Origin of the sequence: Neisseria subflava, from assembly GCF_003044935.1 — a bacterium.
In the GTDB taxonomy this organism is placed as follows: domain Bacteria; phylum Pseudomonadota; class Gammaproteobacteria; order Burkholderiales; family Neisseriaceae; genus Neisseria; species Neisseria subflava_E.
Genome location: NZ_POXP01000004.1, coordinates 1 through 56,858 on the forward strand (window position 1 = coordinate 1; position 56,858 = coordinate 56,858).

At 51.2% G+C, this 56,858-nt stretch carries 56 protein-coding genes and 2 pseudogenes (1 of these 58 running past the window's edge); 21 read left to right on the plus strand and 37 right to left on the minus strand.

The genetic code is table 11. From position 1 onward, the window contains the following. Nucleotides 1-307 precede the first annotated feature (307 nt). Nucleotides 308-1,120 (minus strand): cytochrome C assembly family protein, encoded by an 813-nt coding sequence (locus DBY95_RS09640; RefSeq protein ID WP_107724176.1) that lies wholly within the window; start codon nt 1,118-1,120, stop codon nt 308-310. A 182-nt stretch (nt 1,121-1,302) separates the two neighbouring features. On the opposite strand from DBY95_RS09640, the gene ffh reads away from it, so the two are divergent. Further along, entirely contained in the window at nt 1,303-2,673 is a 1,371-nt protein-coding gene (gene ffh, locus DBY95_RS09645; protein WP_107724177.1) for a signal recognition particle protein, read from the plus strand. 168 nt (nt 2,674-2,841) lie between these two features. On the opposite strand, the gene DBY95_RS09650 is transcribed toward ffh, so the two are convergent. The 13 genes and pseudogenes from DBY95_RS09650 to DBY95_RS09715 form a co-directional block, all read right to left on the minus strand. Next, on the minus strand, nt 2,842-3,537 hold the full coding sequence (locus tag DBY95_RS09650; RefSeq protein ID WP_003749428.1) for a thiol:disulfide interchange protein DsbA/DsbL: 696 nt from the start codon (nt 3,535-3,537) through the stop codon (nt 2,842-2,844). 170 nt (nt 3,538-3,707) lie between these two features. Continuing rightward, nucleotides 3,708-5,819: pseudogene (locus DBY95_RS09655) on the minus strand (TonB-dependent receptor). 166 nt (nt 5,820-5,985) lie between these two features. Further along, entirely contained in the window at nt 5,986-6,519 is a 534-nt protein-coding gene (locus tag DBY95_RS09660) for an alpha/beta hydrolase (protein ID WP_107724178.1), read from the minus strand. 10 nt (nt 6,520-6,529) lie between these two features. After that, nucleotides 6,530-6,874: a hypothetical protein gene (locus DBY95_RS09665; RefSeq protein ID WP_049330844.1), complete on the minus strand. Its 345-nt coding sequence runs from the start codon at nt 6,872-6,874 to the stop codon at nt 6,530-6,532. After that, entirely contained in the window at nt 6,861-7,640 is a 780-nt protein-coding gene (locus DBY95_RS09670; protein WP_003684015.1) for an exodeoxyribonuclease III, read from the minus strand. The genes DBY95_RS09665 and DBY95_RS09670 overlap by 14 nt, the downstream gene beginning before the upstream one ends. A gap of 44 nt (nt 7,641-7,684) precedes the next feature. Continuing rightward, nucleotides 7,685-8,998, minus strand: a complete 1,314-nt coding sequence (gene argA, locus DBY95_RS09675; RefSeq protein ID WP_107724179.1) for an amino-acid N-acetyltransferase — start codon at nt 8,996-8,998, stop codon at nt 7,685-7,687. Then, nucleotides 8,995-9,390, minus strand: coding sequence for an MJ0042-type zinc finger domain-containing protein (locus tag DBY95_RS09680; protein ID WP_039862294.1), 396 nt, complete (start codon nt 9,388-9,390; stop codon nt 8,995-8,997). Before DBY95_RS09680 ends, argA begins: the two co-directional genes overlap by 4 nt. Before the next feature lie 98 nt (nt 9,391-9,488). Beyond that, complete coding sequence (gene pyrE, locus DBY95_RS09685) at nt 9,489-10,130, minus strand: orotate phosphoribosyltransferase (RefSeq protein ID WP_003682682.1); 642 nt, start codon at nt 10,128-10,130, stop codon at nt 9,489-9,491. A 169-nt stretch (nt 10,131-10,299) separates the two neighbouring features. Beyond that, complete coding sequence (gene rlmH, locus DBY95_RS09690; protein ID WP_036493712.1) at nt 10,300-10,770, minus strand: 23S rRNA (pseudouridine(1915)-N(3))-methyltransferase RlmH; 471 nt, start codon at nt 10,768-10,770, stop codon at nt 10,300-10,302. Between the two features lie 161 nt (nt 10,771-10,931). Beyond that, nucleotides 10,932-11,651 carry a UMP kinase gene (gene pyrH, locus DBY95_RS09695; RefSeq protein WP_003708812.1) on the minus strand — a complete coding sequence of 240 codons (720 nt, stop codon included), beginning with the start codon at nt 11,649-11,651 and terminating at the stop codon, nt 10,932-10,934. 217 nt (nt 11,652-11,868) lie between these two features. Further along, nucleotides 11,869-12,723 (minus strand): translation elongation factor Ts, encoded by an 855-nt coding sequence (gene tsf, locus DBY95_RS09705; RefSeq protein WP_107724181.1) that lies wholly within the window; start codon nt 12,721-12,723, stop codon nt 11,869-11,871. A gap of 123 nt (nt 12,724-12,846) precedes the next feature. Then, a complete protein-coding gene (gene rpsB / locus DBY95_RS09710) occupies nt 12,847-13,575 on the minus strand; it encodes a 30S ribosomal protein S2 (protein ID WP_002230071.1) in 729 nt (242 codons plus the stop codon). A gap of 177 nt (nt 13,576-13,752) precedes the next feature. Beyond that, nucleotides 13,753-13,995, minus strand: a complete 243-nt coding sequence (locus DBY95_RS09715) for a hypothetical protein (protein WP_107724182.1) — start codon at nt 13,993-13,995, stop codon at nt 13,753-13,755. A 78-nt stretch (nt 13,996-14,073) separates the two neighbouring features. Here DBY95_RS09715 and DBY95_RS09720 point away from each other — a divergent pair, with 78 nt between their 5' ends. After that, nucleotides 14,074-14,664, plus strand: coding sequence for a 5-formyltetrahydrofolate cyclo-ligase (locus DBY95_RS09720; RefSeq protein WP_107724183.1), 591 nt, complete (start codon nt 14,074-14,076; stop codon nt 14,662-14,664). Between the two features lie 278 nt (nt 14,665-14,942). Here DBY95_RS09720 and DBY95_RS09725 read toward each other — a convergent pair whose 3' ends face one another. From DBY95_RS09725 to amgK, 4 genes are all read right to left on the minus strand, one after another. Continuing rightward, nucleotides 14,943-16,652 carry a calcium-binding protein gene (locus DBY95_RS09725; RefSeq protein WP_234394614.1) on the minus strand — a complete coding sequence of 570 codons (1,710 nt, stop codon included), beginning with the start codon at nt 16,650-16,652 and terminating at the stop codon, nt 14,943-14,945. A 9-nt stretch (nt 16,653-16,661) separates the two neighbouring features. Beyond that, nucleotides 16,662-17,309, minus strand: coding sequence for a hypothetical protein (locus tag DBY95_RS09730; protein WP_107724184.1), 648 nt, complete (start codon nt 17,307-17,309; stop codon nt 16,662-16,664). Between the two features lie 69 nt (nt 17,310-17,378). Continuing rightward, a complete protein-coding gene (mnmG, locus tag DBY95_RS09735; RefSeq protein ID WP_107724185.1) occupies nt 17,379-19,274 on the minus strand; it encodes a tRNA uridine-5-carboxymethylaminomethyl(34) synthesis enzyme MnmG in 1,896 nt (631 codons plus the stop codon). An 84-nt stretch (nt 19,275-19,358) separates the two neighbouring features. Beyond that, nucleotides 19,359-20,363 carry an N-acetylmuramate/N-acetylglucosamine kinase AmgK gene (gene amgK / locus DBY95_RS09740; RefSeq protein WP_107724186.1) on the minus strand — a complete coding sequence of 335 codons (1,005 nt, stop codon included), beginning with the start codon at nt 20,361-20,363 and terminating at the stop codon, nt 19,359-19,361. A gap of 69 nt (nt 20,364-20,432) precedes the next feature. Between amgK and DBY95_RS09745 the strand changes: the two genes are divergently transcribed. The 3 genes from DBY95_RS09745 to DBY95_RS09755 all read left to right on the plus strand — a co-directional run bounded on the left by DBY95_RS09745 (nt 20,433) and on the right by DBY95_RS09755 (nt 24,742). Then, the gene (locus DBY95_RS09745; protein ID WP_349289977.1) at nt 20,433-22,832 is read left to right on the plus strand and encodes an LPS-assembly protein LptD; all 2,400 of its coding nucleotides are present in this window, start codon (nt 20,433-20,435) and stop codon (nt 22,830-22,832) included. After that, the gene (locus DBY95_RS09750; RefSeq protein ID WP_107724188.1) at nt 22,829-23,818 is read left to right on the plus strand and encodes a peptidylprolyl isomerase; all 990 of its coding nucleotides are present in this window, start codon (nt 22,829-22,831) and stop codon (nt 23,816-23,818) included. The genes DBY95_RS09745 and DBY95_RS09750 overlap by 4 nt, the downstream gene beginning before the upstream one ends. A gap of 114 nt (nt 23,819-23,932) precedes the next feature. Beyond that, nucleotides 23,933-24,742: an alpha/beta hydrolase gene (locus DBY95_RS09755; RefSeq protein WP_107724189.1), complete on the plus strand. Its 810-nt coding sequence runs from the start codon at nt 23,933-23,935 to the stop codon at nt 24,740-24,742. A gap of 155 nt (nt 24,743-24,897) precedes the next feature. Here the strand turns inward: DBY95_RS09755 and rsmI are convergent, their stop codons facing one another. Next, nucleotides 24,898-25,776, minus strand: coding sequence for a 16S rRNA (cytidine(1402)-2'-O)-methyltransferase (gene rsmI / locus DBY95_RS09760; protein ID WP_107724190.1), 879 nt, complete (start codon nt 25,774-25,776; stop codon nt 24,898-24,900). A gap of 65 nt (nt 25,777-25,841) precedes the next feature. Between rsmI and DBY95_RS09765 the strand changes: the two genes are divergently transcribed. The 6 genes from DBY95_RS09765 (at nt 25,842) to DBY95_RS09790 (ending at nt 29,689) form a co-directional block, all read left to right on the plus strand. After that, nucleotides 25,842-26,189, plus strand: coding sequence for a YraN family protein (locus DBY95_RS09765; RefSeq protein ID WP_107724191.1), 348 nt, complete (start codon nt 25,842-25,844; stop codon nt 26,187-26,189). 4 nt (nt 26,190-26,193) lie between these two features. Further along, nucleotides 26,194-26,787 (plus strand): phosphoheptose isomerase, encoded by a 594-nt coding sequence (locus DBY95_RS09770; protein ID WP_107724192.1) that lies wholly within the window; start codon nt 26,194-26,196, stop codon nt 26,785-26,787. Nucleotides 26,788-26,860: 73 nt separating this feature from the next. Then, nucleotides 26,861-27,472 carry a BON domain-containing protein gene (locus tag DBY95_RS09775; RefSeq protein WP_049330858.1) on the plus strand — a complete coding sequence of 204 codons (612 nt, stop codon included), beginning with the start codon at nt 26,861-26,863 and terminating at the stop codon, nt 27,470-27,472. Between the two features lie 67 nt (nt 27,473-27,539). After that, a complete protein-coding gene (locus tag DBY95_RS09780) occupies nt 27,540-28,145 on the plus strand; it encodes a hypothetical protein (protein WP_107724193.1) in 606 nt (201 codons plus the stop codon). A gap of 42 nt (nt 28,146-28,187) precedes the next feature. Further along, nucleotides 28,188-28,988, plus strand: coding sequence for a type I methionyl aminopeptidase (gene map / locus DBY95_RS09785; RefSeq protein WP_224783515.1), 801 nt, complete (start codon nt 28,188-28,190; stop codon nt 28,986-28,988). Nucleotides 28,989-29,392: 404 nt separating this feature from the next. After that, nucleotides 29,393-29,689 (plus strand): helix-turn-helix domain-containing protein, encoded by a 297-nt coding sequence (locus tag DBY95_RS09790; protein ID WP_107724194.1) that lies wholly within the window; start codon nt 29,393-29,395, stop codon nt 29,687-29,689. 95 nt (nt 29,690-29,784) lie between these two features. On the opposite strand, the gene DBY95_RS09795 is transcribed toward DBY95_RS09790, so the two are convergent. From DBY95_RS09795 to DBY95_RS09805, 3 genes are read right to left on the minus strand one after another with little or no spacing between them, the layout of a single operon-like run. Continuing rightward, nucleotides 29,785-30,735, minus strand: a complete 951-nt coding sequence (locus tag DBY95_RS09795) for a YheT family hydrolase (protein ID WP_107724195.1) — start codon at nt 30,733-30,735, stop codon at nt 29,785-29,787. Between the two features lie 12 nt (nt 30,736-30,747). Then, nucleotides 30,748-31,374 carry a phosphatase PAP2 family protein gene (locus DBY95_RS09800; RefSeq protein WP_107724196.1) on the minus strand — a complete coding sequence of 209 codons (627 nt, stop codon included), beginning with the start codon at nt 31,372-31,374 and terminating at the stop codon, nt 30,748-30,750. Next, nucleotides 31,374-32,174 (minus strand): competence/damage-inducible protein A, encoded by an 801-nt coding sequence (locus tag DBY95_RS09805; protein ID WP_107724197.1) that lies wholly within the window; start codon nt 32,172-32,174, stop codon nt 31,374-31,376. Before DBY95_RS09805 ends, DBY95_RS09800 begins: the two co-directional genes overlap by 1 nt. A 110-nt stretch (nt 32,175-32,284) precedes the next feature. Here DBY95_RS09805 and argG point away from each other — a divergent pair, with 110 nt between their 5' ends. The 5 genes from argG to DBY95_RS09830 all read left to right on the plus strand — a co-directional run bounded on the left by argG (nt 32,285) and on the right by DBY95_RS09830 (nt 35,320). Next, the gene (argG, locus tag DBY95_RS09810) at nt 32,285-33,628 is read left to right on the plus strand and encodes an argininosuccinate synthase (protein WP_107724198.1); all 1,344 of its coding nucleotides are present in this window, start codon (nt 32,285-32,287) and stop codon (nt 33,626-33,628) included. A 42-nt stretch (nt 33,629-33,670) separates the two neighbouring features. Continuing rightward, nucleotides 33,671-33,886 carry a DUF4177 domain-containing protein gene (locus DBY95_RS09815; RefSeq protein WP_036493650.1) on the plus strand — a complete coding sequence of 72 codons (216 nt, stop codon included), beginning with the start codon at nt 33,671-33,673 and terminating at the stop codon, nt 33,884-33,886. After that, entirely contained in the window at nt 33,879-34,094 is a 216-nt protein-coding gene (locus DBY95_RS09820; protein WP_049330864.1) for a hypothetical protein, read from the plus strand. Before DBY95_RS09815 ends, DBY95_RS09820 begins: the two co-directional genes overlap by 8 nt. Before the next feature lie 129 nt (nt 34,095-34,223). Then, complete coding sequence (locus DBY95_RS09825; protein WP_107724199.1) at nt 34,224-34,673, plus strand: DUF3290 domain-containing protein; 450 nt, start codon at nt 34,224-34,226, stop codon at nt 34,671-34,673. A gap of 14 nt (nt 34,674-34,687) precedes the next feature. Next, nucleotides 34,688-35,320, plus strand: coding sequence for a DUF421 domain-containing protein (locus DBY95_RS09830; RefSeq protein ID WP_107724200.1), 633 nt, complete (start codon nt 34,688-34,690; stop codon nt 35,318-35,320). Between the two features lie 72 nt (nt 35,321-35,392). Here the strand turns inward: DBY95_RS09830 and DBY95_RS09835 are convergent, their stop codons facing one another. From DBY95_RS09835 to DBY95_RS09845, 3 genes are all read right to left on the minus strand, one after another. Continuing rightward, on the minus strand, nt 35,393-35,764 hold the full coding sequence (locus DBY95_RS09835) for a DUF488 domain-containing protein (RefSeq protein ID WP_107724201.1): 372 nt from the start codon (nt 35,762-35,764) through the stop codon (nt 35,393-35,395). Between the two features lie 63 nt (nt 35,765-35,827). Then, entirely contained in the window at nt 35,828-36,610 is a 783-nt protein-coding gene (trpC, locus tag DBY95_RS09840) for an indole-3-glycerol phosphate synthase TrpC (RefSeq protein WP_107724202.1), read from the minus strand. A gap of 143 nt (nt 36,611-36,753) precedes the next feature. Further along, nucleotides 36,754-38,226, minus strand: coding sequence for a malate:quinone oxidoreductase (locus DBY95_RS09845; RefSeq protein WP_107724203.1), 1,473 nt, complete (start codon nt 38,224-38,226; stop codon nt 36,754-36,756). 434 nt (nt 38,227-38,660) lie between these two features. Here DBY95_RS09845 and DBY95_RS09850 point away from each other — a divergent pair, with 434 nt between their 5' ends. The 3 genes from DBY95_RS09850 (at nt 38,661) to DBY95_RS09860 (ending at nt 40,705) form a co-directional block, all read left to right on the plus strand. Then, nucleotides 38,661-39,155 carry a hypothetical protein gene (locus tag DBY95_RS09850; RefSeq protein WP_107724204.1) on the plus strand — a complete coding sequence of 165 codons (495 nt, stop codon included), beginning with the start codon at nt 38,661-38,663 and terminating at the stop codon, nt 39,153-39,155. 82 nt (nt 39,156-39,237) lie between these two features. Further along, entirely contained in the window at nt 39,238-39,867 is a 630-nt protein-coding gene (gene rsmG, locus DBY95_RS09855) for a 16S rRNA (guanine(527)-N(7))-methyltransferase RsmG (RefSeq protein WP_049359315.1), read from the plus strand. 67 nt (nt 39,868-39,934) lie between these two features. Continuing rightward, a complete protein-coding gene (locus DBY95_RS09860; RefSeq protein ID WP_107724205.1) occupies nt 39,935-40,705 on the plus strand; it encodes a ParA family protein in 771 nt (256 codons plus the stop codon). 131 nt (nt 40,706-40,836) lie between these two features. Here the strand turns inward: DBY95_RS09860 and DBY95_RS09865 are convergent, their stop codons facing one another. From DBY95_RS09865 to DBY95_RS09905, 10 genes and pseudogenes are all read right to left on the minus strand, one after another. Beyond that, nucleotides 40,837-41,166, minus strand: a complete 330-nt coding sequence (locus DBY95_RS09865; RefSeq protein ID WP_199903882.1) for a hypothetical protein — start codon at nt 41,164-41,166, stop codon at nt 40,837-40,839. 46 nt (nt 41,167-41,212) lie between these two features. After that, nucleotides 41,213-41,407, minus strand: a pseudogene (locus DBY95_RS10775) (SWIM zinc finger family protein); the annotation flags it as partial. Between the two features lie 306 nt (nt 41,408-41,713). Then, on the minus strand, nt 41,714-42,898 hold the full coding sequence (locus tag DBY95_RS09870; protein WP_199903883.1) for a DNA-methyltransferase: 1,185 nt from the start codon (nt 42,896-42,898) through the stop codon (nt 41,714-41,716). Then, nucleotides 42,895-43,524, minus strand: coding sequence for an ApaLI family restriction endonuclease (locus DBY95_RS09875; protein WP_107724206.1), 630 nt, complete (start codon nt 43,522-43,524; stop codon nt 42,895-42,897). The genes DBY95_RS09870 and DBY95_RS09875 overlap by 4 nt, the downstream gene beginning before the upstream one ends. 73 nt (nt 43,525-43,597) lie before the next feature. Next, a complete protein-coding gene (locus DBY95_RS09880; RefSeq protein WP_107724207.1) occupies nt 43,598-46,549 on the minus strand; it encodes a DUF3418 domain-containing protein in 2,952 nt (983 codons plus the stop codon). A 65-nt stretch (nt 46,550-46,614) separates the two neighbouring features. Beyond that, on the minus strand, nt 46,615-48,192 hold the full coding sequence (lpt3, locus tag DBY95_RS09885) for a lipooligosaccharide phosphoethanolamine transferase (RefSeq protein WP_107724208.1): 1,578 nt from the start codon (nt 48,190-48,192) through the stop codon (nt 46,615-46,617). 138 nt (nt 48,193-48,330) lie between these two features. After that, nucleotides 48,331-49,725 carry an ATP-dependent RNA helicase HrpA gene (gene hrpA, locus DBY95_RS09890; RefSeq protein ID WP_107724209.1) on the minus strand — a complete coding sequence of 465 codons (1,395 nt, stop codon included), beginning with the start codon at nt 49,723-49,725 and terminating at the stop codon, nt 48,331-48,333. A gap of 108 nt (nt 49,726-49,833) precedes the next feature. Beyond that, a complete protein-coding gene (gene rsfS, locus DBY95_RS09895) occupies nt 49,834-50,220 on the minus strand; it encodes a ribosome silencing factor (protein ID WP_002246503.1) in 387 nt (128 codons plus the stop codon). Between the two features lie 58 nt (nt 50,221-50,278). Then, a complete protein-coding gene (nadD, locus tag DBY95_RS09900; RefSeq protein WP_003684732.1) occupies nt 50,279-50,884 on the minus strand; it encodes a nicotinate-nucleotide adenylyltransferase in 606 nt (201 codons plus the stop codon). 18 nt (nt 50,885-50,902) lie between these two features. Further along, nucleotides 50,903-51,487 (minus strand): beta-class carbonic anhydrase, encoded by a 585-nt coding sequence (locus tag DBY95_RS09905; protein ID WP_003749338.1) that lies wholly within the window; start codon nt 51,485-51,487, stop codon nt 50,903-50,905. Nucleotides 51,488-51,610: 123 nt separating this feature from the next. Between DBY95_RS09905 and DBY95_RS09910 the strand changes: the two genes are divergently transcribed. Beyond that, nucleotides 51,611-52,501, plus strand: a complete 891-nt coding sequence (locus DBY95_RS09910; RefSeq protein WP_107724210.1) for an NUDIX hydrolase — start codon at nt 51,611-51,613, stop codon at nt 52,499-52,501. 15 nt (nt 52,502-52,516) lie between these two features. Next, nucleotides 52,517-53,458: an ABC transporter ATP-binding protein gene (locus tag DBY95_RS09915; RefSeq protein WP_107724211.1), complete on the plus strand. Its 942-nt coding sequence runs from the start codon at nt 52,517-52,519 to the stop codon at nt 53,456-53,458. Nucleotides 53,459-53,730: 272 nt separating this feature from the next. On the opposite strand, the gene DBY95_RS09920 is transcribed toward DBY95_RS09915, so the two are convergent. Continuing rightward, a complete protein-coding gene (locus tag DBY95_RS09920; protein WP_107724212.1) occupies nt 53,731-54,174 on the minus strand; it encodes a hypothetical protein in 444 nt (147 codons plus the stop codon). 219 nt (nt 54,175-54,393) lie between these two features. Then, nucleotides 54,394-56,858, minus strand: partial view of a valine--tRNA ligase gene (locus DBY95_RS09925; protein ID WP_107724213.1) — the 3' portion only. The gene runs 367 nt beyond the window's last position; 2,465 of the gene's 2,832 nt are visible here — the last part of the coding sequence; its start codon lies off the right edge, out of view — the gene reads right to left on this strand; its stop codon occupies nt 54,394-54,396.

Here is a 56,858-nt window from a genome sequence, read left to right on the forward strand (position 1 = left end):
CGAATTATACAGTACATTTAGCAAATGTCAACTAAAATTATCGAAAATTCTAACTAACTGTGTTATACTGTCTGCTTCGTTTTCTTCACCGCGTCAGCAGCGAAGAACCGAACTATACGCCTACCAACAAAACCAGTCAACACCTTTCGCAAAATTATTTCTAGAAATTTAACCACCACCCTGTTTTAACAGGGTTTTTATTTCTAAAAAATACTATCAAACTTTCTACATAATCCACACATACAAAAAATACAAACTAAAGGCCGTCTGAAATGCTCTTTTAGACGGCCTTTTTTATGATTTCTATTTATCCAATGCGTTGAAGGACAATTTCTAGGACAAATTTACTGCCTACATAGGCAAAAATCAGACTAATAAATCCGACAATAGTCCAAACGGCGGCTTTTTTGCCGCGCCATGCGGTCATACTGTGTTTCAACAATAATGCGCCATAAATCAGCCACGACATAATACTGAAGATGGTTTTATGCGTGAAGGTCATCGGCTTGCCGAAAACGGTTTCTGCAAAAAACGTACCGCTGATAACGGAATAGGTCAACAAGACGAAACCTGCCCACATACCTTGGAACATGAGTTTTTCTAAACTCAATAATGGCGGCAAGAAGCTGACCAATGCGGAAAAACGGCGTTTGTGCAGATTGCGGTCGAGCAAAAGGATCAGGATGGCAAATAAGGTAACGATGCCAAACAGTCCGTATGCGAGCAATGATGATGCAATGTGCGACAGTGGCAATAAGTCTACGATTTGACGGCCTGAAAAATCCCCCGGGAAAAGGAAACCCAACAATAAAGTCAATGCGGCACAGGGATACAATAAGAGTTGCACCCCGCGCAGACAGTAAAAGAAGCTGCCCAGGCAGTACATCATCAACATCAGCCAAACTATCAGACTGAGCGAATAACCAAAACCGGTAATCAATACCCTATCCTGCAATACCGGGAACATCAATGCTGCACCATGTACCAATAATGCGCCGCTCAAAATCAGCAACTCGGTTTTCAGCGGGTAAGACTTATTATTGTGCTTTTTATGTTGCACCCAGGAAAATGCGCCCAATCCGGCATACACCAGCATAAGGCAGATTAAGACAATCGGCATAAATATCTTTCTCAATAGACGTGTGAACACTAGATGGGCAGCCGGCAGGGTTTCAGACGGCCTTGCTGTGCGTGTTTGTGTTCTTGAAGCATAACTTCGGACTATCGTGTAAAATAATCCGAATTTTATTTTAACAAAGAATGCCCTGTATTGGGCAGCTATTCTCATTATCAAGGATAAGTATGTTAGACAACCTGACCAACCGCTTCAGCAAGGTGCTTAAAAATATTCGCGGCCAATCAACACTGACCGAAGACAATATTAAAGAAGCCTTGCGCGAGGTTCGTCTTGCCCTGCTGGAAGCCGACGTTGCATTGCCCGTCGTTAAAGAATTCGTCAACACAGTCAAAGAACAGGCCCTTGGCCAAGAAGTCGTCGGCAGTCTGACACCTGACCAAGCCTTTATTGGTGTGGTCAACCAAGCCTTAGTCGAGCTGATGGGCAAGGAAAACAAAACACTGGATTTATCGGTTTCACCGCCTGCCATTGTTTTGATGGCTGGTTTACAGGGTGCCGGTAAGACAACAACCGTCGGCAAACTTGCCCGCCTGCTGAAAAACGATCAGAAGAAAAAAGTTTTGGTGGTATCTGCCGACGTTTACCGCCCTGCTGCGATTGAACAGCTGCGCCTGTTGGCCGAACAGGTCGGCGTGGACTTTTTCCCATCCGATACCAACCAAAAACCGGTTGAAATTGCAACTGCCGCCGTCGATTATGCCAAAAAACATTTTTACGATATCTTGATGGTCGATACCGCCGGCCGTTTGGCAATCGATGAAGAGATGATGAACGAAATCAAAGCGCTTCATGCAGCAGTCAACCCAGTTGAAACTTTGTTCGTTATTGATGCCATGCTGGGTCAGGATGCAGTGAACACTGCGCAGGCATTTAATGAAGCCCTGCCGCTGACCGGTGTCGTATTGACCAAGATGGACGGCGACTCACGCGGCGGTGCGGCATTGTCCGTACGCCATGTGACCGGCAAACCGATTAAATTTATCGGCGTCGGCGAGAAAATCAACGGCCTCGAACCTTTCCACCCCGACCGTCTTGCCAGCCGTATCCTCGGCATGGGCGACGTATTGACCCTGATTGAAGACGTTCAAAAAGGTATTGATGAAGAAGCCGCCGCCAAAATGGCGAAAAAACTGCAAAAAGGCAAAGGCTTCGACCTCAATGACTTTAAAGAACAAATCCAGCAAATGCGCAATATGGGCGGCTTGGAAAACCTGATGTCAAAAATGCCGGGCGAACTGGGTCAAATATCGAAACAAATCCCCGAAGGAACGGCTGAAAAAGCGATGGGCAAAGTAGAAGCCATCATCAACTCGATGACCCCTAAAGAACGTGCCAACCCTGCCCTGCTCAAAGCCAGCCGCAAACGCCGTATTGCAATGGGTGCAGGCACGACCGTGCAGGAAGTAAACAAATTGCTCAAACAGTTTGAACAAATGCAACAAATGATGAAGATGTTCAGCGGCAACGGCTTGGGCAAACTGATGCGTTTGGCCAAAGGCATGAAGGGAATGAAAGGCATGTTCCCAGGTTTGTAAGCCGATTTGACAGAAAACGCCGTCTGAAAAGTTTCAGACGGCGTTTTGGTTTTATATTCTGATTTAAAACCTTGAGGCTTTAAACAATCATTTCTTTCTATAACATCTAATATAAAAGGCCGTCTGAAATCCTATTTTCAGACGGCCTTTACTCATTCAGCCTTTAAATTATTGCGGCTTTTTCTGCTCTTCGCGTACTTTGTCCACCAACTGGTCAATCGTGGTCATGCCGGACTGCCAGTCTTTAAATTCGACTTGGTATTTGCCGCCGACGATCACAGTCGGTGTGCCGCTGATTTGGAATTTATTGGTCAACTCTTCCATTTGAGCCGCACGCGCTTGGCTTTCAGGAGCCTCAAATGCAGCCAATACTTTTTTGCCGTCAAATGCAGTTTGCTCGGACAGCCATTTTTTCAGGGTATCGGTATCGGCCAAGTTGATTTTTTGGTTAACCATCGCATCGAAAATATGGCTGTTGGCTTTATCTGATTCACCGGCCATTTCCACTGCGGCCGCCAAACGTGCCAAAGGTTTCATTTCGTCACCCCACACGACATGCTCCCGGCGCATATAGGTATCGTCTTTAAACGTTTTGATGTGCTCGCTCAAGACAGGCTCAAGATGGGCGCAATGCGGGCAGAAGTAGCCGAAGAATTCCAATACTTCGATTTTGCCGGCCTGCTGTTGCGGAATCGGATTGGACAATACGGTGTAATTGACACCTTCGGTCAATGCGGCAGGGGCTGCCGGAGCAGATGTGTTGCTTTGGGCGCTGTCTGCCGGAACGCTGGTTTCCGCCTGTTTGCCGCAAGCGGCCAATGCCAACAGGGTTAATGAGGTCAAGGCTAAGGTTTTCAGTTTCATAGGTATCTCTTTACATTCAAATCAATGGGCGGATTTTATGGCATTTTGTTGGAGGTGTGTTCGATTTGAGTGAAAAAATGTGTTTAGTTTTATTTCAACCTTTATAAAAGGCCGTCTGAAATATGGCTTAGATCATAGCCTTATTTTCAGACGGCCTTTGCCTGATTTCATCAGAAACGGTAATTTACCCGGGCAGTATAGCCGCGCGGATTACCCGGCATGGCATCCGAACGCCAATATTTTTGATTGAGCAGATTGGCCGCGGCAAAGGTAACGTTGACGTTTTTATGGTTCCAGCCAAGCATGGCGTCAACTCGGGCAAAGCCTGGAAGCGTAGTCACTTCTTTGTTTCTTGAGTCGTAACCGTAGCGTTTTCCCGTACCGGTTACGCCGATTTCGCCGTAGAGGTTTTCGGTTGGTGTGTAACGGAAAAACAGGTTGCCGGTAACGTTGCTGGTGTTATTCAAATGGATGCCCACTCGGTCGGGATTTTCTTTGTCTTCAACGACTTTCGCCTGCATCACGCCCAACGAACCGCGCAGATAGAGTTTTTTGGGAATGATTTGCCCGATGGCGGACAATTCCACGCCGCGCGAACGGTGTTTACCGCTGACTGCCCAAGTGTAGGGATCATTTTGCGCGTCGGGGCGGTAGCGGATATTGAAGCGTTCGATTTGGTAGGCGGACAACGTAGTGCTGAGGCGGTCGTCCAGCCAACTGCTTTTCACGCCGGTTTCGTATTGGCGGGTGTACTCGGGGTCGGCGTTGAACACGGCAGCAGACGACGTGTCGATACTCAAATAGCCGCCGCGTCAGCCATAAGGCGCGAAGCCTTTGTTATACGAGGCGTAAAGTGTGTGGACTGGGTTGATGTTCCACACTACGCCGATGTTGGGGCTGAACGAGTGGCCGCTGTACTGGCGGCTGCTGCCGGTGAGTTTGTTTTCGGAATTAAAGGTGTATTTGTCGTAACGGCCGCCGAGGACGAATTTCAAATCGGGCGTGGCGGAGAAGATGTTTTGCACAAAGATGCCGTAGGAATCGGCCTTGTGTCGGTTTTGAGTGAGAACGGGCTGCAATCTGCCCGAAGCCGGCCAGCTCGCGCGGTCGTAGGGGTTAATGGAGGCGGAAAAGGCGCGGCTGTAACCCAAGGTCGGGTTGCGGTGTTCGCGACTGTAATCCATGCCTACGGTCAGGTGGTTTTCAAAACGGCCGATGTTGTAGTCGCCGTTGAGCGTGAAATTGGACGACAGGGTTTTGTTGTCGGTCTGCTGCCAGGCGTAGTTGCGTTTGATTCGGCTGCCGTTTTCGCTGCCTGCATAGAAATGGTCGAAATCCTGCGCCGCCGTGCGGTGGGCGAGTTGCCATTGGGCGCGCCATTTGTCGTTGAAGGCGTATTCGAGGTCGGAACGCCAAACTTGCAGCTTGTCTTTGACAAAATCGTTCGGGTGGGCGAAACCCATGTGGTAAGGCAGTCCGAAGCGGTCGTACACGGACTTGGTCGGGCTGCGGTCGGGCGTGCGCTCCACATTGTCGTAGGTGTATTGCCCCGTCCATTTCAAGCCGTTGTCGAGTTTGACGGTAATACTGGGCGAAACCATGACATTTTTGCTGTCTATGCCGCTGCGGAACGAATTGGCGCGCCCAACTTCGCCGGTGAGGCGGATGGCGACGTTTTTGTTCAGCACTTCGTTGATGTCCATATTCAGGCTGCGGTTTGCCCACGAGCCGTAAACCGCACCGATGTTGCGGCTTTGTTTGAAATTGGCGTATTTGCTGACCATATTGATGACGCCGCCGCCGTTGGTGCGACCGTAAAGCACGGAAGACGGGCCTTTCAGGATTTCCACGCGCTCAATGTTGGCGGTACTGCGGCGCACTTGTCCGCTTTCGCGCACGCCGTCGCGGTAAATATCGGATGCGTCGGCTTGAAAACCGCGCAGGAAAATGCTTTCGCCGCGCATATCGTAAGCAGCGTCAATGCCGGCGTTACCTTCGAGGATGGAACTCAAATCGTTCGTGCCGTAGTTTTTGTTTTTCTGAATATTGAGCGTATCGATGGTTTGCGGCGTTTCTTTGATGAGCTGTCCGTTGCGGGTAACGGCGGCTTCGTCGTAGTTGATGTAGCCTTTGAGTACGCTGGTGTCGGACTGTCCGACCACGGAAACGGTGGGCAGGGTAGCGGTGTAATGTTCGCCATTATCCTGCGTATCGGCGGCAGCAACAGGGAAGGAAGCGATAATCAGCGTGGGTAATAAAGCCAAATGAAATGGTATTTGCATTTTTATACTCAATTTAACAAAACAACCAAATTATATTGCTTCATAAAAGAAATGAGAATAGTTTCTTTTAATTATATTTAACATGATATTTGCAAACAAAGGCCGTCTGAAATACATATCGGTTTCAGACGGCCTTCGTTTATTAATATTAATAGATATTACTACACTACTTACTCAACAACATTTCCTGCATCAGCTTCATGCCCCATTGCCAACCGCCGAGCGCGCCGTTTAACTGGCCGGAATGCGGTGATTGAAGCAGGCGCGCCTGCCAGCGGTCGGCCTGTTCTTGCGCCCAATCGCGTGGCGTGCCGTTTGTTTCGGCGATGACCAACGCCGTACGGCAAGGGCAGCGGACGCGTTGGAACGTATGGATTTCGTCCTCGGGAAAAGCTTCTGGGCGAGGCGAGACCAAAATAATATTGGTCAGGCGTTTTTGCGTCATGATGTCGGCTTGGTACAGCCATGCCAAAAATGCGGACACGCCGGCACCATGAGCCACGACGGCAATATTTCTGCTGACGATATGGTCGAAGGCCGTCTGAATGGCGTGTTGCCATTCGGAAATAGTTTGCCGACTATCGGCTTCGGCAGTTTGAACAATCGGATAGCTGACCGCCCAGCGGTCTATCCACATTTCCGCTTCATCCGCATCGCGTATCAGAAACAGTGCCATTTCTTCGAGTTCGAAGCTCTGCATTTCAGACGGCCTATTTGAGCAAGTCGTTGAGTGTAAATGCAATCAGCAATGCGGCTGGCACGCTGAGGATGGCACAAGTCGCCAGACAAAGTACGATGTTGGCAATCAGCCGCCAGCCCTTCCAAGCAAAGCATTTGGCCGCAATCAGCAGGCAAGGCAGGGAAAACAGTAGCCATACCAACGCCCACGTCGGATTGGCCTTGGTCGGTGCAACCCAGCCGGACATCCGCGCCAGCATAAATACCGCCCACACAAGCATAGGCAATACAAATGCCGCCACAACCCACGCCGCGCCTACGCCGGTTTTGCCGTTTATATTCCAATCATATTTACCAAAAACCTTATTCGGCAACATAGTCATACTCCACAACTAAAGGGGCGTGATCCGAGAATTTTTCGTCTTTATAAACATGTGCGGAAACGGCTTTGGCGGCCAACTCCGGCGTAACCATCTGATAATCGATGCGCCACCCGACATCTTTCGCATACGCTTGTCCGCGGTTGCTCCACCAGGTATAGCCCGGTACATCGGGATAAAGTGTGCGCCACATATCCGTCCAACCGAGCTTGTGGATGACTTTGCCTATCCATTCGCGCTCTTCAGGCAAGAAGCCCGAATTTTTCTGATTGCCCTTCCAGTTTTTCAAGTCGATATTTTGGTGGGCAATATTCCAGTCGCCGCAAACGACGATGTCACGTCCTTCATTTTTCATGGCTTCGAGCATGGGATAGAACGCGTCCAAAAAGCGGTATTTCACTTGTTGGCGCTCTTCCGCGCTGCTGCCGCTGGGCAGATACAGAGAAATTACCGACAACTTGCCGAAATCACAACGGACAAAACGGCCTTCCCTGTCAAATTCTTCAATGCCCATGCCGATTTGCACATTGTCGGGTTTGCGTTTGCTGTACACCGCCACGCCACTGTAACCGCGCTTTTCGGCGCAATGCCAGTAGCCATGCATACCGTGCGGATTCTTCATATCGTCTGACAGGTCGGCCTCTTGAGCTTTCAGTTCCTGCACGCAGACAATGTCGGCACCGGAGGCGGCGATGTATTCATAAAAACCTTTTTTATAGGCGGAGCGGATGCCGTTGACGTTGGCAGAGATGATTTTCAACATAAGATTTGAGTGATTTTTAAAAACGGATAATAGGATTGAGGTTTTCAGACGGCCTGCAAGTCATAAACAAATACTTTGGAATTGCGGCCGTTGGCATTGTATTCCTGCCGACGTTCAGCAGGCAGGTCATCGGCTGAGACCGTCTGAAAGCCCCGTTCAACAAACCATTCGCCCGTGTGCGTGGATAAGGCGAAGAGCGTTTTAATATTTAAGGCGCGCGCTTTTTGAAACAGATGTTCCAACAGCAATTCGCCGTAGCCGCCATCGCGCGCTTCGGGCGACACCACCAGACAGGCCAATTCGCCGCAATCAGGCTCGGAAAAGGTTTTCAACGCCACGCAGCCGTAAATGTTTTGATCGTGTTCCAATACGGAAAAGCTGGAAATATGGTTTTCCAAATACTCGCGGCTGCGGTGTAACAAGATGCCTTGTTCCGCCAGCGGACGGATTAAGGCGATGATGTGCGGAATATCATTGCTGTGTGCCTGACGGATGGAAACAAACGGCTCACGGGCAATAGATGTACCACTGCCCTCGCGGGTAAACAGCTCGCGCAACAGGCTGCCGTCTTCACGGCCGTTGAGAATCTGCACCCGCGATACGCCGTTTTCCAACGCACCTACCGCCGCATGCAGCAAATCGGCCGGTGCATCGGGATTGTCGTGTATCAGTTCCTGCACTTCGCCGACAGACAAAGTATTGGCCAAAGAGCCGTCGGCGCGACGGATACCGGCTTCTTCGGTCAAGAAGACCAGCTTCTCCGCCTGCAAAGCCATAGCCACTTCCTGCGCGGTTTCGCACATGCTCAGATTGAAGGTTTTGCCGCTGTACGAATGTCCCAAAGGACTGATAAGCACCACGGCACCGCCATCCAAACGCAAACGGATTTCTTCCGCGTCGATTTTGCGGACGGTCCCGGTATAGCCCATGTCCACGCCGTCGATAACGCCCAACGGACGGGCGGTAATAAAGTTGCCGCACGCGATAACCGGTGGCTTGCTCCGTTGTTGTGCAGATACGCTGCTGAACAAGGCGGCTTCGACATCGCTGCGGATAATTCCCGCCACCTGCTTCACTTCCATCAAAGTCGCTTCATCGGTAATCCGTCGGCTGCCGCTGTATTTCGGAACAAAATCCCGACCCGAAGCCAATTTGTCGAGCAAATGCCGCGAACCGTGTACCAAGACCAAACGCAAACCCAAGCTGGCCAACAGATTCAAATCTGCGGCCAAACGAATCAAGGTTTCGCCTTCCAACAGGCTGTCGGTCACGCCGACCACCATGGTTTTGCCGCGCAAATATTGGATATAGGGCGCGGCCTCGCGAAAGCTGGCGACAAAATGGGCGATGGCACTCATAGCAGGGCAAGATAAAAGAGTTGCATAATCAAAACCGTCAGCGCAATCAGCGATGCCAAAGTCCAGTTGAAACCGTCCTTGCGCGTTTTAACCGCCGCCTGCTCTTCCGCCTTGGGCTCTTCCTTAAGCGCGCTATTGAGCAAATCGGAAATTTCTTTGCGCGAGAGTTTGGAATGCTTGAGAATTTGCGCACCGATGTTATGCACGAGGCGCACATCCGTTACCGCCACAGGCAGATGGGCCGGATCGGCCGGCAGGTTGCCCGACAGATAATCCTTGGCCTTAAACATCCCCGAACAACGCGTGCAGACCACGAAACCCTGCGCCACGTTCAACTGGGCATCTTTCACCCAATGCGGCGTTTTACAATGAGGACAAGAACAAGCAGGCATGAGTATTTCCGTAAGTGTATTGAATCAAAAATATATTTTAGCCAATGTTTCAGGCCGTCTGAAAAATGTTTCAGACGACCTGAGCATAATGTTATGGTTTAAACCGCGCCGTAACGTTCGCGATAAGCTTTGACCGGCTCGAAGAAGCCACCAAATTCGGCATTGTTTTGCAAGAGCGTGAACAAGTCGTTCAGGTTGGCAATCGAAACCACCGGCAGGCCGTATTGTTTTTCGACTTCCTGCACCGCTGACAATTCGCCCGTGCCTTTTTCCATGCGGTCGAGCGCAATAGCCACTGCGGCAGGCGTTGCGCCTTCGGCCTCAATCAGTTTAACCGACTCGCGCACGGATGTACCGGCGGAAATCACATCATCGATAATCAGCACGCGGCCTTTCAAAGGAGCGCCCACCAACACGCCGCCCTCGCCGTGGTCTTTGGCTTCTTTGCGGTTGTAGGCAAACGGTACGTTTACGCCTTTTTCCGCCAACATCATCGCTGTTGCCGCCGCCAAAATAATGCCTTTATAGGCTGGGCCGAACAGCATATCGAACTTCACGCCGCTGGCAATAATGGCCTCGGCGTAAAACTTCGCCAGCTGCAAAGTCGATGCGCCGTCATTGAACAAACCGGCATTGAAAAAATAAGGCGACTGACGGCCGGCCTTGGTCGTAAATTCGCCGAATTTCAACACATTTTGTGCCAAAGCGAATTTGAGGAAGTCTTGACGGAAATCGGACATTTGGGTTCTCCCGAAAGATGTTGATTTATCAAAGAAACGATTATAAAGGATTCATGCGGAAAAATCAGGCCGTCTGAAAGCAGGTTCAACCCGCTTTAAACCGACTTGCCCTATTCCCTTTCAAACTGACAAGGCGACATTGCCGTCTTATCCCGGCAATCAAAACAGACTATTCCCGATGATACGGATGATTGTGCAAAATCGAAACGGCGCGATAAAGCTGCTCGGTCAGCAAAACGCGCACCATGCCGTGCGGCAAAGTCAGGCTGGAAAGGCGCATCATCATGTTTGCCTGCTGTTTCAAACGGTCGGTCATGCCATCTGCACCGCCGATAATAAAGCAGACGTGTTCGCCGTTTTGCTGCCAGCTTTTCAAGTGTTGCGCCAATTCGACCGAAGTCGGCGCTTTGCCGCGTTCGTCCAATACCACCAAAAACGCGCCCTGCGGTATGGCTTCCAACAGGCGTTTTTCTTCAGCCGCCATGCCCTGAGCCGCATTCACACCCGCGCCGCGTTTCTCTGGCTTGATTTCTTTCAGCGCATAATTGACATCGCGCCCGAAGCGTTTGGCGTACTCGCCGACGGCTTCATCCACCCAACGCGGCATTTTCGTGCCGACAGCCAAGACGGTGATATTCATGGAGTATCCTTTGTTATCGAATTGTCGGTTGGGCATTATGGTCAAGCAAGTTCTCAACCTTTTCAAACCATGAGCCAATGCCTACGCAACCGACTGAAAATAAAAGGCCGTCTGAAAGCCGAATGTATCCCGTTCGGCTGTTTCAGACGGCCTTTCAATGATTAGCAGTGAACCAGTGTACCTTCGTTTTCACCGGTTACCACGCGTTTGAGCGAGCCTTCTTTAGCAATGCCGAATACCACGATATTGAGTTTGCGTTCGCGGCAGAGGGCGAAAGCGGTGGCATCCATCACTTTGAGGTTTTTCAACAAGGCTTCGTCAAAAGTAATGGTTTCGTAGCGTGTTGCAGATGGGTCTTTTTTCGGGTCTGCGGTGTACACGCCGTCGACGTTGGTGGCTTTGAGCATCACGTCGCAGTTCATTTCCGCACCGCGCAATGCGGCGGCAGTATCGGTTGTGAAGAACGGATTACCGGTACCGGCGGCGAAAATCACGACTTTGCCTTCTTCCAAATATTGAATGGCTTTAGGGCGGGCGTAAGTTTCAGCAATTTGCTGCATAGACAGTGCGGATTGTACGCGCGCTTTGATGCCCAAAGTTTCAAATGCGTCTTTGAGTGCCAACGCGTTCATGACGGTCGCCATCATGCCCATGTAGTCGGCAGTGGCGCGGTCCATGCTGCCTGCTTGTGCAGATACGCCGCGGAAAATGTTACCGCCGCCGACAACGATACCGACTTGCACGCCCATTCTCACGATTTCGGCAATTTCGCCGACAGTTTGAACGATGGTATCGTGATTGATGCCGAACGGATCGGAACCCATCAGAGATTCGCCGGAGAGTTTCAGTAATACGCGTTTGTATTTGATTTGCTGTGTCATGGGATACCTTGCTTTCTTGAATGTCGTCGGTCGGGGGTCAGACCGTCTGAATTTCAAACGGTCGGATTACAATGATATGGTGTGTCGTTCTATTATTGTTTTGTTTTCAGACGGCCTTTATATTCGGTTGTCTTAAAATAGGTACCGTAAACGGTTTTCTCAAAAAAAAGCACCCTGATTCGTTTGGAATCTAGGTGCTTTCTTTTTCATAAGTGTCTTACACTTTAGCAGCGGCAGCAACTTCGGCTGCGTAGTCAACAACGGCTTTCTCGATACCGTCGCCTACTTTGTAGCGTACGAAGCTAACCACTTCAGTGCCGTTTTCTTTAGCGAATTGGGCAACAGTTTGGTCAGGGTTCATCACGAATGCTTGGCCGTTCAGAGTGATTTCAGCCAAGAATTTGCGGATACGGCCTTCAACCATTTTAGCGGCGATGTCGGCAGGTTTGCCGGAAGCGATAGCTTGCTCGGTGTAGATGTGGCGTTCTTTTTCAACGGTTTCAGCATCTACTTCGGCTTCGCTTACGCATTGTGGTTTAGCGGCAACGATGTGCATACCGATTTTGCGTGCTACGTCTTCAGAGCCTTTGAACTCAACCAATACGCCTTCGGTAGCCAATGCACCATGGATGTAGGCAACCAGTTGGTTGGCAGTATCGATCACTTGGAAGCGGCGAACAGACATGTTTTCGCCCAATTTAGCGATGATGGCTTTGCGTTCTGCTTCAACCAGTTCGCTCAGTTCTTCAACGGTAGCCGGTTTTTTCTCGGCAGCAGTTTTAGCAACAAAGTTAGCAAATTCTACGAAGCCGGCGTCTTTAGCAACGAAGTCGGTTTCGCAGTTTACTTCAACCAATGCACCAACATTACCGTTGATTGCATAAGCCAATACGCCTTCGGCAGCAGTACGGCCAGCCAGTTTACCGGCTTTCGCACCAGATTTAATACGCAGGATTTCTTCGGCTTTGTCGAAGTTGCCTTCAGCTTCAACCAAGGCTTTTTTGCATTCCATCATGCCCAGGCCGGTAGCGGCGCGCAGGTCGGCAACCATTTTTGCAGTAATTTCTGCCATTTTGAATCTCCTAGATTTTTGGGAACACGGCCATTGCCGTGTTTGGAAATAGTGGCCGTCTGAAACGGATTTCAGAACGGGATTTGAGAAAAGGGGCATAACGCCCCTCTTCTGTGTACCGAATTATTCGGCAGCAGCTTCTTGGGCAGCGGCTACAGTTTCTTGCAGCGCTTGGTTTTTGCCTTCCAAAACTGCGTCAGCGATGCCGCGGCAGTACAGGCGGATGGCTTTAGCGGAGTCATCGTTACCAGGGATAACGTATTTCACGCCGTCAGGGCTGTTGTTGGTATCGACTACGGCGATAACAGGGATGCCCAATTTTTCAGCCTCAACCAGAGTACCTTTTTGGTAGCCGGTATCGATAACGAAAATCGCGTCAGGCAGGCCTTTCATGTTTTTGATACCGCCCAAAGAACGTTCCAGTTTTTCAACGTCGCGTTGCATTTCCAGAATTTCTTTTTTGTTGAAACCGCCTTCAGCAGCGTTTTCCAGGGCAGCAGTTTTTTCTTCCAGGCGTTTGATGGATTGCTTAACGGTTTTGTAGTTAGTCAGCATACCACCCAACCAGCGGTAATCAACGAAAGGCATACCGGCACGGGTAGCTTCTTCGCGGATGATGTCGCGGGCTTGGCGTTTGGTACCTACGAACAATACTGTACCTTTGTTGGCAACCAGACGACGTACGGCTTCTTGCGCCTCTTGGAACATCGGCAGGGTTTTTTCCAAGTTTACGATATGGATTTTGTTGCGCGCACCGAAAATGTATTGAGCCATTTTCGGGTTCCAGAAACGGGTTTGGTGACCGAAGTGAACACCGGCTTCAATCATCTGACGCATAGTAATTTGAGACATGTTATTTCCTTGAAAGGGTTAAAGAGCACACATTCAATCGCATAGAACTTGATAGGCGGCGCCTATTGTCAAGCACCCTTCGGCGAAAGTGGGCATAAGTTTTAAAAAATAAAAGAGTGTTTCCGAAATGGAAAACTTATGGATTATAGCGGATAAGAGGCCGTCTGAAAAGGGATTTTATACCTTTCCGTCCTGTTTTTCATCCGTCTGTACCGCCTTTTGGCGAGCCGCTTCAAACTCCGCCTGCTCCTGCCGTTTCATCAGGCGGTTGCGGTGACGGATGGTCACGATGAAGACCGTGAACACAGTGGGCAACACTGCCCCAAAAACCAAATAAATCAACGCGCGCGCAATACTCGGCTGCGCGGCGGAAAACATCACGGCAACAAAAAGATAGCCGATGGCGACAATGTGCCACATCGTGTGCGTCCTGTTTGAATGTTAACAAAATCGTTATAATCGCAACATTCTACCTCAATCCCGAAAGGCCGTCTGAAAATGAGGAACCCCGAAAAATCAGCATTACGCAAACAGTTCCGCCGCGCACGCGCCCAAATGAGCGCAGACGAGCGAAACGCCGCCACCGAAACCATCAACCGCCTGCTCAAGCCCTACATCAAAAAAGGACGGAAAATCGGCGTGTATTGGCCGATGGGCAAGGAATTGCGATTGGACGGCTTTGTCCGTGCCGCACAAAAACGCGGCGCAAAACTCTACCTGCCCTATATCGAACCGAACACACGGCGGATGTGGTTCACCCCCTACCCTGCCGACGGTACCAAACAAGAACGCAAACGCGGCCGCGCCAAATTGCATGTCCCCCAATTCACCGGCAAAAAAATCCGTGTCCACCAACTCAGCCTGCTGCTGGTCCCCATCGTCGGCATCGACAAACGCGGCTACCGCCTCGGACAAGCCGGCGGCTATTACGACGCCACCCTCTCCGCCACGAAATACCGCCTGCAAACCCAAACCCTGGGCGTAGGCTTCGGCTGCCAACTGACCGACACACTGCCGACCGAACCCCACGACATCCCCCTAAACGGCTTTGTCTCCGAGCTTGGCGTATTGAAATTCAGACGGCCTTAAGCATGACAATCATAGTAGCTTAGAGGTTATCCCATCTCAAAATCATCAATTTATTAACAATACATATGCAGATAAATAATCTTTTCAAATTAACTTTACATTATAAAAAATTAAATTTATGTATATGAAATGATTGTTGTTCCTGTGCAGCTTAATCAAATTTAAGAGCAACACCTTCTCATAATGAGAAGGTTAGAGCTTTGCTTTTCCATCATAAGATTTAATAAACAAGGCCTTCTAAACATTTTTAGGTTATTTTCAATCTTGCTCCCACAGGCTTATCTACTCATGCCATAGAATTGTGATTGATCCAACTGCCTTTGCAGCACTTCATATTCAAACTTCTGTTCCGTTTGTCGAATGTTTTTAATACTCTCTTCAATCGATGTGGACCCAGCACTATTTACATCCATAGTAGCCTTTATCAAAATAGGAGTAAGTTCGCCGATTAAATAGTGTCCATCCTTAATATTGAACAGTAGTTCTGCATTCCCTTTACCCATTGTTTTAGAATACCCCAAAGCAGCTAAAGACATTGCAGCATTATTCATTGCCTCCTCATTCTTCGTTGGAAGGCCATGTTTTTCATGATATTCACCAAGTCGCTCTTTAATAGAATGGAAAAGTTTTTGTGCTGGCAGGGGCAAATCTTCAATTCTTGACAAATTCCCTTCGGAAACTGCCATCCGCTCCATCTCAAAATCCCAGCGGTTCTGCGACATTTTGTTCCAATCTCTATCTATGTTCTCCCTTGTCTTTTGGTACATCTCCATTATCGACACACCACTGCCAGACATATTTTTTTTCGGCTCCTCCAAACGGATGCCCAAATCGCCGTTTTTGAAGTTTTCGATTTTCAGACCGTTAACATCCAAAGTCCCCGTTTTTTTATTCCAGTCGTAAACTGTATTGCCGTCTCGGAAAATCGTACGGTCGTGTTCGGACAAATCGCGCACACCACCGTGCAACCTACGCCCGTCCAAAAACACTTCTCCTTTACCGTCTTCATCACGGATAATATCGTATCTGTCGGCGCGGTAGGTGTCGTAACCTCTGCCCCCGTACAGCCCGTCTTTGCCCTCATTACCAGCCAAAAGGTCATTGCCGTCCCCACCTTCAAGCTTATCGTCCCCACTGCCGCCCAGCATCCTGTCGTGCGATTTTGTCCCCGTCATCACATCATTACCCGCATCGCCGTACATAGACGCACCACCGTTCAGTCGGGTAGTCGGTTTGCCGTGCAGCAGGCTTTGACGATCGACCGCGCCGTTTGCATTGACGCTGTTGCCTCTACTATCGCCGAAAGTATCGTAATTTGCCATATGCTTGACGAAACCGACCATGTCGCTTTTCCTTAACCCTGCCTCGGCAAAATCTTTTTCAAAAGCGGTACGGCGGTGCATAAAGAAGAGAATGTCGTTTTCGTAGTAAGACAACCTAACCGACCCGTTCGTACTCGGATACATCCCGTACATATTTTCACGAGCAAGCAAATCTTTGACCTGCTCATAACTTTTACCTTTGACTTGAGAATAAAGACCACCGCTGATATGGGTGCTGTATGCTCTGCCGTTGCGCCGCTCTTCGTAAGCGACCATACGCGCCTCGTTGTAAATCGCTTCAGCTTCTCCGTAGCCTCGGGCTTGGGCGTAGGATTTGGCAGTAAGGTAGTAATCAACCGATTTGGCTTGATTTTTACCTAATGCATGTCCAACTTCGTGGGCTAAAATTCGGGCAGTGATGTATTGAGAATTTGGCTCAAAATAGATATTCCCTTTTTTAGGGCTGTAATATGCACCTGAGCCTTTATTAGGAATTTCAAGAAAACTTTTCCCTTTCCCCCTAAACTCATTGATTTGCGCAACCAATTCTTCATCAGCTTTTATCCTGTCCAACTCCGTCATGGTAGAATTAGGCATTCTTTTATTATGAAAACCAAGTTTCTTTAATTCAGCTTCTGCCTGTTGATTTAATATTATATTTGCCATAGAAACTCCTTAATTCATCGGACTCATTTCAAGATTGCTATAAAAAGAAAGAGCCAAAATAGCACCAGTACCTGAATTTGTAGCAATTATCTCCCTACCATTTTCTCTCCAATAATAATGAAACCGTTCTTTAATTGAATCACTTTCTTTTCTATCCACAAAGATCGTGTCCGTATAATAGGAATCTGGCATTTCATCCTCTTTAGGAACAGGAAGAAAAGCAGGAAAGTTATTCTCAGGAAAAATACTTCCTTTTTTTTCTCGATATTTTTTTGTCATTGATATATATATATTTGTTTTATAAGAAGTATGTTCAATAACAACATACATTCCAATTGGTGACTCTATATCTAAATACTTTGGCATCTCAGGGTAGCTGTCTGTTACTGGAATTTTCCATATTTCTTTCAATTCTTCAGCATGCATCACATACAGACAGTCATCTTTAAATGCTGTTTCGTACATTTGTTTAATCAAATCATCACGACTTTCCACTTTATGCAACATTCTACGGCAGCGATTTCGTACCTGTTCCATCGTAGTTTCTTTCTTTACAGTTTGAGTATTTGGGGAATTTTCTTTATTCCTGCTACTTACTTGTTGAGTGCAGGAACTCAATAAAAAAACAGTTAATACGGCAGTTGCCGACAGTTTCATGCATAGTCTCCTTTTTTAGTCTGTATATTCAAATAAATTTCTTCTGAGAAGTTTAGACAACTTTGATTTCTATTGCGCATCTTTAAACCCGCGCTTCAAATGCACCATCAGTAATGCGACGGCGGCAGGCGTTACGCCGGAGATGCGGCTAGCTTGGCCGACGGTTTCGGGTTTGTGCTGGTTGAGCTTTTGCTGCACTTCGGCCGACAAACCTTTGACTTTGCTGTAATCGATATCTTCGGGCAGCTTTAAGGTTTCGATGTCGCGGCGGCTGTCGATTTCTTCGTTTTGACGGTCGATATAGCCTTGGTATTTGACTTGGATTTCGACTTGTTCGACCACGCTGTCGGCAAGCGCAGTTTCAGGTTGTGCGTCGGGCAGAGTCATCAGCGCGGCGTAGTCGAGGTTCGGGCGGCGCAGGAGGTCGTGCAGGTTGGCTTCGCGACTGAGTTTTTGGCCGAATACGCGCAGCTGCTCTTCTTCGGCGAGTTTTTGCGGCGTGTACCACGTTGTTTTCAAACGTTGGATTTCGCGTTCGATGGCTTCGCGTTTTTCGTTGAACATGCGCCATTGTTCTTCACCCACCAAGCCGATTTTGTAGCCGTCTTCGGTCAGGCGCATGTCGGCGTTGTCTTCCCTAAGTTGCAGGCGGTATTCGGCGCGGCTGGTGAACATGCGGTAAGGTTCGTTCACGCCTTTGGTGATGAGGTCGTCCACCAATACGCCGAGATAGGCTTGTTCGCGGCGCAGCAGGAGTGGGTCTTGTTCGCGGATGTATTGCACGGCGTTTGCGCCTGCGAGCAGGCCTTGTGCGGCGGCTTCTTCGTAGCCGGTCGTGCCGTTGATTTGTCCGGCGAAGAAGAGGCCTTGGATGGTTTTGGTTTCGAGGCTGGCTTTGAGGTTGCGCGGATCGAAATAGTCGTATTCGATGGCGTAGCCGGGGCGCAGGATATGGGCGTTTTCGAGGCCTTTCATGCTGCGTACGAGGGCGATTTGTATGTCAAACGGCAGGCTGGTGGAGATACCGTTAGGATAGTATTCGTGCGTGGTCAGGCCTTCGGGTTCGAGGAAAATCTGGTGGCTGTCTTTGTCGGCGAAGCGGTTGATTTTATCTTCGATAGACGGACAATAACGCGGGCCGACGCCTTCGATTTTGCCGGTAAACATCGGGCTGCGGTCGAAGCCTGAGCGGATGATGTCGTGGGTTTGCGTGTTGGTATGCGTAATCCAGCAGGACACTTGGCTCGGGTGCATATCGGCGCTGCCGCGTACGGACATTACAGGAACGGGTGTGTCGCCGGGCTGTTCGGTCAGTTGGGAGAAATCAATCGTGCGTCCGTCAATACGCGGCGGCGTGCCGGTTTTCAGACGGCCTTGCGGCAGGTTCAATTCGCGCAAACGACCGCCCAAGGATTTGGCGGCTGGGTCACCGGCGCGGCCGCCTTCGTAGTTTTCCAAACCGATATGGATTTTGCCGGACAAAAACGTGCCGGCGGTCAACACGACGGCGCGTGCTTTAAACTCCACGCCCATCGCGGTAACCACGCCGCTGATGCGTTCGCCGTCGAGTGTTACGTCTTCGACGGCTTGTTGGAAAAGGTCGAGGTTTTCTTGGTTTTCCAACATTTCGCGGATGGCGGCTTTATATAGGATACGGTCAGCCTGCGCACGCGTGGCTCGCACTGCCGCACCTTTGCTGGCGTTCAAGCGGCGGAACTGGATTCCGGATTTGTCGGTGGCCAACGCCATTGCGCCGCCCAATGCGTCGAGTTCGCGTACAAGATGGCCTTTGCCGATACCGCCGATGGAGGGGTTGCACGACATTTGGCCGAGGGTTTCGATGTTGTGTGAGAGCAGCAGGGTTTGCGCACCCATGCGTGCGGCGGCAAGCGCGGCTTCGGTACCGGCATGGCCGCCACCGACGACAATCACGTCGTAGGTTTTGGGGTAAATCATGTAAGTCATGTTTATGTGTTCTGTAAAGGTTTCAGACGGCCTTTTGTTGATCAGGCCGTCTGAAAAGTGGAATCAAATCTTAAAAAGCCAAGCTTAGAAGGTATAGCCTGTTTCCAATTCGTCATCGCCGACCAATTCGACCAGCAATGCATAAAGCGGCGCCAAATCGTTGTAACGGCGGGATACGCGGCGCAAATAGTTCAAGAAGCGCGGGATTTCAGGACGGTATTTGTCTTTGCCGTCGCGGTAGTACAGGCGGGCAAAAATACCGGCCACTTTCAAATGGCGTTGTACGCCCATCCATTCAAACCAGCGGTAGAACTCGTCAAACTCGGCAGGCACAGGCAGCTGGGCCGCGCGTGCTTTTTCCCAGTAACGGATGACCAAGTCCAATACAAATTCTTCTTCCCATTCGATAAACGCATCGCGCAGCAGCGACACCAAATCATAGGAAATCGGACCGTAAAGCGCGTCTTGGAAGTCCAACACGCCCGGACGGCCTTTTGCCAGCATCAGATTGCGGACAATAAAGTCGCGGTGGACATACACTTTAGGCTGAGCCAACAGGGGCGGCAGCAGCATATCGACAGTTTGCTGCCACAACTGGCGTTGTTTGAAGGTCAACTCGCGGCCCAATTCTTTGGCCACAAACCATTCGGGGAATAAATTAATCTCGCGCAGCATGACTTCGCGGTCGTATTCCGGCAATTTGCCGGGTTGGCTGGCTTTTTGCAGCTCGATCAGTTCGTCGATGGCTTCGAGCAGCAGGGCTTTGTGGGCGGTTTCGCTGTTTTCCTGATTCATGGCGGTCAGGAATGTGGTATTGCCCAAATCGTTCAACACCATAAAGCCCAACACTTCATCCACATGAAGCACTTGCGGCACATTGACCATGTTAAACAGTTTTTGCACTTTCAAATAAGGCGCAACACTCATCTTCTCAGGAGGTGCATCCATACAGATAACGGTCTGGCCGTCTGAAAACGTCGCACGGAAATAACGGCGGAAGTCGGCATCGGCTGCCGCAAAGCTCAATTCGAACGGCTGGTTCGGGTAAATAGACTCCAGCCAGTTTTGTAATTCGGTTTGTCGTTGCATAGCGGTATCGCAGAATTTCAGGTTACAATAACCGCTATTCTAACTGGCAAACCGATTTAAGGGGCGATTTTGGCTCGTTTATTTTCACTCAAACCCTTGGTACTCGCCTTAATTATGGGCTTTGGCGCAACAGCCGTGCGCGCGGAAGATGCTTCTGTTCCGCAGGCGGAAGACTATACCCCTGCCCACACCGCCGCACCCAAACCGGCAAAAACCAGCCAAAGCGAAGCCGATCCGCTTTCTTTGGGCAGCACTTGCCTGTTTTGCGACCACGAAGATACCAAGCCGGCCGAAACTGCCGAAATCAAACGCAGCGGCGAGCCTGCCCTGCCTGCCGATTACACCCGCGTCAATGCCGATAAAATAGAAGGTCAGACCCAAGTCGGCGTCCGTGCCGAAGGCGACGTTATTGTCGAGCGCAATGCCGATGTTCTCAATGCCGATTGGGCGCAATACGACCAAGCCACCGATACCGTTACCGCCGGCGACCGCTTTACCCTGTATCAAAACGGTTCGACCGTATCCGGCGACCAATTGGTTTACAACCTCAAAGACCAAACCGGTTCCGGCACTGCCGTGCGCCTCAATACCGAGCAAGGCGGCCGCCGCCTTCAAAGTGTCAGCGAAAAAGCCGAACTCAAAGGCAAAGGCCTCTACAAGCTCATCAATACCAAATTCAACACCTGTTCACCCGGCGATGCCAGCTGGTATATCCAAGCGCAAAGCATTGAAGCCGATGAATCGACAGGTATCGGCGTGGCCAAACACGCTTCGCTGGTATTCGGCGGCGTCCCTGTCCTCTACACACCTTGGGCGGACTTCCCCATCAACGGCAACCGCAAAAGCGGCCTGCTCGTTCCGACCATTGCCACAGGTTCAGACGGCCTTGAGCTGAGCTTGCCCTACTATTTCAACCTTGCACCGAATTTGGATGCCACCATCCGCCCGGGCATTATCAGCAAACGCGGCGTGCAACTGGGCGGCCAAGTCCGTTATCTGCAACCGAATTACAGCGGCGAAGTCGATGGCGACTGGATGCCGAACGACCAAAAAAGCGTCCACAACAACCGCTACCAGTTCAAATGGAAACACCAGCAGCAGCTGAACAGCAAAATCAGCGGCGGCATCAACTACAACCAAGTTTCCGACGACGATTACTACCGCGACTTCTATGGCCGCGAAGACATCGCACGCAACGTCAACCTTGACCGTCAGGCATGGCTCAATTACAGCGACAAACTGCTAGGCGGCAGCTTCGACGGCTCGTTGCGCGTACAAAAATATCAAACGCTGGCCAACCAAGACGGTTATAAAGACGAGCCTTATGCCATCATGCCCCGCCTGACCGGTCGTTGGCAAAGCCATCTCGGCAAGGCTCAGCTTAACGTCTTCGGCCAATTCACCCGTTTTGATCACGATACTAAGCAAGACGGCAGCCGCGTGGTGCTCTACCCGAGCATCAAATGGGACTTCCACAACCAATGGGGCTACATCCGACCTAAAGTCGGCGTACACGCCACTTATTACAGCCTCAACAGCTTCAACGGCCAAAGCAGCCGCAATGTCAGCCGCGTCCTGCCGATCATCAACGTCGACAGCGGCCTGACTTTCGAGCGCAGGGCCCGTCTCTTCGGCGGAGAATACCTGCAAACACTCGAACCGCGCCTGTTTTACAACTACATTCCGACCAAGTCCCAAAACGACCTGCCTAATTTCGACAGCTCTGAAAACAGCTTTACCTATTCGCAGCTGTTCCGAGAAAACCTGTATTCAGGCAACGACCGCATCAATTCGGCCAACAGCCTGACGCTGGCCACACAAAGCCGCATCCTCAACCCCAATACCGGTGCGGAACTCTTCCGTGCAGGTATCGGCCAGAAGTTTTACTTCAAAAACGACAACGTCCTGCCTGACGGCAGCGTCAGCCGTTATCCGCGCAGCCAGTCCGACTGGGTAGCCTTTGCACACGGCAACATTACCCCGAGCATCCGCATCGACTTGGACATCCACTACAACCAAAACCAAAGCCGTGCCGAAAGCTACGCCGCAGGGATTGCCTACAACCCCGAACCCGGCAAAGTCTTAAGCGCGCGCTACAAATACGGACGCAACGAGCGCATTTATCTACAAGCCAACGGCGACTATTTCTACGACAGGCTCAGCCAAATCGACCTTGCCGCCCAATGGCCGTTGAGTAAAAACCTGTACGCCGTTGCCCGTTACAACTACGAAATCGAAGCCAAAAAACCGCTGGAAATGCTCATCGGTGCAGAATACAAAAGCAACTGCGGCTGCTGGAGCGCAAGCTTGGTCGGCCAACGCTATGTTACCGGCGAAAACAGCCACAAAAACGCCGTATTCTTCAACCTCCAACTCAAAGACTTGAGCAATATCGGCAACAACCCATTCGAAAAACTCCGCTTAGCCATCCCCGGTTACAGCAAAACCAACGAGGTAGTCAAACAATGAACTTCAAACCCCTGATTCTCGTCGCCGCACTCACTCTCGCAGTAGGCGCACACGCCGCCCCTAAAGCCAAAGCAGGCAAAGCGCGCGCAGCCAAAGCAGCTGCCGTCAGCGCCACCACCATGCCTGCCGTACAAAGCGGCGTACATCTTTCAGACGGCATTGCCGCGGTTGTCGACAACGAAGTCATTACCCACCGCCAAGTAGCGCAAGCCGTAGCGCAAGCGCGCCAAACCATGCCTAAAGGCACACAAATGGACGCCAACGAGCTGCGCCAACAGGTTTTGGCACAAATGATCAACCAATCCCTGATCCTCCAAGCCGGCAAACGCCGCAACATCCAAGCGACCGATAGCGAAATCGAAGCCGTTATCGTGCACAACCCCAACATCAAAAACCCGTCTGCCTCCGTCCGTCAAGACATCGCCGACAGCATTATTGTTGAAAAAGTGCGCCAACAAGCCATCATGCAAAACAGCCGCGTGAGCGACTCCGAAGTGGCACGCTACATCGAGCAGGCCAAACAACAAGGCGTCACCCTGCCTGAAGCAGACCCTGTGCGCCAATACCATGCCCAACACATCCTCATTAAAGCCGACAACGACAATGCCGCCGTCGGCGCAGAAAGCACCATCCGCAAAATCTACTCACAAGCCCGCAGCGGCGCAGATTTCGGCGGTTTGGCACGCCAATACTCGCAAGACAGCAGCGCCGGCAACGGTGGCGATTTGGGCTGGTTTGCCGACGGCATGATGGTTGCCCCATTTGAAGAAGCCGTCCACAAACTCAAACCCGGCCAAATCAGCGCCCCTGTTCGCACCCAATTCGGCTGGCACATCATCAAGCTGAACGACGTCCGCGAAGCAGGTACGCCTGAAGAGCGTCAACAAAACGCCGTCCGCCAATACCTGTCCCAACAAAAAGCGCAACAGGCGACCACCAACCTCCTGCGCGAACTGCACAGCAGCTCCTACGTTGACGTACGCTAATCGCACGTATTGTTAAAAAGGCAGAAATCCGTACAATAAGGCCGTCTGAAATCCATTGTCCAGACGGCCTTCTCTCCTTTTACTTAAGCAACCCATTGATTAAAGCACCCCATCATGCCCATCCGTCCCAACTGGCAAACCGCCACCCTGCTGCAAGCCGAAGAAACCTCCGTTACCTCTACCCACACCGGCCGTACCTACCGCATTCAAGCCGCGGCACTCGGCGAGCGTCCGGCAGGCGGCTATCCCGTACTGTATATTCTTGACGGAGATGCCTTTTTCCCCGCCATCCTCAATATGGCGCAATCCCTGCTCATCAATCCCATTACCAAAAGCCATGCCGCCTGTCTGATTGTCGGTATCGGCTACACCGGCGGCACCATCCGCGACTTAAGCCAACGCGCCCTCGACTACACGCCGCCGCTGCCCGACAACGCGCCCGAATCCGAACGCAAACAATACGGCCAAGCCGACCGCTTCAGCCGCTTTATCGATGACGAACTCTCCGCCCTGCTCAACAGCAAATACCGCATCGATACCCAAAACCAAGCTGTCTTCGGCCATTCGTTCGGCGCCTTGTACGGCCTCTATTCCCTGTTCACCCGCCCCGAACGATTCCGCCATTATTTGCTGGTGTCACCGTCTATCTGGTGGCAAGACCGCCGCGTACTCGATTGGCTGCCCGACACTTTGCCACAAGGAATCGGCATCCGCCTTGGCGCAGGCGAACATGAAGGCAGAAACAACCGCCCCGACCAAACCAGCAGCGGCATGGTTGCACAAGCCAAAATTCTTGCCGGCACTTTGCACCACCTCGGCGCGGATGTCCACTTTACCCTCTACCCCAACGCCAATCACGGCAACGCCCCGTTTTACGCCCTGACCGACTGCATCGAATATTTGCGCAACGTATGGCAGCGTTAAAGCAGGTTTGCCAAACATTGAGGCTGTCTGAAACGCAAACACCAAAGCGTATTGAACTTATTGGGTCAATTTAAAACCACTAAAGTCCAATCAAAAAAGGCCGTCTGAAATCTACTGTTCAGACGGTCTTTGATATACGGTTTGCCAATCAGCCATTATCCCTGCTTTTTCCATTCCAAAGCCAAATCATACAGCGCCTTTTTATTCTCGCCGGTAATCTTAGCGGCAAGCTCGGCGGCTTGTTTGGTCGGCAACTCGACCGCAAGGATTTTCATGGTATTTTGCGCCGCCTCGGGCAAATCGCTGTGCTTTTCTTTCACCGCAGGGTGCAACACCAGCACCATCTCGCCACGCGTTTGGTTGCTGTCGTTTTTGAGGGCGACTTGGATTTCGGCAACCGTGCCGCTGAGAAAGGTTTCAAACGTTTTGGTGATTTCGCGTGCCAAAGTCAAACGGCGTTCGGGGAACTGCGCGGCCATATCCGCAAGGCTTGATTCGATACGGTGCGGCGTTTCAAACATCACAATCGGAAAATCGGCTTCCGCCCATTTGGCCAACAGCTTTTGGCGTTCGCCGGCCTTAGGCGGCAGGAAACCGTTGAAGTAAAAATCGGATTCCGTCACACCGGCCACGCTCAACGCCCCCATGACCGCACTTGCACCGACCACAGGCACCACTTTAAATCCGGCTTCGCGCACGCGGGCGGCAAGTTTCGCACCGGGATCGCAAACAGCAGGCGTACCCGCATCCGAAACTTGGGCGACGCTCAGGCCGTCTGAAAGATGGGCGATGATTTTGTCGGCCATTTGCTGCTCGTTGTGTTCGCGCACGCTCACGAGTTTGCCCTGAATGCCGTACGCACTCAAAAGCTGGGCGGTAACGCGGGTATCCTCGGCGCAGATAACATCGGCCTTTTGCAGCACGGCCAGCGCGCGCAGCGTTATGTCGGCTAAATTGCCGATGGGCGTGGCGACAACGTATAATGTCTGTTTTTCGATGCTGTCGACGGCTTTTTGCAGATGTTTTGTGTACATAGATTCAAGGCCGTCTGAAACGGCGTCTCTTTAAAAACAATGATTATATAACGGGTAAACTTTTCATGCGCTTAAACCACAAACAGGGGGCGGCGGCCGAAGATGCGGCGCTGGCATTCCTGCTGGGCAAAGGCTACTCGCTGCTGGCGCGGAACTGGCATTGCGCCTACGGCGAAATCGATTTAATCGTCAAAAACGGCAGTACGATTGTGTTTGTTGAAGTAAAATACCGCAAAAACCGAGGTTTCGGTGGTGCCGCATACAGCATCTCGCCGTCCAAATTATTGAAATTGCAACGAAGTGTAGAGTATTATCTGCAAAAGCACGGGTTAAACCATGCGCCCTGCCGCCTGGACGCGGTATTGATTGAGGGCGACGGCCCGCCCGAATGGATTCAAAATATTACAGGTTAACCTCATGACAACATTACAAGAACGCGTTTCCGCACATTTTGCCGAGAGCATCCGCTCCAAGCAAGAAGCCGAAAAAGTACTGGTCGAGCCGACCGCACAGGCCGCCGAGCTGATGCTGCAATGCCTGATGAACGACGGCAAAATCCTGGCTTGCGGCAACGGCGGTTCGGCTGCCGACGCGCAACACTTTGCCGCAGAAATGACCGGCCGTTTTGAAAAAGAACGCATGGAATTGGCTGCTGTCGCGCTGACAACGGACACTTCCGCCCTGACCGCCATCGGCAACGACTACGGTTTCGACCATGTATTCAGCAAACAAGTGCGCGCGCTCGGACGTGCCGGCGACGTATTGGTCGGCATCTCCACCTCCGGCAATTCCGCCAACGTCATCGAAGCCATCAAAGCGGCACACGAGCGCGATATGCACGTCATCGCTATGACCGGCCGCGACGGCGGCAAAATCGCCGCCATGCTCAAAGATACCGACGTTTTGCTCAACGTCCCTTATCCGCGCACTGCCCGCATTCAGGAAAACCATATTTTGCTGATTCACGCCATGTGCGACTGCATCGACTCCGTCCTGCTTGAAGGCATGTAACCCTTTCTTTTCAGACGGCCCATCCCTTAAAGGCCGTCTGAACGCCCACCCGTCCATACCCAAGGAAAAGGATATGAAGAATATCAAACGCTACGCCCTCCCCGTTCTGACTGCGACCCTCTTGAGCTTGAGTCTGAGCGGCTGCGTCGGCGCACTGATCGGCGGTGCAGCCGTCGGCACCAAATCCGCCGTCGACCGCCGCACCACTGGTGCGCAAACCGACGACAACGTTATGGCCCTGCGCGTCGAAACCACCGCACGCTCCTACCTGCGCCAAAACAACCAAGTCGAAGGCTACAAGCCCAAACTGAACGTTGTCGGCTACAACCGCCACCTGCTCCTGCTCGGCCAAGTGGCTACCGAAGGCGAAAAACAATTTGTTGAACGCATTGCCCGTTCCGAACAAGCCGCAGAAGGCGTGTACAACTACATCACCGTTGCCTCACAAGCGCGTTCGCTCGGCGATGTGACCAACGATACTTGGGGCACATCCAAAGTTCGTGCAACCCTGTTGGGCCTAAGCCCGGCCACCCAAGCACGCGTCAAAATCGTGACTTACGGCAACGTGACCTATGTGATGGGCATCCTCACGCCTGACGAGCAAGCCCGCGTGACCCAAAAAGTCAGCACGACCGTCGGCGTACAAAAAGTCGTGACCCTCTATCAAAACTACGTTGCCAACTGATTCACAGGCAACCCGGGGCCGTCTGAACATTCAGACGGCCATTCCTCCAACGATTACCCGCCCCATCATGTCCAAGAATAATAAAACCCCTTTCCAACTTAAGCCCAAACACCTAATCCGCGCTTTATTCCTTGTCAGCTTTATCGCCGTCGCAGCCCTTGTTGCCGGCGTATTCAGCACCCTAAACTCCGGTAAAACCGACGTACCCGAAAAAAGCCCTGCCGAACAAACCGACACACGCATTGAAGTTTGGCGCCCCAACGGCGCAGTCGAACCTGAAACCGTTCAGCCTGCCAAAGACGGCGACGCAAAAACCGCCTCCGGCAATCCTGTCGTTCCACAAAACGAAAAAAGCGACAACGCCGAAGAAGGTGCAAAAAACGACCGTCCTGCCGCACACCGCGGTAAACGCACAGAAAACAAACGCGCCGAAACCGACAAATCAGAAAAAGCACAATCCGACAACAGCAGCCCTGCTGCTCAAAACACACCTCAAGCAGACAGCCAGCCGGTAGCAAACAAAGCCGCAGACAGCAAACCTGCCGCACAAGCAGTAGAAAACAAACCGGAAAAAGCCAAAGCCACCGAGTCTAAACCGACTCCGAAAGCCGAGCCTGAGGCCAAACCACAAGCCAAACCGCGCAATAAAGACAATCTCGACAACCTGTTTTAAACAGACGGCACACCCGTCCCGTTCAGACGGCCTCCATGCCGTCTGAAACAAGAAGGAAACCTCATGAACGAAGTCATCATCAAAACCCCCGAAGAAATCGAAAAAATGCGCGAACTCGGCCGCTTGGTCGCCGAAGCCCTCGATTACATCGGCCAATTCGTCAAACCCGGCGTAACCACCAACGAAATCGATAAACTCGTTTACGACTACCACGTCAACGTTCAAGGCGGTTATCCGGCCCCCCTCAACTACGGCAACCCGCCCTACCCAAAATCCTGCTGCACCTCCGTCAACCACGTCATCTGCCACGGCATTCCCGACGACAAGCCGCTGAAAGAAGGCGACATCGTCAACATCGACCTGACCATTAAAAAAGACGGCTTCCACGGCGACTCCAGCCGTATGTTTACCGTCGGCAAAGTCTCCCCGATTGCCCAACGCCTGATCGACGTGACCCACGCCTCCATGATGGCGGGTATCGAAGCGGTCAAACCCGGCGCCACCCTCGGCGATGTCGGCTATGCCTGCCAACAGGTTGCCGAAAATGCCGGCTACTCCGTCGTACAGGAATTCTGTGGCCACGGCATCGGCCGCGGTTTCCACGAAGCGCCGCAAGTGGTCCACTACGGCCGCAAAGGCGAGGGCCTCGTCCTTAAACCGGGCATGATTTTCACCATCGAGCCGATGATCAACCAAGGCAAACGCCACCTGCGCATCCTGAACGACGGTTGGACAGTGGTCACCAAAGACCGCTCCCTCTCCGCCCAATGGGAACACGAAGTTTTGGTTACCGAAACCGGCTACGAAATCCTTACCATCAGCCCTGCCAGCGGTAAGCCTTAACCTTGAAAAACCTTCAGGCCGTCTGAAAACATAGATTCAGACGGCCTGAAATTTATTCGCATTCTCAACCTATAAAACCGAATAAAAACTCGAAATTAAGTTTTTACCCAAATTGAATTGTTTAATTATGTAAAAATTTGCTTACGCCATATTTAAGATAAACGCATAATTTGATGATTTATATAATGAAAATTTACCGAAATAATGAATTAAGAAATATTTACACAAATTATGGCAGACAGCGGAAAACTTCTTTCGAATATACTGTCTAATTATCTAGATCAGTCATTTGCAATACGCCCACATATCACCCCAAAAGCCTACAGGAAAAGGGATGCCGGCATTCTTGCAGACCCATTTTTATGCCTAGAGGCATGCAACAAATACCACAATAAGGAAGATTCATGAAATCGTTCGAAAAAATTGAAAACATCCGCGATATCCGTAAAAAACTCGGCCTGAACCAAATGGACTTCTGGAGCCGCATTGGTGTGACTCAATCCGGTGGTTCCCGTTACGAATCCGGCCGCAATATGCCTAAACCTGTACGCGAATTGCTGCGTTTGGTACACATCGAGCGCGTAGATTTGGCTAAAGTTAACCGTGACGACTTGGCCGTTGCGTCCTTGCTGAAAAACCGCGACCCTGAGTTGTACGCTTCTCTGAAAAAAGAAGCCAAAGCCGACAGCAAAGGCAAATAATCAAGCCATTCAAAATGGCCGTCTGAAATTCGTTTTCAGACGGCCATTTTACTTTCTACACTCTAAGGGCGTGTCGCATATATGCCCTTTTTCATTTACGGCTGATACTGTTTGAAATAGTCCAACACTGTTTGCGGCAGCCATTGCAGATTCAGACGGCCTTGATCGCGGCTGACGAAGCCGACATGACCGCCGTATGCCGGTTGCAGCAACGTAACGGCCGAGGACACGTCCCGCCCGGTCGGCAGGGCTTCCGGCGGCAGGAAAGGGTCGTTGACGGCATTAAGCAGCAGCAACGGCGTATCCACGCCTTTCAGGAACGGTTTGCAGGAATTGCGGCGGTAGTAATCATGACGGTCGGCAAAACCGTGTAGCGGCGCGGTAAAGCGGTCGTCAAAATCGCCAAGCGTTTTGCAGTTTTGCTGGCTTAAGGCCGTCTGAAACCGGGGAATCGCCTGAGCTTTCGGCAACAGCGAATTTAAAAAATAGCGCGTGTAAATCAGTCGCGTCATGCCCTGATCAAAACGCGTACCGGCCGCCACAGCATCAACCGGCGCGGAAACGACGGCAGAAGCGCGCGGAACGGCATTGCTGCCCTGCTCGCCCAAATATTTGGCCAAGGCATTGCCCCCCAAAGAAACGCCGACGGCGTAGATGGTTGAATAGCGTTGTGCCAGCGTGTTGAGCATAAAGGCGATTTCAGTCGTATCGCCGAGGTGGTAGAACACGGGCGCGGTGTTTTCTATGCCGCCGCAACTGCGGAAATGGGCAACCACGCCGTTCCAACCGCGCTGCTGAACGGCTTTCATCAGCTCGACCGCGTAATGGCTCTCGCTGCTGCCTTCCAATCCATGGAACAAAACCACCAACGGCGCATCGGGGTCGGCGCTGTCGACAAAATCGTAGGCAACTTGGGTTTTACCGGTACTGTCGGGCAGAAGCTCGCGGCGGTAGTCGGGCGCCTTGCCTTGCAGCAACTTGGCAAACAGGGTGTCGGCATGGCCGTTTCTGAGCCAATAAGGCGTGTTGGGTGAACGTGTATTCATGATTTATTTCTTCTATTTTTCAGACGGCCTGAAGATGAGCATATACACCAGCAAAGCAGTCAGCGTGCCGTTGGTCCAGCCTGCCCAAACATCGGTGGGATAATGCACGCCCAAATAAATGCGTGAAAACCCGGTCAACAGGGCAAAGGAAATACCGCCTATCCAAGCGGCACGGCGATAGCGCGTGCGGCGGCAAAGCAATATCAACATGACGGCAATAGCGGCGGAAAACGTGCTGTGGCCGCTGGGGAAGGAAAAATTGCTCTCTTCAATCAGGCGCGGCCAAAGCAGCGGACGTTCTCGGGCAAACCAAACCTTCACAATCAGCATATTCAAAGTCGGCACCAATGCCGCCAACACGCAAAACAGTGCTTCGCGCTTTTTATCGGCGAAATACAGGGCTGTGGCAACTGCGCCGATCAGCGGCACGGCAATTGCGGTTTTGCCCAGATAGTGCAACACGGTGGCAATCGGGTCAAACCATGTGCCCGCGTGGGCATGGACGGCGTGCATCAGCGGCGGTTCGAAAGCGAAGCCGCCATATTGCGCCAGCCAAATGCCGATAACGAGGGTCGGCGGTAAAAACAGCAAAGAAGCGAAAGTCAGTGCGCGTTTGGCTTGGGCCGGAGACAAGTGCATTATTCCACCGTTTCTTTCAAAGTCGCGCCAATTGCCTGCAAACCCTGCAACGCATCTGCCCACGCCGCATCCAGCAAGCGGCAGGCCTCGCCTTCCGCCTTAATGCCGAACTCGATATGCGGCGGAATATAACGGCCGTCTGAATCGGTACGGCCCACGGTGGGCAGGCTGTACGAACGGATACCGGCGTAGGTACGCTCAAGATGTTCCATAATCGGCGTAATGCGCGATTCGGGTTGGTCGAACACATACACGCTGCGGCTGCCGCGTTCGGTTTGGTTGAAGCGGTCGGCGTAATAAGTTTCCAATACCCATTCGGCCATCGGGTGCGCCATCACGGGGAAGCCGGGGAAGAAATAATGCTCGCGGATAGAAAATCCAGCGATGTTGTTAAACGGATTGGGCACCAATTCCGCGCCCTCGGGAAAATCCGCCATTTTCAGGCGTTGGGCGTGTTCCGGCGAATCGAGCGGCTCGCCGCGTTTCAGGGTTACGCCTTCGATAAACTTGGCGGCTTCAGGATGGCGGACAACGGGCAAATCCAAAGCAGCCGCTGCGGCTTGGCGCGTGTGGTCGTCAGGCGTAGAGCCGATACCGCCGGTAACGAAAGTCGGCAGGCCGTCTGAAAAACTGCGGCGCAGTTGTTTGACCAGCAATTCGGGTTCGTCAGGCAGATATTGCACCTGATTGAGCTTCAGCCCGTGCGATTCCAATAAGGATTTAAAAAAGGCGAAATGCTTGTCTTGACGGCTGCCGTGCAGGATTTCGTCGCCGATGATGATGAGGTTAAAAGCGTTCATGATGAGGTTTCTTTAATACGGCCCTCCGAACATTCAGACGGCCTAATTGCTGACAATGTATTCCATTTATAAGATAATGGTTTCAACTTTTCAAGTCTGGAGGAATCCCAATGAGCCAAAACCATACCATTTTACAAAATCTCCCCATCGGTCAAAAAGTCGGCATCGCCTTCTCCGGCGGTCTTGATACCTCTGCCGCACTACTGTGGATGAAACTCAAAGGCGCGCTGCCTTATGCCTACACCGCCAACCTCGGCCAACCTGACGAAGACGATTACAACGCCATTCCTAAAAAAGCGATGGAATACGGCGCAGAAAACGCCCGCCTGATTGACTGCCGCGCACAACTGGCACACGAGGGCATCGCCGCCATCCAATGCGGCGCGTTCCATGTTTCCACCGGCGGCATCGCCTATTTCAACACCACACCTTTGGGCCGCGCCGTGACCGGCACCATGCTCGTTTCCGCCATGAAAGAAGACGACGTGAATATCTGGGGCGACGGCAGCACCTACAAAGGCAACGACATCGAGCGTTTCTACCGCTACGGCCTGTTGACCAACCCGGCACTGAAAATCTACAAACCCTGGCTCGACCAACAATTTATCGACGAACTCGGCGGCCGTCACGAAATGAGCGAATTTCTGATTGCCAACGGCTTCAACTACAAAATGTCGGTTGAAAAAGCTTACTCCACCGACTCCAACATGCTGGGTGCCACCCACGAAGCCAAAGACTTGGAATTCCTCAACAGCGGCATCAAAATCGTTAAGCCCATCATGGGCGTTGCCTTCTGGGACGAAAGCGTCGAAGTCAAACCCGAAGAAGTCAGCGTACGCTTTGAAGAAGGCGTGCCGGTTGCACTGAACGGCAAAGAATACGCCGACCCGGTCGAACTCTTCCTCGAGGCCAACCGCATCGGCGGCCGTCACGGCTTGGGCATGAGCGACCAAATCGAAAACCGCATCATCGAAGCCAAATCACGCGGTATCTACGAAGCCCCGGGCATGGCATTGTTCCACATCGCCTACGAGCGTTTAGTAACCGGCATCCACAACGAAGACACCATCGAACAATACCGCATCAACGGCCTGCGCCTCGGCCGCCTGCTCTACCAAGGCCGCTGGTTCGACAGCCAAGCCCTCATGTTGCGCGAAACCGCCCAACGCTGGGTCGCCAAAGCCATCACCGGCGAAGTAACCCTCGAACTGCGCCGCGGCAACGACTACTCGATTCTGAACACCGAATCGCCCAACCTGACCTATCAACCGGAACGCCTGAGTATGGAAAAAGTCGAAGACGCAGCGTTCACACCGCTCGACCGCATCGGCCAACTGACCATGCGCAACCTCGACATCACCGACACCCGCGCCAAACTGGGTATTTACTCGCAAAGCGGTTTGTTGTCCTTGGGCGAAGGCTCCGTATTGCCGCAGTTGAACAATAAAGAGTAGAATCATGGGGGCTTTAAGGCCCCCTTATTTTAAAGGAATAAAATGAAAGAATATAAAGCCGTCATTTATCAAGAGAACCTGCTTTCCAGCTTGATTTTCGGCAGCGCCAAAATCAATCCGGTCAAATTCAGCGATTTCCTCAACAGCCACGCCTCACAAGGCTGGAAGGTCGTTACCATGGAAAAAGACCAGCGCCGCATGCTGCTGTTTTTCGTGCGTGAAGCCTACGTCGTCATTTTGGAAAAAGAACGTGTTTAAACTCGGCGTCTATGCCTGTCTCGGATTGTTCGTCAGCTGGGTGTTGCTCTTGATTTTGCAACTTTGGTTTTCCTTCGTCGATGCCGATTTGTTTCTCAAAATCACCCTGACCATGGCAGGTCTTTTCATTATCATTCTGGCCAGCTTACTGGTCATCAGCCAGTATTTTTCCGAAAAGAAAATGAAGGACGACGGATTTATCAACTGATACTACTTCGAGAAGCGCCATGTATGCTTTATCCGAAACCTTGACGCAACATCCTTGTTTAATAGACGAGGCCGTCTAAAATTTAAGTTTCAGACGGCCTTATTACCCTTCCCAAATTTATCAAATACCATGAAATTCTTTTCTCACTTTTATCTTGAAAATCATATGTATTTCCACGACTACTTGAAATATATCCTGATTTTCGCCGCCCTCGTTATCCTCCTGCTCACCGTATCGCAATACCTGCGCCACCGCATGGACACCAAATACCGCGACCTGAGCATTATTGCGCTGTTGTTGCTCATCCTCATCTGCGGCACGCAATATCTTTCATACAGCGAGCGTCAAAACTTTGCCGCCGATACTTCGCGCATGGTAGGTTTTCTCAATGCCTTGATTGAAAACCAAAAAGTTGAAAAACAAGACATCATCGTCAACAGCACGCGCCTGTTCAACGGCATGATTATCGGCATCAAAAACCAATACTACGAAGTCCATTTCAATCAAGACTTCTCCGCCTACACGCTGACGCCCATCAATTTGGTCAACAACAATATCGAACTCATCGATAAAGAATAACAGGATACACACACATGGAAGCATACTCCCTGCTCGCCCTCAAACTACTGATGGGTATTTTAGGTTTGATTTTGCAAATCAACCTCTTAGGTAAAGGCAACCTCGCGCCGACCTCCGCCATGGACCAAGTGCAAAACTATGTACTCGGCGGCATCATCGGTGGCGTGATTTACAGCGACAGCGTCGGCCTGTTGCAATTTTTCCTCGTACTGATTTTGTGGACGCTGTTGGTCTTAAGCCTGAAATTCATCAAAAACCACAATCGCTGGGTCAAATCCATCATTGACGGCAAATCCGTCTGGGTTATCGTCAACGGCAAAATCCAAACCGATGAATGCATGAAAAACGGCATCAGCGCACACGACCTCATGTTCAAACTCCGCGCCGCCGGCATCTACGAAATCTCTGCCGTCAAACGTGCCGTGATGGAACAAAACGGCCAGCTCGCCGTCATTAAGTACGGCGACGAAAGCCTGCGCTATCCACTGATTACAGACGGCCAAGTTGACCCCGACATCCTCGAAATCATTAAGCGTGATGAAGAATGGCTGCAACAGGAACTCGACCACCTCCACCTTGAAGCCTCGCAAGTCTATATCGGCGAATACATAGACGGAAAATTGGTGGCACACCGTTATCCTTCTTGATTTGAAAATAGCAGGCCGTCTGAAACCTTGATTTCAGACAGCCTTTTTATATCCGGTTCAAACACTGATTTTTTAATCGCGATATTCAAACGTTGTGCCCAAAAATTGAGCCAGCGCAGAGACGTGGGAATGTCGGGGATCTTTGACGGCGGTCAGCAGCAGGATATTGCCGTGTTGCCGCTCCAAATCCAGCAGCCGCTTGATGGCGGCCTGCTCGGCATCGCCTTGCAGCTCTTCATGATAACGGCTGACAAAACTGTCAAAATTCTCAGCCGGATTTTCATGATACCAGCGGCGCAGGTTTGCACTGGGCGTAATGTCTTTCAGCCAAAGCGCCGTAGCGAAAACTTCTTTATGGACGCCGCGCGGATAAAGGCGGTCGATAAAGACGGCGGTTTGTTTAGAATCGGGTTGATAGGCGTAAATGCGCTGTACGGTAAACATTTTTTCTCGTCTCCAATGGATTCAGGCCGTCTGAAAATTCAGACGGCCTGATGTTTTTTAGGTTTAGAACAGTTTTTTGACTTCGGCTTCGATATCTTCGGCTCTCATAAAGGTTTCGCCGATCAGGAAAGTATGCACGCCGTGGCTGCGCATGAAATCGACGTCTTCTTTGTTGCGGATGCCGCTTTCGGTTACAACGGTTTTGCCGTTTAATTCGGGCAAGAGGTCGAGGGTTTGTTGCAGGGTCACTTCAAACGTACGCAGGTTGCGGTTGTTGACGCCCCACAACGGCGTGGTCATGTTGCGGCATTTTTCCAGCTCGGACGCATCGTGCAACTCCAACAATACAGTCATGCCCAATTCGTGGGCAACGGCTTCAAAACGCTCAAGCTGCTCGGCTTCCAAGGCAGCGGCAATCAGAAGAACCGCATCCGCACCCCACGCGCGCGCCTGATAGATTTGGTATTCGTCGATGATGAAATCTTTACGCAAGACCGGCAGCGCCACGGCCGCACGCGCCTGTTTCAAATACTCGGGCGAGCCTTGGAAATAAGGTTCGTCCGTCAACACGGACAAACAGGCCGCGCCGGCTTTTTCATAGGCAGCGGCGATTTCAGCAGGATGAAAATCAGGGCGGATCAGGCCTTTGCTCGGGCTGGCTTTTTTGACTTCGGCAATAATGGCTGGCAGATTCTGCGCGTGTTTTTCACGGATCGAGCCGATAAAGCTGCGAACCGGCGCAGCAGCCTGCGCTTGGGCTTTGATGTCTTCCAAGGAAACGGCAGCTTTTTGGGCGGCCACTTCTTCTGCTTTGGTGGCAAGGATTTTGTTGAGAATATCGGTCATGGCGTTTTTCTATTGGGGCTGATTTTCGGGTTTGAATCGTGCAACATGCTGACGAAGATTAGATTTCAGACGGCCTGAATGCCACTATTTTAATGGTTTGAAAAAAGGCGGGCAAGAATGCCCGCCTTTGTGTCTGCTTCAATTTAGTGATGAATGCCCAAAACGGACGCGTTGTGGCTGATGATTTCGTCCGCCAAAGTCGGATTGTCGTTCAGCTTGATACCGTAGCCGGGCACCAATTCTTTCAGACGGCCTGACCATGATTCGGCATGATCGGGGAAGCATTGGTTGATCAGCTTAATCATCAAAGGTACGGCTGTTGATGCACCTGGGGACGCGCCCAGCAATGCGGCCAGCGAGCCGTCGGCATGGGCGACGATTTCGGTACCGAATTGGAGTATACCGCCTTTTTTCGGGTCTTTTTTGATGATTTGTACGCGTTGACCGGCGGTAATCAGTTCCCAATCGTCAGGATTGGCTTCCGGATAATACTCTAAGAGCGAAGTGAAGCGTTCTTCTTTGGTTTTACGCAATTCGCCCAAGAGGTATTTGGTCAGCGGCATATTAGCCCAACCGGCGCGGAGCATAGGATAAAGGTTGTCCATGTGGATGGACATCGGCAAATCCATGAGTGAGCCTTGTTTGAGGAAGTTGGGGCGGAAGCCTGCATACGGGCCGAACATCAAATGGCGTTGGCCGTCCACGTTGCGGGTATCCAAATGCGGAACAGACATAGGGGGCGCGCCGACGGAGGCTTGGCCGTACACTTTGGCGTTGTGTTGCGCGGCCGTTTCGGGATTGCTGTTGCGGAAGAAGAGGCCGGAAACCGGAAAGCCGCCGTAGCCTTTGCCTTCGGGGATACCGGATTTTTGCAGCAGGGTCAGTGCGCCGCCGCCTGCGCCGAGGAAGACGAAACGGGTGCGGAGTGTCAACGGGTCGTCATCGTCTTTGGTGCTGCTGGTTTTCAGCACCCATGCGCCGTCCGATTCGCGGTTGAGGTCGTCGACATGACGGTTGAATTTGATTTTTACGCCTTTGTCGCTCAAGTATTTGACCATCTGGCGGGTCAGGCTGCCGAAATCGACGTCTGTGCCTTCGGCGGAGTAGTTGGCGGCGATGGATTGGTTTTCATCACGGCCGTTGACAACCAGCGGCGCCCATTCGGCAATTTTGGCGCGGTCGGTAGAAAACTCCATTTTTTCAAAGAGTTTTTGGTTTTTGAACACGTCGAAACGTTTTTGCAGATAACTGCAATGGTCGGCGTTCATCACCAGCGACATATGGGGAACGGAATTGATGAAAGTGCGGTCGGTCAGTTTGCCTTCTTCGACCAAAGTCGCCCAAAATTGGCGGCTGATATGGAATTGTTCGGCAATATTGAGGGCGCGGGTCGGATCGATCGTGCCGTCGGCAGTCAGGGGCGCATAGTTCAATTCACACAGCGCAGAGTGTCCCGTACCGGCATTGTTCCATGCATTTGATGATTCCAACGCTACATCTTCCAAGCGTTCGATCAGGGTGATTTCCCAAGATGGTTCGAGTTCTTTGAGCAATACGCCCAAAGTGGCGCTCATAATGCCGCCGCCTACTAATACGACATCGGTTGCTTCAGCCATGGTTTTACTCCTACTAAAGTCAGGCATGGTTTGCCTTGTGGTTATCTATCATTATAAACAACTGATTTCATAGGAATTATTTTGTATTTTTGTTGTGTGTGAAACTTTTGTTGCCTGCTGAGTTTCCGAGCGTAAATGGCGGAAGGCAGTTTCGGTTTGGGTTCCAGATTTCAGGTCTTTATAATATGTTATTGAGAATTTAGTAGATTTTACGGAGAAATGCAAAGATTTTCTGTTCGGTTCATATAAAAATAAGAGACTAGGCCATCTGAAAACGTTTTCTTAACCTTTATCCGCCAACGTTTGCCAAGAAAAAAGAATTTTTCATTTCTTTTTTAATTGACCGTTTTTGTCAGCAATTTCAGCGCTAACAAACGTGAATCAACCGCCAATCTGCTATCATTTCGACTTATCCCACAACAAGGCAAACCGCCATGTATCTGACACAAGAAAAGCCCTACCGCCCCCTATTGGTCGCACTGATATTCCTCACCCTGCCGCTGGCGATGATATTGCACAATATCGTGCAAATCGCCTTTTCAGACGGCCAAGGGCTGCTGGTCACGGTCAAAGACGGCGCGTGGGCATGGCAAAGCGGTTGGCAGGACTCCGTCGCATGGTTTGTCTGCGGCATGTTTGCCTTCCTCAACCTGCCGATTGCCGGCGGACTGACCAAGTTGGCGTATAAAAAAATGATGCGCCGGCATTCGCGTTATGCCATATTTCTTGCCGGTGTCGCAGCGTGTGCCTCGGCGGCGGCAGGATTGATTTTTGAAGCCATCTTAGGCAATGCCGCATTGGCAGGCTTGCGTGGGCAAGGCGTGTTCTACTACACCCTCTCCGTATGGATCATCGCCATGCTGACCCTGCCCAAACAACTCACGCGCGCTCCGGAGCAGCCCATCGTCTTTCACAAGATGAAACGTTGATTCAACAGGCGCAAACATTTTCAGACGGCATGCTTTCCGTTACCATTACATCCAACGCGTTTTAACCAATAAGGAATAACAAATGAATCAGGCGCAACAGCTCCGCGACGGCATACAGGCACTGGGTTTGGACATCGACGAAGCCAAACAGGCCAAACTTCTAGACTATGCCGCCCTGCTGCAAAAGTGGAACAAAACCTACAACCTGACCGCCCTGCGCGATCCCGCCCAAACCGTCAGCCATCACCTGCTCGACAGCCTGACCCTCTTGCCCTATATCGAACACGCCCAAACCATGCTCGACGTCGGCTCCGGCGGCGGACAGCCCGGCATACCCACCGCCATCTGCCGCCCCGACCTCGACATCACCCTCCTCGATGCCAACACCAAAAAAACCGCCTTTCTGCAACAAGCCGTCATCGAACTCGGCCTTAAAAACGTCCGCGTCATCAGCGGCCGCGTAGAAGCCGCCGCCGACTGCCGCGCCGACGTCATCACCAGCCGCGCCTTTGCCGAACTCGCCGACTTCGTCAACTGGACCGAGCACCTCCTCAAAGACGGCGGCTACTGGGCGGCCATGAAAGGCATATACCCGCAAGAAGAAATCGACAAACTGCCCGAAAGCGTCGCCGTCGAAAAAGTCGAAGCATTGCACGTCCCCCAACTCAATGCCGAACGCCATATCGTCATCATCCGCAAAAAGGCCGTCTGAAAACAACCCAAGCATACCGAATAACGGTACAATCCAGCCATCCACACTTAACACGACAGCAAAGCACATGAGCGCACAAATCCTCGCCGTCGCCAACCAAAAAGGCGGAGTCGGCAAAACCACCACCACCGTCAACCTAGCCGCCTCCCTAGCCTCCAAAGGCCGCCGCGTCCTCGTCGTCGACCTCGACCCCCAAGGCAACGCCACCACAGGCAGCGGCATCAACAAAGCTACCATCGAAAACGGCGTTTACCAAGTCGTCCTCGGCGAAACCGACATCCCCAACGCCGTCGTCCGCAGCAAAGAAGGCGGCTACGACGTATTGGGCGCCAACCGCACACTGGCCGGCGCAGAAGTCGAACTCGTCCAAGAAATCGCACGCGAAATCCGCCTCAAAAACGCCCTGCAGTTCGTTGCCGACGACTACGACTACGTCCTCATCGACTGCCCCCCGTCCCTGACCCTGCTTACCCTCAACGGCCTGGTCGCCGCCAACGGCGTTATCGTCCCCATGCTTTGCGAATACTACGCCCTCGAAGGCATTTCCGACCTAGTGGCCACCGTCCGTAAAATCCGCCAAGCCATCAACCCCGACCTCGACGTAACCGGCATCGTCCGCACCATGTACGACAGCCGCAGCCGCCTCGTCGTCGAAGTCAGCGAGCAGCTCAAACAACACTTCGGCAACCTGCTCTTCGACACCGTCATCCCCCGCAACATCCGCCTCGCCGAAGCCCCCAGCCACGGCCTCCCCGCCCTCGCCTACGACGCCCACGCCAAAGGCACCCAGGCTTATCTCGACTTGGCTGATGAACTGATTGTACGGTTGGAAAAATAAATAGGGATAGGGATATAAAAAGGCCGTCTGAAAGTTGGGAAATACTTTCAGACGGCCTTTGGTTTGATTGGAAAGAACATTTTTAAAAAAGACCGCGTGCGTGCGTACCGCACACACCCTACACATAAATTTCAAATTCTTTGTGATTCATTTGTAGGGTGTGTGCCCGAAGGCACGCACGCGGTGGCATGGAGGCTACGGCTTGCTGAATCGTCAGCCTTTTCAAAAGCATCCTGCAAACGCGGTATCAACAGAGGCAAAGCCTGCGCCAACGCCGCCGTTCCCTCTTGCGCCACATCTTCCAACCAGTCTTGCAGCCTGATACCCAAATCGGCAACTTCGTGGTCGGGCTCGGGAAAAGATTCTGGAGAGCTGCTGGCGATACGGATTGCCGCCCTTTTTAGGCTGCTGCGCGTCGGGTTCGTCCGGCTGCCCGTCCGGCGTTTGAGCGCGCACCGCATACCACAACGCCGCCATATGCTTGCACGCCCCGCCATAAGGACAATCGCAGCCCCCATCCTTAATGTACAAATCACTATCCAGCTTCAGCCATACCGAATAGTTTTCCGAACCGCACACCTCCGCCCGATAACGCCCAGTGGAAGTTTTTTGGATATCGCGAACCTTGCCCTGCTGAAAATACAGCAGTCCGCGTTCGGCGATATGGGGCAAGAACAGGTGGAGCGAGTGGATACGGGGCATGGTTTGCTTCCAAGAAGTTGTTGAAATATGGGGAGTTTACTGGCTCAGACGACGTTTGGGGAGAGGGTAGTGGGAAGATTTGTTTAGTAAAGTGGCAAAAGGTCGTCTGAAAATGGGTTTCAGACGACCTTTGGGAGGAAAGGGCTGTGGTTTAAAAAGACCGCACACCCTGCACATAGATTCCAAGTTTGCGTACTTGGCAGGTAAGGTGTACGCCTAAAGGCGCACCAGTTTTATGCGAGGCACAGTTTGCTAGCCATGTTATTTGTGTGATAAATAACTTATAGCTAAAATTCATTTGATTACCTATTTTTTTTGATTAGTTGTTATTTGCAAATCTAAACTTTGAATAATTTTAATATTTTCATTTAATGGACTCATTTCAGAAAAGTTATTGTTTTCTATTGTTTGAATTAGGTATCCAATACTATTAGTTTTACTAATAATAGCCTTTTTCATTAATTTATATGCCTCAATTAATTCTTCATTTTCTCTTTGAACTCTCAAAAAAATTGGATGATCTGTTGATGATTTATTTAGAATAGCATCTAGTCCTTTATTTCTGTGTATTCTGGAAAAATCAAAACAGGATAAATGCTTCATTACCCATGGGTCATTATTTTCATATGAAGCTATACCATTCATTAGAACTTTAGATTCTGTTTTAATCAGATCTGATAATCTTAATTTGGTTAATTCAACTGCATCTTCAGAAATATCTATACCTATGAAATTTCTTTTCAAAATAGATGCTGCTACTAAAGTAGTTCCACTTCCACAAAATGGATCAAGAACAACATCATGTTCATCAGTTACTAAATCAATAATTTTTTCTAGTAAGATGATGGGTTTTTGGGTAGGGTAACCAGTTCTTTCTTTAGCTTTAGGATTTAAGAAAGGAATTTCCCACACATCACCTAATGGAACCCCTTTTTTTTGCCCATTATATATAACGTTTCCATGTTGATCTGTTGCATATACAGACGTCCCTAATGAGTTTTTTTTTCTTTTTTGTAAGATTTGATCTAAATTAGTTGTTAAACTATAACTATTAAATCGACGTTTCCATTTAAATTCAAAAGATTTTGAGTAAAATAATATGGTTTGATGTTGATTTAGTAGCCCTTTTTTTGAATTGCTCCAACGTTTGTAATACCAAATAATTTCAGATTGAAAATTGTTTTGGCCAAAAATGCGATCTAATATAGAACGAAGAATATGTGTAGAGTTTCTATCACAATGAATGAATATACTACCAGTTTTTTTTAACTTATCTTTGCATAAAAGTAATCTATCATAAATAAATTGCTCATACTCTGTCAGGCTATCCCATGTATCTTTAAAGAAGTATTGTTTTTTAATATCTTTTGTTGTGCCAGTAAAGTTTTTCCCAGTGAAAAATGGTGGATCTAAATAGATTAGATCAATTGAATTATTATCTATTTTTTTTAATATATGTAGACAATCACCTAGAATAACATCATTCATCATATACCATTACCTTGTTTTTCATGTGCAATCTGTTTTAATATCTTTAATAAATCTACACCTGTAAATTTTAGAATAAAATCCCATGCTGAATCTGCATAATAATACTCTCCATTCTTGCCATGGTATAAAGTTTGTAATGTTTTTTGAATTTTTTGTGCTTGAGATCTATTGGGATAATAAAACATTAATCTAATAGGTTTATATCCTGCAGCGTGAATTACTTCCAACCGTGTATGTTCTTTAGTTACATGATCTCCATCAGTTGTGGCATCTCTCCATTTTATCTCTATTGCATATTTATCCACTAATGCATCTATTTCAAAAGTTTTTGGTTTTTGTCCTATAGTGTTAGGGATTTTAATTTTTTTTGCATTGGGAAATTTATATTTAATGCAATAAAACGCAGCTTCCTCTAAAAATGATCCTGCATATTTATAAAGGAACCTACCAATATTCTGATAAGTATCAATGTCTTTTCCAAATTGACTTGAGATTCCTAACACTTGGTATAGCATATGATGTGAAAGGTCATCATCATACATCTCTATAATACGACTATCAATTTGTTTCTTTAATTCAATTTCATATTTATCAGATAATTCACGAATTTCATCATATAAGATCATGAATGATAACCTAGTTCTATAATGTTAAAAATTTTATTACCCAAATTATAAATATCAATTTTTAAATCATCAATCAATTTATTACCTCCCACCCCTTCAACAACCTCTTCACCGACACCGGATACGGCGTCTTCAATTCCTGCGCAAAAAGCGACACCCTCAATTCTTCAATCATCCATTTAAACCCTGCAAGGCCGTCTGAAACGGGGAGGCCTTGTTTGATCAGGCTGTCGGTTTTTTCCTGCCACATTTGTTCCAGCTCTTGAATATCGGCTTCGCGGGCTGCATCGCGGGCGGGGTTGCTGCTGTATTTTTCAAGGCGCAGGGTCATGGCTTTGAGGTAGATGGGGAGGCGCGGCCATTGTGCCCACGGGGTGCGGGTGGCGAAGCCGGCGGCGAGCAGGGTTTGCAGGCGTAGTCTTAGAAGGTGGGTCAATGGGTGTTTGCCGAGTTTGCTGTTCAGTTCGGCATAGGCGGCGGCGGTTTCCTGCAAATAGCGGCTGAGGGCTTCTTTGACGGCGGGCAGGCGGCTGCGGGCGCGTTTGATTTGTTCTTTAAAGGCTTTTTCGTTGCGCGGCAGCTCGTCTTCGCCGATAAAGGCGCGGTCGCAGACGGCCTGTGTGAGGTCGTCGCGCAGGGTGTCGGCGTTGATGTGTTTGAGCAGCATGGCGGCTTGGGTGAAGCCTTGGATGCCTTTGTTCAGGTCTTTTACCTGCTCTTTTAATTGCAGCTTCATCAATTCGATTACGCCTTGACGGTGTGCCTGTTCGGCGGCTTCTGTGGTGTCAAACAGGCGCAGGGCGATGCGGCCGTCTTTTTCTTTTTGCAGGCCGAGGTAGCCGGTGAGCTGTTGTTTGCCGCGTGCAAATTTGATGGATTCTGGCAGGGTACCGATGTCCCATGTGGTCACGTTGTCGCGCTCAAATTCTTGGGTGTTGTCGCGGAAGGTGACGGCGGCGGCTTGGCCGAGTTGTTGTTGCAACTCATGCAGTTTGCGGCCACCGGCAAGCTCTTGTCCGCCATCATCGATAATGCGCAGATTCAGATAGCAGTGTTCGGGTAATTCTTGCGCCGCCCATGCGTCTTGGTCGATTTGCTCGAAAATCCGCATATCGCCTGCGCTTTTGGCGATAAAGTGCGCCAACTGGGGAATAATGGCCGCTTGGCGGTCGGGATTGCTTTCGAGAAATTTGGTGATGAAATCGGGGACGGGCACGCAAATGCGGCGGATTTGCTTCGGCAGTGCTTTAATCAGCAGCTGGATTTTTTCGCGCAACATACCGGGCACCAGCCATTCGAGCGACGGCGCGTGCAGGCGGTTGAGGACGGTCAGCGGCACGGTCATGGTCACGCCGTCGAGCGGATGGTGCGGCTCGAAGCGGTAGGAAAGTTTGAACTTGCCGTCTGCGGTTTGCCAGAATTTGGGGAACTGCTCTTCGGTAATGTGCGCGGCGGCGTGTTGCATCAGATCGTCGCGGCTTAGGAACAGCAGGCGCGGATTGTCGCGTTCGGCGGTTTTGAGCCAGGCTTCAAAGGTGCGAATATCGGCAAGGGGTAAAGGTTTCAGACGGCCTTTTTGAGATGCTGGCTGCTTTTTGGGTTTTGGGTCGTCTGAAACATTTTGTCGGGTATGTGAACTCGGTTCACGCTCGCGGTTGTCCGCATCATTGGAATCCGTATGCATGGCTTGTGCCACACGTCCTGCGTTGCGCTGGTTTGCTTGTCCGTTTTGATCGACTGTCTTGTCCGACTGGGTTTGTCCGCCCTCTTCACTTCCCCAAATGCCGCCTTTTGCATCTTTCCACACCAGCTCGGGCAGGCGTTCGTTATAAAACGCGAACAGGGCTTCGTCGTCGACCAATACGTCTTGCTTGCGCGATTTGTGTTCGAGTTCGGTAATTTCTTTAATCAGCTTTTTATTGTGGGCAAAAAAGGCCGTCTGAAGATTGCTTTCTTGCGCCACCAATGCACCGCGGATAAAGATTTCGCGCGCTTCTTCAGGTGCAACTTTGCCGTAAGACACGGGGCGGCGCGGCAATACGGTCAGGCCGTAAAGCGTCACGCGTTCGCTGGCGACGACTTCGCCGCGTTTTTGCTCCCAGTGCGGCTCGAAATAATGATAGCGGACGAGGTGCGGCGCTTCCTGCTCGATCCATTCGGGCTGGATAACGGCGACGTCGCGCGCGTAAAGGCGCGTGGTTTCAACCAATTCTGCAGCCATCACCCATTTGGGTTTGGCTTTGAACAGGGCTGATGCAGGAAAAAGGTGGAAACGGCTGCCGCGCGCGCCGGTGTAGTCGTTGCCGTCGGGCGATTTCATGCCGACGTTGGCAATAAGGCCGGTGAGCAGAGCGCGGTGGATTTGTTCGTAGCCGGCTTCTTTGGCGGCGCGGATTTGGGCGCGGTGTTGTTTCTTGTCCAGTTGTTTTTGTTTGAGTTTGGCCGCCAAATCTTGGTCGCCTTGACTTTCAGACGGCCTCAATTGTTCTTGGGAAGGAGGTTGTCTAAACGCGGATTCTTTGGTGGTCAAGCCCATTTCAATCGCGGTTTGGGCAAGCTGGTGGTGCAGCTCGCGCCATTCGCGCATACGCAGGTGCGACAGGAAATATTGTCGACACCACTGCACCAGCTGCTTGTTGGATAAACCTTTGTCGCGCTCGCGCTGGAAGCTGTCCCAAATATTCAGATAGGCAAGGAAGTCGGATTGCTTGTCGGTAAAGCGTTCATGCGCCTTGGCCGCGGCATCGCGCGCTTCCAACGGCCGCTCGCGCGGGTCTTGAATCGACAGTGCGGACGCGATTACCAATATTTCCGCCATGCAGTCGTGTTTCTTCGCCGCCAGCAAAATGCGCGCGATTTTCGGGTCGATGGGCAGACGCGCCATTTGTTCGCCGAGCTTGGTCAGGCGGTAGCGCGTGTTGGCACCGATATGGCCCGAACTGTTTTGCAGGCCGTCTGAAACATTGGCTGGGTTGGATCGTGCATCCATGCCTGATCCGCGTACTTGGTTTTTCATATTTTGCATAGTCTTGTCGGTCGGGCATCTTCCCCGACATCATCTTAATTTGTCTTTATTGGTTTTTATGCCGCTTATTGCGGATAAACATATTCCGCCTTGCCGTCGCGAATATTTAAGCTGCCTGCATCGCCTGTGATCAGATTGCCCGTTACCGAGCCTTCGCGACAACCTGAAACCTTCATATCGTAGCCCAGCGTGTGAATCAGGAACGTTGAAAGCTGCTGATGGAAGGCAATCTCGCAAGGCGCAAAAGCCTGGTTGACAGCCTGTTGCACGGCCTTATCCGGGCTGTACAACACCAGCGGCACGAGATAGCTGTCGGGCTGCACCGTGCCTTGATTGTAGGTATCTTGACGCACATACTGACCATGATCAGAGGTATAGGCAAACAGCCAGTTGCCATCAGGCTGCTTTTGCAGCTGCTCGAATACGGTTTGGATCATTTGGTCGGTTTTGTGGATGGTGTTGTCGTACTTATCCACAATATTGGCTTCGCCGAATACTTTATCTTGAGGCTGCAACAATGCGCCGTATGGGACGTGCGAACCGCGTTGGTGCAACACAATAAAATGCTTGCCCTGCTGCAAATTGATTTTGTCGAACAGCGGCAGCAGCTTCTCATCAGGCATATTGTCGCCGTTGCCGTAGCCAAGCTGAGTCGGCTGAATCAGATGGTCTATCCATTTCTTACCGATTAAGTTCAAAATCGCCATCTCGTTTTCCGCCTGCGCGCTGTAAAAATACGTTTCATAACCCTGCTCTTTGGCGAGGCGGAACATATTGGTATCGCCGCTGCTGATTTGCTCATAGCCGTTGGCATGCGGTATCGCATTGAAAAAGCTGGGCAGGGACACAGCCGTCATCAAAGCGGCGGAATAGCTTTGTTTCACAATCGGCTTAAAGTCAGCTTGCGACAGCTGGGTCAAAAACGGCGAAGTTTCGCGTCCGTAGCCAAACAATTTCAAATGCACCGCGCTTTCGCTTTCGCCCATAATCAGGACGATATTTTGAACACTGCCCTGCCCGATTTTGCTTGGCGCAGACTGTTTGAACACAGGAATCTTGCTTAAATCAAACAACTGATACGGCAACACACGCCCGATAAAATAGCCGAAGCTGAAATAATTGGCTTTGATGCGGCTGTATGTCGGTTTGGGCGAAATACCATGTTCCTGCGTCGTACTGAATGAGCGTCCAAAAATCAGCAACATCGCTGCAATAAACAAAATATCGGCAGCAAAATGCGTCTTACGGCGGAACTTGGCAAGGCTGCAAAACAGCACGACTTCCGCCACGCCCCACAACGCAGGCAGCCACAACTTATCCAACATCGACGCGCCCGCGCTGCCGACTTCGGTAACCTCTTTCAGCATCAGCCAATAATTAATACCCGTCATCCAGCTTTGATAAACCGCATAATGCACATTATTGGCAATAATGCTGAGCGCGAAAAACACCGCAATCAACAAACGCGTCGCCTTATAACGCGCAAACAGATACAGCGCAGCAATCACAAATGTCAGCGCAAACGTTTCTGCCATTTTCGCAGCCGGTAAGGTTTCAATTCCGAATACAAAACGATAGGCGATTTCGCTAGCAGTAAGTAGAGACGAATACAGAACAAGCGTGAGGAAAGATTTTTTCATCATTAATATTTCACAATAAAAAATTTACCGATTGGGTTTTAAAACCCAATATTCCCTTTTCAATAGTTTTTAGTTTCTCAATGATTTAGGCCGTCTGAAAATGAAACATGGCCTGCCATTTGATTAAGAAAGATTTTATTTTCAGACGGCCTCCACCGCACCCAATTCCAGCAATACCTGAAAACCGTCATTGATATACCGTGAATCGGGCATTTCTAAAAATGGGAATGCTGCTACGTCGCCTAAGTTCAGCGATGCCATGCGCAGGATGACGGCGGCGAGGTTGCTGCGGACGATTTCGGGATCGGTAAATTCAGGGCGGCTGTTGAAATCTTCTTCTGAAAACAATCGGATACATACGCCTGCAGAGACGCGGCCGCAGCGGCCGGAGCGTTGGCGGGCGGCGGCTTGAGAGATTTTTTCTACATGAAGCTGCTCCACTTTCGCCCGTGCAGAATAACGTTTAACGCGCGCGAGGCCGGTGTCGATGACGTATTTGATGCCCGGCACGGTGAGCGAGGTTTCGGCCACGTTGGTTGCTAACACGATGCGGCGTTTTGCGCCTGAAGGGTGGAAGATTTTGTGCTGTTCGGCGTGCGACAGGCGTGCGAACAGGGGCAGGATTTCGTCGTTGCGGCGCAGCGTGGATTTGCGCAGGGCTTCTGCCGCTTCGCGGATTTCGCGCTCGCCCGGCAGGAACACCAAAATATCGCCTTCGCCATAGCGTGCCAATTCGTCGGCTGCATCAACAATCGCGTCGGTCAGCTCAACTTCTGCGTCATCTTCGTCTTTGCTGGTCAGCGGTCGGTAGAGGATTTCGACGGGATACGTCCGTCCGCTCACTTCTAAAACGGGGGCGCCGTTGAAGTGTTGGGAGAAGCGTTCTGCGTCTATGGTTGCCGAGGTGATGATGACTTTCAAGTCGGGGCGGCGCGGCAGCAGCTGTTTCAGGTAGCCCAAGAGGAAGTCAATGTTCAGGCTGCGTTCGTGCGCTTCGTCAATGATAATCGTGTCGTAGGCGGCGAGATAACGGTCGGTCTGGGTTTCCGCCAGCAGGATGCCGTCGGTCATCAGTTTGATGCAGGCATCGCGCGAGGTGTGGTCGGTAAAGCGCACCTTATAGCCCACCGCGTTGCCGATTTCCGATTTCAACTCTTCGGCAATCCGCTCTGCCACGGAACGCGCAGCCAAACGGCGTGGCTGGGTATGCCCGATCAATCCTGCCGCCCCGCGCCCGAGTTCCAAACAAATCTTGGGCAACTGCGTGGTTTTGCCCGAACCGGTTTCGCCGCAAATAATCGTTACCTGATTCTCGGCAATGGCTTTTTTGATTTCGTCGAGTTTTTCGTGAACGGGCAGCGTGTTGTCGAATTCGGGCTTGGGCAGTTTGGACAGGCGTTGCAGATAGAGATCGTGCGATTTTTTGTATTTTTCCTCAACCTTGGCCAAGCCGCCGTATTTTTTGGGGTTTTTAAAGGCAGATTGCAGGAAATGGCGGTCTTTGGAGAGGGTTTGGGCGAAATCGGGTTGCGGCATGATGGTGCAATAAATTAAATAATGTGAAAAGAATGGAATTATAGCAAAAGGCCGTCTGAAACTTGCTTGCTTTCAAGTTTCAGACGGCCTTTGTATGGATAAACCGTTTTAGTCGGCGGCGTGCCAAGGTTTTTGCATACCGGCGTGGAAACTCGGTTTTTCTCCGCCCCACAAGGTGTCGATGTCGTAGAAGTCGCGCACGGCAGGGAGCATAACATGGACAACGAGGTCGCCTGCGTCGACGAGCGTCCATTCGCCGCTGTCGCCTTCGGTGCTGAGGATTTCGAAACCGGCTTCTTTCAAATCGACGGCAACGTTGTTCGCCAGTGCTTTAACTTGGCGTGTGCTGTCGCCGCTGGCAATAATCATGCGGGCAAACAGGGAGGTTTTGTCTTGGGTTTCCAAAACAGAGATGTCTTTGGCTTTAATATCTTCGAGGGCGTTTACGGCCACTTCGACCATTTTTTGCAGGTCTTGCAATTCTTGTTCGTTCATTGTTTTCCTAGTTGAAATGTTTTCAGACGGCATTATAGCTTATCTGCCTGAATAAACGCTATTTTTCATAGAGTTTGTGTTGGCGGATGTATTGGGCGACGGGTTGCGGCAGGCCATCTGAATGGTGCGTTTTGGCGAGATCAGCACGGATTTGGGTGGAGCTGGTGTTGTGCAGCGGCGCGTTGAGGATGCGGACGCTGCCGTTTTGCAGTGCTTCGCCGAGCCATGCGTGCAATTCGCGCGGGGTTTTGTTGAGGTTGTCGCCTTGGCGCATGGCGATGGCGATATGGGTCTGGCGCACGAGGGTTTGCCATTTTTTCCATGTGTGCAGCTGCATCAGGCTGTCGCTGCCCATCAGCCACCACAGTTGCGCGCCGGGAAACTGCTGGCGGAAGATTTGGACGGTGTCAAACGTATAAGTCGCGCCGTCGCGGACGATGTCGCAGTCGCTGGCGGCGAATTTCGGCTCGTCGGCGATGGCGAGTTCGACCATATTGAGGCGCTCTTGTGCCGGCGTGCGCGTGCTGTCTTTGTGGTACGGGTCGCCTGCCGGCAGGAAGACGACAAGGTCCAAACCGATTTCGTCGGCGAAGGCGCGGGCGATGTGGAGGTGGCCGTTGTGGATGGGGTCAAACGTGCCGCCGAATAATCCGATGTTTTTCATTTCGTGGTGGTGTTTGCGTTAGATGTTTTGGCCGTCTGAAGCAGGCAAGCTGCCGTCAACAATCAAGTTGAGCTTGCCTGTGGTCGGGTGGATGACCAGGCCGTGGATGGCGATGTTGTCGGGCATCAGCGGATGTTTGCGAATCAGCTCGACGGTATGGCGCACGCTGTCTTCGACATCATCAAAACCGGTCAGCCAGCCGTCCAAATCGATACCGGCATTGCGCAGGGTTTCGATGCGGTCGTCGGGGATATTGCTGTCGTGTACGCGTTGGAGGAACTCTTCGGCGTGCAATCCGCGCATACCGCAGTCGTGGTGTGCAATGACCATGATTTCTTTCACTTTGAGTTCAAATACGGCCACCAACAAACTGCGCATCACCGAACCCCAAGGGTGGGTCACCAGCGCGCCGGCGTTTTTGATGAGCTTGGCATCGCCGTTTTTCAAGCCCAAGGCATTGGGCAGCAATTCGATAATGCGTGCGTCCATACAGGAAAGAATGGCGAGCTCGCGGCCGGGGTATTTATTGGTGAAATATTTTTCGTACTCTCCCGATTCAACGAAACGTTGGTTGTAGGAAAGGATATCGGTCAATTCACTCATGATGATGTGCTCGTTTCGGATGATTTACTCTATTATAGCGGTTTTCGGGTAGTGCGGTTGTTTTGCAAATTCGCCGTAAACGGCTAAAATCGACGTATCTTTAGTTCTTTTGGAGGATGCGCCATGTCTCAGTCTTTCCGTTTTGAACAAGTATTCACACCCGATATCCACGACGCATTGTGGGATTGGGCGCAAACAAGCTATGGCGCATCCGACGATTGGTGCATTCTGTATCTCAACGGCCTGCCTTTAGGCCGTCTGAACCCGTTATGGCGCGAACGCCTCGGACAAGATTGGACAGGCAGACAGGCACCCCTTTCAGACGGCCTGAATTTGGAAACCGACAGTTGGGCAGAAATGGGCGACAGTTTGCAAACGCTGGCGCAACAGTGGCGCGAGTGCGGTTGGCTCAAAGGTTGGCGCTGTGAAAAGTTCGACATCTGCGACCAGTCGGGCAAGCCTTTATGTGCACTCGAACGCGCCGCCTTCCGCCCGTTCGGCCTGATGAGTCAGGCAGTGCATTTGAACGGATTGGTCGAAACAGAAGACGGTTTGCGCTTTTGGATAGGCCGCCGCAGTCCGCACAAAGCCGTTGATCCGAACAAACTCGACAACCTGACCGGCGGCGGTATCAGCAGCGGCGAGAGGCCGTCTGAAGCCGTCTGCCGCGAGGGCGAAGAAGAAGCTGGTATTCCCGCTTCTCTGACACCCCATATCCGACCGACTGCCCAAATATATAGTTTGCGCCCCGTTAATCGCGGTGTCCACAACGAAATCCTGTATATTTTCGACATCGTCCTGCCCGAAGACTTCCAACCCGCCAACCAAGACGGCGAAGTTGCCGGTTTTGAACTGATGGACATCCCCACCCTGCTCGATGCCATGTTGTGCGGACACATGATGCACGATGCCCAGCTGGTCACGATCGAAGCCTGCCGTCGATACGGCCTGATCGACCCCAAACATCCGCTGTCCGCATGGCTCGACAGCATCCGTTGCCGACCCCATTTTTAAAGGCCGTCTGAAACCATGTTGCAACTCAAAAACATCAACAAACGCTTCGGCAGCAAAACCGTTGCCCAAGACATTAATCTAAACGTCGAAGCAGGCAAAATCCTCGCCGTACTCGGCCGATCCGGCTGCGGCAAATCCACCCTGCTCAAAACCATCGTCGGCCTGGTGCGTCCCGACAGCGGCGAAGTCTGGCTCAACGGCGACAACATCACTGACATGCCGTCTGAAAAGCGCAATATCTCGCTGATGTTTCAAGACTACGCCCTTTTGCCGCATTTAACCGCCCTCGACAACGTCGGCTTCGGCCTCAAAATGCGCCGCCTGCCCAAAGCCGAAATCGAAGAACAATCCATGCAAGCCTTGCGCGACATCGGTTTGGAACACGAAGCGCAACGCAAACCCGAAAGCCTCTCCGGCGGCGAACAGCAACGCCTCGCCCTCGCACGCGCCCTCATCACGCGCCCGTCACTGTTGCTCTTGGACGAAGCCTTCTCCAGCCTCGACACCCACCTGCGCCACCACCTGCGCACCCTGACCGCCGAACGCATCCGCAGTCAAAACATCCCCGCCATCCTCGTGACCCACTCCGCCGAGGAAGCCTGCACCATGGCCGACACCATCGCCATCATGCACGAAGGCCGCATCCTCCAACACGGCACGCCGGAAACCCTTATCCGCCGCCCCGTCAACGCCCAAGCCGCCCTGCTGCTCGGTTTGGCCAACACCGACGACACACGCTACATCCCCCAACACGCCATCCGATTCAACCCGAACGGCACAGCCGTCCGCATCAGCGAAGCCGTCCCCCTCGCCGAAGGCATACGCCTTACCCTCGCCCATCCGCAATACGGCGATTTGATTTGGTATCCCCACGCCGACCACGATACAGACAAACCGCAAACCGGACAGGAAATCCGCATCAGCGTGGATGAAAATCAGATTGTTTGGTTTGATTGAATGTGATGGATTAAAAAAAAGAAAAAGGCCGTCTGAAAAGCAACAAACACCGTCATTCCCGCGCAGGCGGGAATGACGGCGGATGGGTTTGGGGTGGGGTACAAGTTTCAGGCTGCCTTGGGGAAGGGCAGCCTGAAAATGGGGAGGCCGTCTGAAAGAGCAGTTTCAGACGGCCTTTGTGTTGTAGGTTGGGTTGTAAACCCAGCACAAAACAGATGAATTGACGGTTTTGTTGGGTCTTGATCCAACCTATGCTTTCTGTTTAATTAACCTTAATATTCTGGGTCTCTATCGGGATTATCTGCTTCAAAATCCTCATCCGATTCATAATGTTCACGACTATTTTTATATTCTCTAATTCGTTCTTTATTCGCATCCTCTAATGCTCCAATACTTGTAAATTCCGTTACACCTCTTGCTCTACGCTCTGGTACTTTCACATTTATTCCTTCATTTGCAACACTAGCCTCAAGCCCCTGCTCAGCAAGCATATCTGCAATCTTGTTAAAAGCTACATCACGTATAGATTTTCTGCCAGTTTCTTTTCTCACATCTTCACGAGTTACAGTTGCCTGCGGATAGATTTCTTGCTCCCAGTTGGGCGTAAGATATGCAGTACCTTGATTGTCATTCACATTCATACGTGTTCGTTGATATAGTAGTGTTGCAATTTTTTGAACAAGTTGTTTATCTTTTTCATCATATTGAGATGTCATTAGATACCTCTTGAAAAATTAGGTTAATAAAACTCAACAATGTGGAAACACATGCTGAACGATTAATGGGCTTTATTATATTTATTTTTGGAGAGTAGTTCAAGTATTTTTCAAGTTATTTTCAGGATTTTTTGAAGGTAATAAAAAAGACAATAAAAAAAGCAGCCTGAAAAATCATTTTTGACTTTTCAGGCTGCCTTTGCTTACAACCAAACAATATTACCCTCTCAACTTCGCCAACTGCCCTTCCACTTTCGCCATCTTATCTTCCAATTCCGCCAAATCGGCTTTGTCTTTTTCCACCAGATGCTCCGGGGCTTTTTCGGTGTAGCCGGGTTTGGAGAGTTTGGCGTTGAGTTTGTCCAAGGCTTTTTGCAGCTTCTCGGCTTCTTTGCTCAAACGGGCGGTTTCGGCGGCTTTGTCGATTTCGACTTTCAGCATCAGGCGCGCGCCGTTGCAGACGGCGACAGGTGCGTCTTCTGCTTCGGGCAGGCTGTCCACCAGCTTGGCTTCGGTCAGTCGGGTCAGCGACGGCAGATATTTGAGCAGGCCTTCGAGTTCTGCGCTGCCTTCGACGAAGAGTGGTGCTTTGACGTTTGGCGCGATACCCATTTCGCCGCGCAGTTTGCGCACTTCTTCCACCAAGTCTTTCAATGCGGCCATTTTGTCGAAGGCCGTCTGAACGATTTGTTCTTTATCGGCTTGCGGATAGGCGGCCAACATGATGCTGTCGGCGGTTTTGGCATTCGCCAGAGGCGCAACGACCTGCCACAGCTCTTCGGTAATGAACGGCATGATTGGGTGCAGCAGGCGCAGGATGGTTTCGAGTACGCGCACGAGGGTGCGGCGTGTGGTGCGCTGGGTTGTCGGGCAGCCGGTTTGGATTTGCACTTTTGCCAGCTCGATGTACCAGTCGCAATATTCGTTCCACACAAATTCGTACAGCGTTTGTGCGGCAAGGTCGAAGCGGTAGGTTTCAAAGGCTTCGGCAACGGCGGCTTCGGCTTGTTGCAGTTTGCCGATAATCCATTGGTCGGCAAAGGTAAACGCCAACGGCTGCATTTCGTCTTGGCCGCAGTCTTTGTCTTCGGTGTTCATCAACACGAAGTTGGTGGCGTTCCACAATTTATTGCAGAAGTTGCGGTAACCTTCGGCACGTTTGAAGTCGAAGTTGACGCTACGACCCAAGCTGGCGTAGCTCGCCATGGTGAAGCGCAAGGCGTCCGCGCCCATGCTCGGAATGCCTTCGGGGAAAAGTTTTTTCGTGGCTTCTTCCACTTTCGGCGCGGTTTCGGGTTTGCGCAGACCGGTCGTGCGTTTCACCAGCAGCTTGTCCAAGTCGATGCCGTCAATCAAATCGACGGGGTCGATGACGTTGCCTTCGGATTTGGACATTTTTTTGCCTTCGTGGTCGCGCACGATGCCGTGGATGTACACGTCTTTAAACGGTACTTTGCCGGTGAAGTGGGTGGTCATCATAATCATACGCGCCACCCAGAAGAAGATGATTTCGTAGCCCGTAACCAAGACATTGGACGGCAGGAAGGCTTTGAGTTCGTCGGTTTCAGACGGCCAGCCGAGTGTGGAGAACGGCACGAGCGCGGAGGAGAACCATGTATCCAATACGTCTTCTTCGCGGGTCAAACCGGTTTTGCCGGCTTGTTTTTCGGCTTCTTCCTGATTGCGGGCGACGTACACATTGCCTGCTTCGTCGTACCATGCAGGGATTTGATGGCCCCACCACAGTTGGCGCGAGATACACCAGTCTTGGATGTTGTTCATCCATTGGTTGTAGGTGTTGACCCAGTTTTCAGGGATAAAGCGCACTGCGCCGCTGTCGACGGCTTTTTTTGCTTTGTCGGCGAGGCTCAAGCCTTTGAATTCGCTGTCAGGCTCGCCGCCGTTTGGCGTGGCGGACATGGCGACAAACCATTGGCTGGTCAGCATCGGCTCAATCACCGAACCGGTACGGTCGCCTTTCGGCGTCATCAGCGTGTGCGGTTTGATTTCGACCAAGAAACCTTGTTCCTGCAAATCGGCAACCATTTGTTTGCGCGCGGCAAAGCGGTCTAAGCCTGCGTATTTTTCAGGCAGGGCAAAGCCTTGTTGCGCTTCGCCTTTGAAGTTGAACACTTCGGCGTTTGCCAGCACTTTGGCTTCCAAATCGAACACATTAATCAGGCGCGTGTCGTGGCGTTTGCCGACTTCGTAGTCGTTGAAGTCGTGCGCAGGCGTAATTTTCACGCAGCCTGTACCAAAGTCTTTTTCGACGTATTCGTCGGCAATCACGGGGATAGTACGGCCGGTCAGCGGCAGGATCAATTCTTTGCCGATCAAGTGGGTGTAACGTTCGTCTTCAGGATTGACGGCAACGGCAACGTCGCCCAGCAGCGTTTCAGGACGGGTGGTCGCCACGATAACGGCTTCGGCGGGATTGTCGGCCAGCGGATAGCGGATGTGCCACATAGAGCCTTGTTCTTCCACGCTTTCCACTTCCAAATCAGACACTGCGGTACCCAATACCGGATCCCAGTTCACCAAGCGTTTGCCGCGGTAAATCAAGCCTTGTTCAAAAAGGCGCACGAACACTTCGGTCACGGTTTCGGCGCGCACGTCGTCCATCGTGAAATATTCGCGCGTCCAGTCGGCAGAGCAGCCCACGCGGCGCATTTGTTGGGTAATCG

Excerpts from the sequence above, each read along its gene's own strand:
- DBY95_RS09640 (WP_107724176.1), bottom strand. The coding sequence starts at position 1,120 with ATGCCGATTGTCTTAATCTGCCTTATGCTGGTGTATGCCGGATTGGGC.
- ffh (WP_107724177.1), top strand. The coding sequence starts at position 1,303 with ATGTTAGACAACCTGACCAACCGCTTCAGCAAGGTGCTTAAAAATATT.
- DBY95_RS09650 (WP_003749428.1), bottom strand. The coding sequence starts at position 3,537 with ATGAAACTGAAAACCTTAGCCTTGACCTCATTAACCCTGTTGGCATTG.
- DBY95_RS09660 (WP_107724178.1), bottom strand. The coding sequence starts at position 6,519 with ATGCAGAGCTTCGAACTCGAAGAAATGGCACTGTTTCTGATACGCGAT.
- DBY95_RS09665 (WP_049330844.1), bottom strand. The coding sequence starts at position 6,874 with ATGTTGCCGAATAAGGTTTTTGGTAAATATGATTGGAATATAAACGGC.
- DBY95_RS09670 (WP_003684015.1), bottom strand. The coding sequence starts at position 7,640 with ATGTTGAAAATCATCTCTGCCAACGTCAACGGCATCCGCTCCGCCTAT.
- argA (WP_107724179.1), bottom strand. The coding sequence starts at position 8,998 with ATGAGTGCCATCGCCCATTTTGTCGCCAGCTTTCGCGAGGCCGCGCCC.
- DBY95_RS09680 (WP_039862294.1), bottom strand. The coding sequence starts at position 9,390 with ATGCCTGCTTGTTCTTGTCCTCATTGTAAAACGCCGCATTGGGTGAAA.
- pyrE (WP_003682682.1), bottom strand. The coding sequence starts at position 10,130 with ATGTCCGATTTCCGTCAAGACTTCCTCAAATTCGCTTTGGCACAAAAT.
- rlmH (WP_036493712.1), bottom strand. The coding sequence starts at position 10,770 with ATGAATATCACCGTCTTGGCTGTCGGCACGAAAATGCCGCGTTGGGTG.
- pyrH (WP_003708812.1), bottom strand. The coding sequence starts at position 11,651 with ATGACACAGCAAATCAAATACAAACGCGTATTACTGAAACTCTCCGGC.
- tsf (WP_107724181.1), bottom strand. The coding sequence starts at position 12,723 with ATGGCAGAAATTACTGCAAAAATGGTTGCCGACCTGCGCGCCGCTACC.
- rpsB (WP_002230071.1), bottom strand. The coding sequence starts at position 13,575 with ATGTCTCAAATTACTATGCGTCAGATGATTGAAGCCGGTGTTCACTTC.
- DBY95_RS09715 (WP_107724182.1), bottom strand. The coding sequence starts at position 13,995 with ATGTGGCACATTGTCGCCATCGGCTATCTTTTTGTTGCCGTGATGTTT.
- DBY95_RS09720 (WP_107724183.1), top strand. The coding sequence starts at position 14,074 with ATGAGGAACCCCGAAAAATCAGCATTACGCAAACAGTTCCGCCGCGCA.
- DBY95_RS09725 (WP_234394614.1), bottom strand. The coding sequence starts at position 16,652 with ATGGCAAATATAATATTAAATCAACAGGCAGAAGCTGAATTAAAGAAA.
- DBY95_RS09730 (WP_107724184.1), bottom strand. The coding sequence starts at position 17,309 with ATGAAACTGTCGGCAACTGCCGTATTAACTGTTTTTTTATTGAGTTCC.
- mnmG (WP_107724185.1), bottom strand. The coding sequence starts at position 19,274 with ATGACTTACATGATTTACCCCAAAACCTACGACGTGATTGTCGTCGGT.
- amgK (WP_107724186.1), bottom strand. The coding sequence starts at position 20,363 with ATGCAACGACAAACCGAATTACAAAACTGGCTGGAGTCTATTTACCCG.
- DBY95_RS09750 (WP_107724188.1), top strand. The coding sequence starts at position 22,829 with ATGAACTTCAAACCCCTGATTCTCGTCGCCGCACTCACTCTCGCAGTA.
- DBY95_RS09755 (WP_107724189.1), top strand. The coding sequence starts at position 23,933 with ATGCCCATCCGTCCCAACTGGCAAACCGCCACCCTGCTGCAAGCCGAA.
- rsmI (WP_107724190.1), bottom strand. The coding sequence starts at position 25,776 with ATGTACACAAAACATCTGCAAAAAGCCGTCGACAGCATCGAAAAACAG.
- DBY95_RS09765 (WP_107724191.1), top strand. The coding sequence starts at position 25,842 with ATGCGCTTAAACCACAAACAGGGGGCGGCGGCCGAAGATGCGGCGCTG.
- DBY95_RS09770 (WP_107724192.1), top strand. The coding sequence starts at position 26,194 with ATGACAACATTACAAGAACGCGTTTCCGCACATTTTGCCGAGAGCATC.
- DBY95_RS09775 (WP_049330858.1), top strand. The coding sequence starts at position 26,861 with ATGAAGAATATCAAACGCTACGCCCTCCCCGTTCTGACTGCGACCCTC.
- DBY95_RS09780 (WP_107724193.1), top strand. The coding sequence starts at position 27,540 with ATGTCCAAGAATAATAAAACCCCTTTCCAACTTAAGCCCAAACACCTA.
- DBY95_RS09790 (WP_107724194.1), top strand. The coding sequence starts at position 29,393 with ATGAAATCGTTCGAAAAAATTGAAAACATCCGCGATATCCGTAAAAAA.
- DBY95_RS09795 (WP_107724195.1), bottom strand. The coding sequence starts at position 30,735 with ATGAATACACGTTCACCCAACACGCCTTATTGGCTCAGAAACGGCCAT.
- DBY95_RS09800 (WP_107724196.1), bottom strand. The coding sequence starts at position 31,374 with ATGCACTTGTCTCCGGCCCAAGCCAAACGCGCACTGACTTTCGCTTCT.
- DBY95_RS09805 (WP_107724197.1), bottom strand. The coding sequence starts at position 32,174 with ATGAACGCTTTTAACCTCATCATCATCGGCGACGAAATCCTGCACGGC.
- argG (WP_107724198.1), top strand. The coding sequence starts at position 32,285 with ATGAGCCAAAACCATACCATTTTACAAAATCTCCCCATCGGTCAAAAA.
- DBY95_RS09815 (WP_036493650.1), top strand. The coding sequence starts at position 33,671 with ATGAAAGAATATAAAGCCGTCATTTATCAAGAGAACCTGCTTTCCAGC.
- DBY95_RS09825 (WP_107724199.1), top strand. The coding sequence starts at position 34,224 with ATGAAATTCTTTTCTCACTTTTATCTTGAAAATCATATGTATTTCCAC.
- DBY95_RS09830 (WP_107724200.1), top strand. The coding sequence starts at position 34,688 with ATGGAAGCATACTCCCTGCTCGCCCTCAAACTACTGATGGGTATTTTA.
- DBY95_RS09835 (WP_107724201.1), bottom strand. The coding sequence starts at position 35,764 with ATGTTTACCGTACAGCGCATTTACGCCTATCAACCCGATTCTAAACAA.
- trpC (WP_107724202.1), bottom strand. The coding sequence starts at position 36,610 with ATGACCGATATTCTCAACAAAATCCTTGCCACCAAAGCAGAAGAAGTG.
- DBY95_RS09845 (WP_107724203.1), bottom strand. The coding sequence starts at position 38,226 with ATGGCTGAAGCAACCGATGTCGTATTAGTAGGCGGCGGCATTATGAGC.
- DBY95_RS09850 (WP_107724204.1), top strand. The coding sequence starts at position 38,661 with ATGTATCTGACACAAGAAAAGCCCTACCGCCCCCTATTGGTCGCACTG.
- rsmG (WP_049359315.1), top strand. The coding sequence starts at position 39,238 with ATGAATCAGGCGCAACAGCTCCGCGACGGCATACAGGCACTGGGTTTG.
- DBY95_RS09860 (WP_107724205.1), top strand. The coding sequence starts at position 39,935 with ATGAGCGCACAAATCCTCGCCGTCGCCAACCAAAAAGGCGGAGTCGGC.
- DBY95_RS09865 (WP_199903882.1), bottom strand. The coding sequence starts at position 41,166 with ATGCGGTGCGCGCTCAAACGCCGGACGGGCAGCCGGACGAACCCGACG.
- DBY95_RS09870 (WP_199903883.1), bottom strand. The coding sequence starts at position 42,898 with ATGATGAATGATGTTATTCTAGGTGATTGTCTACATATATTAAAAAAA.
- DBY95_RS09875 (WP_107724206.1), bottom strand. The coding sequence starts at position 43,524 with ATGATCTTATATGATGAAATTCGTGAATTATCTGATAAATATGAAATT.
- DBY95_RS09880 (WP_107724207.1), bottom strand. The coding sequence starts at position 46,549 with ATGCAAAATATGAAAAACCAAGTACGCGGATCAGGCATGGATGCACGA.
- lpt3 (WP_107724208.1), bottom strand. The coding sequence starts at position 48,192 with ATGATGAAAAAATCTTTCCTCACGCTTGTTCTGTATTCGTCTCTACTT.
- hrpA (WP_107724209.1), bottom strand. The coding sequence starts at position 49,725 with ATGCCGCAACCCGATTTCGCCCAAACCCTCTCCAAAGACCGCCATTTC.
- rsfS (WP_002246503.1), bottom strand. The coding sequence starts at position 50,220 with ATGAACGAACAAGAATTGCAAGACCTGCAAAAAATGGTCGAAGTGGCC.
- nadD (WP_003684732.1), bottom strand. The coding sequence starts at position 50,884 with ATGAAAAACATCGGATTATTCGGCGGCACGTTTGACCCCATCCACAAC.
- DBY95_RS09905 (WP_003749338.1), bottom strand. The coding sequence starts at position 51,487 with ATGAGTGAATTGACCGATATCCTTTCCTACAACCAACGTTTCGTTGAA.
- DBY95_RS09910 (WP_107724210.1), top strand. The coding sequence starts at position 51,611 with ATGTCTCAGTCTTTCCGTTTTGAACAAGTATTCACACCCGATATCCAC.
- DBY95_RS09915 (WP_107724211.1), top strand. The coding sequence starts at position 52,517 with ATGTTGCAACTCAAAAACATCAACAAACGCTTCGGCAGCAAAACCGTT.
- DBY95_RS09920 (WP_107724212.1), bottom strand. The coding sequence starts at position 54,174 with ATGACATCTCAATATGATGAAAAAGATAAACAACTTGTTCAAAAAATT.